The sequence below is a fragment of the Mesorhizobium sp. M0496 genome (assembly GCF_040321205.1).
In the GTDB taxonomy this organism is placed as follows: Bacteria; Pseudomonadota; Alphaproteobacteria; order Rhizobiales; family Rhizobiaceae; genus Mesorhizobium.
On record NZ_JAMYRC010000025.1, the window covers coordinates 1 to 56,805 of the forward strand.

Sequence of the window (56,805 nt, forward strand, 5' to 3'; positions counted from 1 at the left end):
GAAAACTCGCCAATCTCAACGCCGATTATCTCGAAAATCTCATCCGTCAAAAATCAACGTTAACCTGAAGCGATTCCCCTGGCCTCGTGGCCTTGCCTGTGCACACCATTACGGCGGTGGCGCCTTAAAAACCGGGGCGCCGCCGGCCTGCCGAAACGCTGTATGGCCGGCAAAGCGAATAGACTGCCGTTATGGCTTGGCATTCGCCGCCGGATCGACTAGATGAGCCCCGCGCCTGTTGCTTCGACGGCTCAGGTGTGGGGAAAGGCGTCTGCTGGTTGGCGACGCCGATGGCGGAAGTTCCGCCTTGCCCCAAGGGAGGTGCATCTCCCCAACCCGCGTGGCGAAACCGGCCGGCGCGACATGCATGGACGGAGAGGTGGCCGAGTGGTTGAAGGCGCACGCCTGGAAAGTGTGTTTACGGGAGACCGTAACGCGGGTTCGAATCCCGCTCTCTCCGCCAGACCACAAAAATGGTAAAAGCGTCTGATATCGTTGCGTTTCGTAAGGGCGCCAGAAGGATCAATCCCCTATTCTGGTGTCCAAATTCGCGGTGATCTTGACGGCTAGCAAGGGTGCATGTGTGAACGCCCACAAGCCGGTTTTGGAATTGTTGCGTGGCGTCGGGCCTCACTTGCGCACCCAGTCCACGATGATGCTCATCAAGCGCTTCATTGCAGTGTCCGCTGAGTTAGTGTAGTGGCCTCGATGGCATTCAATCAGAGGTTATACCAGCGCTCAATGCAACACGCGATAAATCACCAATGCTGAACGAACGATCTATCTTTTATGCCGTGCTTTTCTTCTTGGCGGCAACAATCCAGTGCGTATTTTTGGTGTACTTTTTGCCGCCATTCCAAGGTGCTGACGAGCCGAACCATGCATACCGTGCCGCCGCTATGGCGTCCGGTCATCTGTTGAGCGAAATGACACCAGCCAAGCAACCTGGTGGGCTATCCGATCCGGCGATAGGTGAGGCGGCAAAGCCATTGACTTATCTATTCTTTGCGCCGGACAAAAAGGTAACACCGGATGCACTACAGGCCGCAAATTCAGTCCAGTGGTCAGATAAAAACTCGCTCGTTGCATATCCGAACACGGCAATAAATTCGCCTGTTCTATATATCCCAAGCGCTGTTGGCATATCAGTGGGACGCGCGCTCCATTGGAACGTTATAGATTCCCTTGAGCTTGGCCGCCTGATCAACGCCATGGCTTTTATAATCCTCGGAGTTGTGGCGATATCCCTCTCCGGACGCGCAGCACCGGCTTTTGTCGTACTGTTGACGCTTCCAATGTCCGCTTCGCTCGGATCTTATATAACCCAGGACGGATTGATAATGGCGACGGTTGCGCTTGCCGGCGCTTGCCTCATTCGCCACAGCCAGCGGTCATTATCAGATCGGCACTTCATTGCGGCGGTACTCCTGCTGTTTATCGCAGGCTTGTCAAAACTGCCCTATCTGACGCTAATCCTCCCGTTGTTGGCATACCCCGCTATTCCCCGCCCTCGTCGTGTAGCAATGATCACGGTTACTGCCATCGTAGGGTTGGCGTGGCATATCTACGTGGCGGTAGAACTACCAGTGATCTGGCCCTATAATCCGGCCTTGCAGATATCCATGTTAATCAAGAACCCATTGCGGGTCGTTCCCATCGCGATCGACACCCTTTCATCTTTCGGAAATATGTACATCCATCAGGCAATTGGTGTACTCGGGTGGCTCGACACGCCCGTTCCGAAATGGTTTGTTGCGTGCGCCTGCGCCGTTCTCATCCTCGCGCTTTGCAGTGCTGGCGTGACAAATATCAAGAATGCGCCATCATTCTCGCTGTTTGTTCTCGCGCTTTGCTTTGCCGCGATAGCATCGGCGGCACTTATCTTCGGAGCCATGTATGTTGTCTGGACAAAGCCGAGTGCTATGGTTGTCGATGGAGTGCAGGGCAGATATTTCCTGCCAATTCTCGCCGTCTTGCCTGTGGCCGTCACGCTTTCTTCCATCCGGTGGGATGCATGGTTCCTTTCGATCGAGGAAAGATCGATGAAAGTTGTGCTTTTGGCTTACGTGTTTTTCTCTGTATATGTGACCATCAGCACCACAATGGGACGATACTATACTTGACCATAAATCAGGAACAAAGAGCCTTCACGCCCAACTTAATGGGGTCGCGATTGCCGTCGTTGTCCCTTGTCACAATGAAGAGCTTACGATTGCAAAGGTCTAAACGCCTTGAATACGGCGGCCTGACAGAAGCAAGGGCCTTGCATTCGAGCCAAGATATCGCAGGCCCATCGCGTAGTGCGACGGCGTGAGTGCCAATCCGACATAGACAGCAACTGCAAGAAGCGAAATCAGGAGTACCCGTGCGGTTTACGCTTCAGTCCAAATAAAGCCCTAGCAAGCTCCGTTTCTGTAATTCCACTGTGGTCCCAGTCATCAAATCTCTTCTCGCCGGAATGCGTTTCATGACGCCGCAAGGATCTTGAGCTATCGTACGATAACGGCACAATTGGAGCTAAAAGGACCAAGGGCGATACCGGTATTAATTATTGCAGCCGGACTTTTCCCAGCTTTTGGCCAGTCTTTCATGATGGATCGACCATCTAAAAAGTCCATATTCTCTGGGTGCGTCCAGTACGAATATCTGGTTCCGTTGAGCAGGATCCGAAAGAGTCGGGGGGTGTAGTGCAAAAACGGAAGACCTGTGTGATGCTCAACAGGAAACCAACGATTAGGAAAGGCAATAAAAACCTTTTTTGCCACCCTTAGATGTTCGGAGATGAACTCGGTCCGCTGTGCAGGCCCTCCAACGTGCTCTATTACCGCGTTGGAACATGCGATGTCAAAGCTTTGATCCTCGAAGGGCAACCGTTCTCCAGCGCGTATTTGTTTGAAGTGGACTTTCGGGTAATTGGAAACGACCTGCTTTCCGTCACCTAGGCCGACACAAGTGATATTGTGCTGCCACGGGTAGTGTTTCTCAAGAAAATTTGCCCCGTCATTCTCGTCGTCGGAGACGCCAATATCCAAGATGCTGGAAGCATCACCTGGAGATAACTCTTGCATGAACAAATTCATCATCGACATGCGCGCGCGTTTTAGAAGTTGCATGGAAAATGAATTAGTAACGCCGTCTCGATAGTAAATCGAGTCAATGTTTCCTCTACTATCGTCAGTCTTATCCACAGCATCCTCTCCATTATTTACCGCATTCATCGTTATTCTTTCCTGTTGCCGGGAAAGACAAACATGTTGTAGAGAAGAAAATTGACCACCAAGCCAACGGCTGCGCCCGCACAATAGGCAGGAACGTGCTGTAGATTCGCGTCGTAGGGGGCAATTGCGGACATCACGGCAAGGTTGGCTCCTGCTCCGACAGAACTGGCCCCCAGGTAGCGCAAAAACTCAGCAAACGCGGTATAGACGCGCCATGCCGAAAAAGTGGCAACTCGATTGACCGCCCATGTTGCGGCGATTGCGACTGCGGAGGCAATGATCCGCGCGCGCCAGTATTGAGTGGAAAAAAACAGTGTCAACCCGAAGAATACAATAGCGTCGACTACGAACCCAAGAGCCCCCACCCCGAGGAAATCGGGGAGCTTTCTAATGCGCTGCCTCACGTGATTCGCCTGGACACGCCTACTGTAGATCATGGCGCCGGATACCGGAGGTAGGCCAAGCGCTTCGCCTCGCGCCGGCCGCGCGTAACGGTATCAAGAATGAAGCCGCTGGAAAGCGAGAGCAACGCGGAAACCATGATGCCCGTCGCGAGAACCGCTCTTGGCAAGCGCAGTACGAGGCCGGTTTCCATGAACTCTATGATGACAGACCCGCCAATGAGCAGGGAGAGCATCGCCAAAATACCCGCGACAATAGAGAAGAAGGCAAGCGGCCGCTCCTCCTTCACGAGGAAGCCGATCAAGCGCAGTATTCGCAAGCCATCACTGTAGGTCCGCAACTTGCTCGCAGAACCAGATGGTCGTTCGCGGTATGGAGCTGTGATCTCTGATTGGGGTAAGCGCAGATCGAGCGCATGAACTACAAGTTCGGTTTCAATCTCGAATCCGGTCGATAGGGCGGGAAACGATTTAGCATAGCGCCGCGAAAACGCCTTGTATCCGGATAGCATGTCAGTAGTTGCCTCGCCGAAAATTCGTCGAACGAGGCCGGTTAGGAGCTTGTTCCCCCATTCATGGCCGCTTCTATATGCGCCGGAATTCTCAGGTGCGCGCGCGACATTTACCATGTCATAAGGGCCGGAACAGAGCTCATCAATTAGGCGTTGGGCTACAGATGCGTCATAGGTGCCGTCACCATCAACCAAAATATAAATATCCGCCTCGACATCGCTGAACATTCGCCTAACGACGTTGCCCTTTCCCTGGCTTTTCTCCTTGCGCGCTATCGCGCCAGAGCGAACGGATGCATTATAAGTTTCATCACTTGAATTATTGTCGTAAACGTACACGTCGGCTTCTGGCAGGTGTGATTTGAAGCTATGAACTACGTCAGAAATAGTTAACTCCTCGTTGTAGCAAGGAACAAGTACTGCTATTTTGTGTTCACGGTTATTTCTGATCATAGCGCTTATCATTTTTTCCCAACAATAAAACCGATCATGCTGATATAGCCCGCTATTGTACTTTGCACGACTTCTCCACTCCTGCACTGCATCGGGCGAGTGCGCGCCATCGAATCTCCCGCGCTACGCTCGTGGTGCTGAAACAAATATCTCGCGAAGGCAAGCGGTTTCGTCGCGATAATTTCGGGTCGCGTCCCCACAGGTGGTGTAGCTCGGCGGTAGCGAAGCCGCTCGCGAGCGCACTCTCGATAGCGCTGTAGCGAGCGAGCGGCTTCGCGGTGGTCATCGACGGTTCGCCGGTAAGGTCGGGTTGCTGACACCAACCGGATTCGAAGGAACCATCGATGACCGACGACATGATGAACCTGCGCGCGCTCGTGGAGAAGACTCCGGATTCCGATCTCTTGCGCGAGATGATCGGCCTTGCCGCCGAGCGGCTGATGGAGTTGGAGGTTGGGGCCGCCACCGGCGCCGCCTATGGCGAGAAGAACCCGTTGCGCACGGCCCAGCGCAACCGCCTTCGCACTCGCCTTATTTACACTTTGCCTTTTTGCTGTCACTGCCGGACTTATACGGCATGTGTTCGGTATCAGCGAACTGGGCGTGGAAACGGCACTCGCCGTCTTGCCTCTCTGTTTTCTTTCGGCCTTGGCTGCCAAGTTTAGCCGATAAGAAGCGCGGGTTGACCGTTTAAAGCGCAATCGTCTGGTCGCTTTCCGCCCAAATCGGCCATTGGGGCCTGCCGCTCGATGTTTGAAGGAAAGGCCCGGGCAGGGTCGGAGCTTGGGGCTTAGAGGTGCCCTGCCCGGGAAGTCTGGTTTAATACAAGTCGGCGTTGCTGTCGCCGTGCTGGGCTAAAACGCCCACAAGCCGGTTTTGGAATTCTTGCGCGATCTGGTAGTGGTGATCCAAATCACAGGAGGCGGCATGCCAAACGATCTAATCGTGCGCGACAGCAATGGCGCTCAATTGAATGATGGCGATTCCGTCACGCTGATCAAGGACCTCAAAGTCAAAGGCACTTCGGAGACGATCAAGCGGGGCACGTCGGTGAAGAACATTCGCCTCAACGGCAATCCCGGCGAGATCGAATGCAACACCAAGCAAGTGAAGGGTCTGGTGCTCAAGACCGGGTTCGTGAAGAAGGCGTGACCCTCAAGGCGGCAAGCAAGATGTGGCTTCGATAAATATCAATTCCACCGCCACGTCCTTGCCAAAGACCGCACAAGGCCGGGTGCTTGTTGACAATCGCCTCTGTCTGCCGCCTTCCCGTCCAGCCCACAGGCAAGGCACCCCTCAGCAGCAGATCGTCTGGTACCATCCTGTCTGGGTCAGGTTCTTTCGGGTCGAGCGCGCTGGCGTACACTTCTCGGCCCGCTTGCACGACCAAGCTTGAGAAAGCTTTATCCGCATTTTAACTAATGAAGCTCATCCTACCAAATGGTGAGGTATCGACTCGCGAGGGCGGGGTGGCATGACTGACCTGGATGACGAGGCTGACGTCGCAAAACCCAGCCCATCCAAACGCTGGCGAGCAATAGGCCTCAAAACAGTGCAGTTTGTCTCGCCTGCCATTTCGATAGGGTGCGCCGTCACGGTTGGTTATTTCGCCTATATGGCCGCCAACCAAAAACCGCCGTCCGATATGGCAGCGCTGGCAGTGTCGATCCTCAAGTCCAGCGATGCTTCCCCGGAAATGCGGGAATGGGCCGCGGATGCGGTAGGAATCCAGAACGATATTGGAATGCCGGCCAAATCCGTTCAGCAATGACGGCGCCTGCCCATCGTCGTGGGTAAAAGCCACATCCCGACCACAGAAAGCCCGGCTCGGCTTGCCTCCGGGCCTTTTCGGCGCTTCGGACCGGCTGCACGATGATGCCCGCATGGCCGGCGTGACGGCTAGCCGGTAGAACGGGCACGACGCTCCGACAGCGGCGCCTTGGATGGTCGCCAGGCCAAAACCTTTATGAAATTCCTATTTCTTTCCGCCCCGCCCCGTCTCGAACGTTTATGGCGATCGGGTCCATATTCCCCTTGAGAAAACACAACCGGTTTCGCCAGTAAAAAAATGCGCGGCGGGGCGTTTTCACGATTTTGCGGACCTTTTCGTCAAGGGCGCAAAGTACAGATATGCGCAAGGAACAAACACAATGGACGTCATTGTTCTCGGGATCGGGGTTTTGTTTTTCGCCCTGTTCTTCGCCTATGTCAAAGCCTGCGACAGAATTTGAGCTTAAGGATCGAACCATGCTTTTCGATTACATCCTCGGTGGTGGCGTGACCTTGTTCTTGCTCGCCTACCTGACCTACGCGCTCGTTCGTCCAGAACGCTTCTGAAGGCACGGAAAGCCACAGCCATGACACTGAACGGTTGGATACAGATCCTGGTCTTTTGCGGGATCATCATTTTGCTGGTGAAGCCGCTCGGCGGCTACATGCACCGCGTCTTCAACGGCGACCGCACGCTGCTTTCGCCAGTCTTTGGCCCGCTCGAGCGCGGGCTCTACCGCGTTTGCGGAACCAACGAACGCGAGGAACAGCACTGGACCACCTATGCGGTGGCTTTGCTGCTCTTCAATCTTGCCGGCTTCCTGGTGCTCTATGTCCTGCAGCGCCTACAGGGTAGCCTGCCCTACAATCCGGCCGGCATGACCGCGGTTGAACCAGGTCTGGCCTTCAACACCGCCGCCAGCTTCATGACCAATACCAACTGGCAGAACTACGGCGGCGAGAGCACGATGTCCTACCTCGTGCAGATGGCCGGCCTGACGGTGCAGAATTTCGTTTCGGCCGCCACCGGCATTGCCATCGCCATTGCGTTGATCCGCGGCTTTGCCCGCGCTTCCGGCAAGTCGATCGGCAATTTCTGGGTCGATATGACCCGTTCCACGCTTTATGTGCTGCTGCCGTTCTGCATCGTGCTGACACTGGTCTATGTCTGGCTTGGCATGCCGCAGACGCTTGGCGCCTATGTCAATGCCACCACGCTCGAAGGTGCGCAGCAGACCATCGCCGTCGGCCCGGTCGCCTCGCAGGTGGCCATCAAGATGCTCGGCACCAATGGCGGCGGCTTCTTCAACGCCAATGCCGCGCATCCGTTCGAGAACCCCGATGCGATCTCCAACCTGATCCAGATGGTCTCGATCTTCGCCATCGGCGCTGCCTTGACCAACGTCTTCGGCCGCATGATCGGCAACCAGCGCCAGGGCTGGGCGATCCTGTCGGCCATGGGCGTCATGTTCATCGCCGGCGTCATCGTCTGCTATTGGGCGGAAGCCGCCGGCAACCCGCTGGTGCACGCGCTGGGCATCGACGGCGGCAACATGGAAGGCAAGGAGACGCGCTTCGGCATCGCCCTGTCGGCGCTGTTTGCCGTCATCACCACGGCCGCTTCGTGCGGCGCGGTCAACGCCATGCATGGTTCTTTCACCGCGCTCGGCGGCATGATCCCGATCATCAACATGCAGCTTGGCGAAGTCATTGTCGGCGGTGTCGGCGCCGGTCTCTACGGCATCCTGATGTACATCGTCGTCGCCGTCTTCGTCGCCGGCCTTATGGTTGGTCGCACGCCCGAATATCTCGGCAAGAAGATCGAGGCCAAGGAGGTCAAGATGGCGATGCTGGCCATCCTGTGCCTGCCGCTGGCGATGCTGATCTTCACCGCCATCGCGGTCGTGCTGCCGACCGGTATGGCTTCGATGGGCAATGCCGGCCCGCACGGCTTCTCCGAGGTTCTCTATGCCTATACGTCGGGTGCTGCGAACAATGGCTCGGCCTTTGGCGGCCTCAGCGGCAACACGCCCTGGTACAACATCACCATCGGCATCGGCATGCTGATGGGCCGCTTCCTGGTCATCATCCCGGCGCTGGCTATTGCCGGCTCGCTGGTGGCGAAGAAGACAGTCCCAGCCTCCGCCGGCACCTTCCCAACCGACGGCCCGCTGTTCGTCGGCTTGCTGGTCGGCGTCATCATCATCGTCGGTGGCCTGACCTTCTTCCCGGCGCTCGCCGTCGGGCCGATCATCGAGCACCTGGCTGGCATCCACGGGCAGACCTTCTGAGACCGCCCGAATCTGGGTCAATGATATGTCCTGGTTCAGCTCCATGCGTCGCAAGATCAGCCACAGGGACGATCACGGGAAGGAGGAGAGACCTCCTCCTTTCCCGACCCTGTCGACGTTTCTCGGTCTTGCGGCAGTCATGCTCGTCCTCTGGTTGCTGGCCTACGGGCCGCCGCACTTCTTTTCGGCATCCGATCATCGGGTGCCGTCCAACAACACCGAAGCCGGAGCTTCAAAATGAGCCACTCGAAATCAGCAAGCATCATGGATGCCCGCATCTTGCTTCCCGCCATCGGCGGCGCCTTCCGTAAGCTCGACCCGCGCACGCTGGCCAGAAACCCGGTGATGTTCGTCGTCGCCGTCGTCTCGGCGCTCACCACGGTGCTGTTCGTCAAGGACCTGGTCACCGGCGGCGGCAATCTCGGCTTCACGCTGCAGATCATCATCTGGCTGTGGTTCACCGTGCTGTTCGCCAATTTCGCCGAAGCCGTCGCCGAAGGCCGGGGCAAGGCGCAGGCGGATTCACTGCGCAAGGCGCGCACCGAAACCCAGGCCAAGCTTCTGACCGGCGAAGACCGCACGAAATACAAACTCGTGCCCGGCACCAGCCTCAAGGTCGGCGATGCGGTGCTGGTCGAAGCCGGCGATATCATCCCGTCCGACGGCGAGGTGATCGAAGGCGTCGCTTCGGTCAACGAGGCGGCGATCACGGGCGAGTCCGCGCCGGTCATCCGCGAATCCGGTGGCGACCGTTCGGCGGTCACCGGCGGCACGCAGGTGCTGTCCGACTGGATCCGCGTGCGCATCACGGCGGCGTCCGGCCACACCTTCCTCGACCGGATGATTTCGCTGGTCGAAGGTGCGGAGCGCCAGAAGACGCCGAACGAGATCGCACTCAACATCCTGCTCGTCGGCATGACGCTGATCTTCGTGCTTGCCACCGCAACGATCCCGAGTTTTGCGACTTATTCGGGCGGCTATATCTCGGTCACGGTGCTCGTCGCCCTGTTCGTCACCTTGATCCCGACCACCATCGGGGCGCTGCTGTCGGCCATCGGTATTGCAGGCATGGACCGCCTGGTGCGCTTCAACGTGCTGGCCATGTCGGGCCGCGCCGTCGAGGCGGCCGGTGACGTCGACACGCTGCTGCTCGACAAGACCGGTACGATCACGCTCGGCAATCGCCAGGCGACCGAGTTCCGTCCGGTCAAGGGGGTCACCGAGCAGGAGTTGGCCGACGCGGCGCAGCTTGCTTCGCTTGCCGACGAAACGCCGGAAGGCCGCTCGATCGTCGTGCTGGCCAAGGAGAAATACGCCATCCGCGCCCGCGACATGGCGACGTTGCACGCCACCTTCGTGCCCTTCACCGCGCAGACCCGCATGAGCGGCGTCGACATCGACGGCTCCTCGGTGCGCAAGGGCGCGGTCGATTCCGTGCTCGCCCATGTCAGCCAGTCGACGGTCGCAGCCCACGCCACGCGGCCCGGCAGCGATACCATCAGGGATCTCCAGGCGATTGCCGATGAGATCGCCAAATCGGGCGGCACGCCGCTGGCGGTCGAGCGCGACGGGCGCCTGCTCGGCGTCGTCCACCTCAAGGATATCGTCAAGGGCGGCATCAGGGAGCGCTTCGCCGAATTGCGCAAGATGGGCATCCGCACGGTGATGATCACCGGCGACAATCCGATGACGGCGGCAGCCATTGCCGCGGAAGCCGGCGTCGACGACTTCCTCGCCCAGGCAACGCCCGAGGACAAGCTGAAGCTGATCCGCGACGAGCAGGCCAAGGGCAAGCTGGTCGCCATGTGCGGCGACGGCACCAATGATGCACCGGCCCTTGCCCAGGCCGATGTCGGCGTCGCCATGAACACCGGCACGGTCGCCGCGCGCGAGGCCGGCAACATGGTCGACCTCGACAGCGATCCGACCAAGCTCATCGAGATCGTCGAAATTGGCAAGGCGCTGCTGATGACGCGAGGCTCGCTGACGACCTTCTCCATCGCCAACGACGTGGCCAAGTACTTCGCCATCATCCCGGCGATGTTCGCTGCCTTCTACATCGCGCCGGGGCAAACCACCGGTCCGTTGCAGGCGCTCAACGTCATGCATCTGGCGACACCGCAGAGCGCCATCCTGTCGGCCATCATCTTCAACGCGCTGATCATCATCGCACTGATCCCGCTGTCGCTGAAAGGCGTCAAATACCGTGCCATCGGCGCCGGCGCGCTGCTCAGCCGCAACCTGCTCGTCTACGGCCTTGGTGGCATCATCGTCCCGTTCGTCGGCATCAAGGCGATCGACATGATCGTCACCTCACTCGGCCTCGCTTAAGGAAACATGTCCATGCTTACCCAGATAAGACCCGCGATCGTCATGATCGTCTTCTTCACGGTGCTGACCGGCCTGGTCTATCCCTTGGGCATGACCGGCATCGCACAAGTGCTGTTCCCGCGCCAGGCCAATGGCAGCCTGATCGAAAAGGACGGCAAGGTAATCGGCTCCGAACTGATCGGCCAGGGCTTTGCCAGCGACCGTTATTTCCACGGCCGCCCCTCGGCCGCCGGCAACGGCTACAACGCTGCCGCCTCGAGCGGCAGCAATTTCGGCCCGACCAATTCCAAGCTGATCGACCGTATCAAAGGCGATGCGGAAAAGCTGAAGGCGGAGAATCCGAACCAGCCCGTGCCGATCGACCTGGTGACGACGTCCGGCAGTGGCCTCGATCCTGATATCAGCCCCGAAGCCGCCTACTTCCAGGTCGCAAGGGTGGCCAAGGCCAGGGGGATCGACGAAGTCAGGGTCAAGGCGCTTGTCGACGCCCGTGTCGAGGGCAGGGAGCTCGGCTTCATGGGCGAACCGGTGGTCAATGTGCTGGGTCTCAATCTTGCGCTGGACGCCGCGAAATAGTGAATGGCGGCGGCCGGGGATCGACAGTATCCCCGGCTCCATCCATGATCGATAATGATGCCGGACGACAGAAGCAACGACACCAGACCTTCTCCCGACGCACTGCTCGATCATGCCGAGCGGGAAGGGCGCGGCCGTCTGCGGATATTCCTCGGCGCGGCACCGGGCGTCGGCAAGACCTACGAAATGCTGATGTCTGGCCGCGCCAGGCTGGCCGACGGCGTGGACGTGATCATCGGCATCGTCGAGACGCATGGCCGCAAGGAAACGCTGGCCCTGGTCGAGGGTTACGAGGTCATTGCGCGCCGCAAGGTCGACTACAAGGGGCGCATCCTCGACGAGATGGATATCGATGCCATCATAGCTCGGCGCCCGGCGCTGGTTCTCGTCGACGAACTCGCCCACACCAACGCACCCGGCAGCCGTCATCCCAAGCGCTATCTCGACGTCCAGGAAATCCTGACGCAAGGCATCGACGTCTACACGACGCTCAACATCCAGCATGTCGAAAGCCTGAACGACGTCGTCGCCCAGATCACCAAGGTCAGGGTCCGCGAGACGGTTCCCGATTCCATCATCGACCAGGCCGACGATGTCGAGATCATCGATCTCACTCCCGACGACCTGATCAAGCGGCTCGAGGAAGGCAAGGTCTATTTCCCCAACACCGCCCAGCGCGCCATCGAAAACTATTTCTCATCAGGCAATCTGACGGCGCTCAGGGAACTGGCGCTGCGCCGCACCGCGCAGCGCGTCGACGACCAGTTGCTGATCCACATGCAGGCCCATGCTATTCCCGGACCATGGGCTGCCGGGGAAAGGGTCCTCGTCTGCCTCGACACGCGCCCGGGAGGCGCGGCCCGCGTGCGCTATGCACGCAGGCTGGCCGACCGGCTCCGCGCCCCGTGGACGGCGCTGCATGTCGATAGCCCGCGCTTGGCCAGTATGCCCGAGGAGGACAAGGACCGGCTCGCAAACAACCTGCGCCTCGCCCAGCAGCTTGGCGCCGAGGTGACGACCATACCGGGCCAGAATGTGGCGCAGGACATCGTGCGTTATGCGACGGCAAACAACTTCACCCATATCGTGGTCGGCAGGCCGACCCGGTCGCGCTGGCGGGAATTGATCGAAGGTTCGCTCACCTATGATCTCATCCGCAATGCCGGTGACATCAGCGTCCATGTCATTTCGGGAAACGAACGCAGCAGCGAGGCGGCGTCGAGGAGCGTCAAGGCGGCGGACGAACAGTGGCAGTTCGAGATCTGGCCCTATCTCAAGGCCACGGCCTATCTCATGGGCTCGCTCGCCTTCGCCGTCCTTCTCGACCAGTTTCTCGACGTTCGCAATCTGGCGATCATCTTTCTCATCGCGGTGCTGGCATCGGCGGTGACCGGTGGCCTGTGGCCGGCTCTGTATGCCTGTTTCGTCAGCGCCCTTGCCTTCAACTATTTCTTCCTGGAACCGCGCTACACGCTCACCATCCGGGATCCGGAAAGCATTGTTGCGCTTGGCGTGTTCCTGGTTGTCGCCGTCATTGCCAGCAATCTGACGGCTCGCGTGCAGCGCCAGGCGGTCGCCGCCCGCTCACGGGCGCGGGCCACCGAGGACATCTACCTCTTTTCGAAGAAGCTTGCCGGTGCCGGCACGCTCGACGACGTTCTCTGGGCAACCGCTTTCCAGATCGCCTCGATGCTGAAGCTGCGGGTGGTGCTGCTTTTGCCCGAGGACGGAACGATCACCGTCAAGGCCGGCTATCCGCCAGACGACACATTGGCCGAAGCCGACATCGCCGCCGCCCGCTGGGCCTGGGAGCACAACCGTGCCGCGGGTCGCGGCGCCGACACGCTTCCCGGCGCCAAGCGCCTCTATCTTCCCTTGCGAACCGGGCGCACGGCAATTGGCGTCGTTGGCCTCGACAATGACAAGCAAGGACCGCTGCTGACGCCTGAGCAGCAGCGCCTGCTCGATGCGCTGGCCGACCAGGCCGCAGTCGCCATCGAGCGTATTCAACTGGTCGCCGATGTCGACCGCGCCAAGCTCGCGGCCGAGGCGGACAGGCTGCGTTCGGCGCTGCTCACCTCCATCTCGCATGATTTGAAGACGCCGCTCGCCGCCATCATGGGTGCGGCCGGCACGCTGCGGGAATTCGCACCAGCACTTCCCGAACAGGACCGGGCGGAGCTTTTGTCGACCGTGCTCGACGAATCCGAGCGGCTGAACCGCTTCATCGCCAATCTGCTCGACATGACCAAGATCGAGTCCGGCGCGATGGAGCCGAACTTTGCCTTCCACTATGTCGGCGACATCGTCGGCTCCGCCTTGCAGCGGGCCAGGAAAATCATCGGCGAGCACAAGATCGAGACGGACATCCCTAGGGATTTGCCGATGTTGAAGGTCGACCCGGTGCTGTTCGAGCAGGCACTGTTCAATCTCCTCGACAATGCGGCGAAATACGCGCCGGCCGGCTCGACGATCCGCGTGCAAGGCTGGACCGACAATGGCTCGGTCATCCTGCAGATCATGGATGAGGGGCCGGGCATTCCCCCCGGCGATCTGGAACGGATTTTCGACACCTTCTACCGGGTGCGCAAGCGCGATCAGGTCCGTGCCGGCACCGGGCTCGGGCTCTCGATCTGCCGCGGTTTCATCGAGGCGATGGGTGGCATGATCGCGGCTGCAAACCGGACAGATCGTTCGGGCGCGGTCTTCACCATCAAGATGCCGAAGCCGGCAAACCCGCCCAATTTCGACGCCTCGAATACGGACGATGTGGGTGACTTGGCATGACAAACTCGAACGTCAGGATACTGGTCGTCGATGACGAGCCGCCGATCCGCAAGCTGCTTCGCGTCGGGCTCGGCAGCCAGGGCTACGCGATCAGCGAAGCGCCGAACGCCAAAGCGGCGATCGAGCTGATGGAGGCGGACAAGCCAGACCTCGTCCTGCTCGACCTTGGGCTTCCCGGCATGAGCGGCCATGAGCTGTTGCGCAAATGGCGCGACGACGGCCTCGACATTCCGGTGGTCATCCTGTCCAGCCGCACCGACGAGGCCGGCATCGTCCAGGCTCTGGAACTCGGCGCCGACGACTATGTCACCAAGCCGTTCGGCATGAACGAACTGATTGCACGCATCCGTGTGGCGCTGCGGCACAAATTCCAGCAACAGGGCGAGAAACCTGTTTTCCAGACCGGCGACCTGTCCGTCGATCTGGTCAAACGCATTGTCAAGGTCGAGGGTCAGGACGTAAAGCTCTCGCCAAAGGAATACGACATCCTGCGCATCCTCGTGCAGTACGCCGGCAAGGTGCTGACCCACCATTTCCTGTTGAAGCAGGTCTGGGGCGATTCGACCGACGTGCAGTATCTCAGGGTCTATGTCCGGCAGCTCAGGCAGAAGATCGAGAAGACCCCCGACCAGCCGCGCTACATCACCACCGAGACCGGTGTGGGCTATCGTCTGCGCGAGGTCGAGTAAGCGGCCAAGATATGTGCAGGAGGAATTCCGTAATTCCCACTATCTAACTGTTGCAAAAGCGCATTTCTCTTGGCGGGTTGCAATCATACCGCCGAGATAAACGCATATCCATGCCCCTCCTTGACTATTCTGCCGATGCCTGGTCGTCCTAGGTGAGCGCCGGCCAGCCAAGTATGTGTACCAGCTGCGTCCTGGAGCAGCTTGATCCGGCTAGCCCTCGCTATGGACTGGTCAGCGTCGTAGGCCCAAGTAAGCTCGGGACGGGCAAACTGTGCAGCAGGAACGTGGATCAGGTCGCCGCAGAATAAGATATCGTCCTCGCCTGTGCTGAGGAGATAACCCATATGGCCCGGAGCATGCCCGGGTATCGCCACCGCCAGCAAATGATCGTCCAGCCGGCCTCCTGCGCTGATTGGGGCCAGGAGTGGCCGAAAATCCGCCAGTCGTGGCTCTGCGAGGAAATCCTCAACCGCGTCCTCCCCAATCACGATCTTGCTCAAGTTTCTAAATGCCCGCCGCCCGTCAGGGGTAACAAGACCGTTGATGTGGTCGCCATGAGCATGGGTGAGCGCGACCACAGTAATGGATGATGTGTCGACGCCTGCCTCGCACATGGCCTCCTCGAGGTGGCCCATGGTCGGATCCCAGCTTCCCCCCGCTCCACAATCTATCAAGACGCGGTCGCTGCCAACGCGATCGAGTAGGAAGCAGTTGACCGACAGGCGAACGAGCGTGTCTTCCCGCTGAGGCGATACTACCTGCGTACATACTTTGTCTTTCGGATAGATGAGCAATTGGGCCGGCAGGTCGACATATCCGTCGGAGAGCGACCAAACCTTCGATGAACCCGAAGCGCAGGCCATGGTGTTGGCGCTTTGAGACAGAAATTTCACGGGTAACCTGCCAAGCGGAGCGATTCAATTTTCTACTACAGCACTGAAGCCGTTACGTTTTCGAAGTCATCACCTTCTGAACGATCTTCCAGGTCCCGTTGACCTTTAAGCATGACAGGAGGTCCGTGAAGCGACGTGGCGGTACCTGCAATTTCACCTTCAGAAGCGCGAGGTCTCTTTCGACGTCTATTGATAGGATCTCGTCGTCACGCTCCGCGCCCTGTTGTTTTGGCGCTTTCGTGTTGCGCACCACTGCTAACCACGTTGCAATCGGCGTCACGCCGACATCACCGTCGTCGGCGACCTTCGTCACGGAGCTCGAGGGATGAAATATGGATGCAAATTTCTCGGCATCCATTTCATAGGCGGCGTCAAAATAGGTCTGCGCCAGGGTGCGCAAAGCACGAACATCGGTATCCACGGGCCACCTCGTTGTTACGTCCAACTATTCCACCCGTGCCGCAATCCCGCATCGAGCGCCAGGCAAGCCGGCTACGAGCCGACTTTCTGTCGGTCAAACCTAGGACGAAAGCGCTTATGAGACTAGTTATGTTGCACAGCATGCAGTCATGAACGGAATTCATAAATCATGGGAAATGAACTGAATGAACTCGCTACGTTCGCAATCGTCGCTAGTGAGCGAAGTTTTACACGTGCCGCAGCGAAGCTGGGCGTCTCCCAATCCGCCCTGAGCCACACGATCCGCAGACTTGAGCAGCGACTCGAGCTCCAGCTTCTTGCTCGGACTACCAAGAGTGTAGCGCCAACCGCTGCGGGCGCCGCTCTTTTGAAGGACCTGGCTCCGGCGCTTGAGCAAATTACTCGTGCGCTAGACAAGGCCCGAAGCGTTCGCCACCGACCTGTGGGACGCCTTAAAATTGTAATGTCACGGTCGGCTGCGGAGATGGTGTTGTTGCCGAGGCTCGCAGCATTCGCCGAGGCTTACCCTGACGTCGTCCTTGACGTCGTCACTGTCACTGGTCCCGTAGACATCGTCGCGGGCGAGTTCGATGCTGGCATTCAACTCGGCGAGTATATTCAAAAAGATATGATCGCGATGCGCGTCACGCAGGAGTTGCGTTTGGCGGTAGTGGGATCGCCTGGCTATTTTGCGTCACGAAGCATTCCTCGGCAGCCCAAGGATCTAAATGATCATCGATGTCTAAACCTGCGTCTTCCGAGCGGTCCGTATCGGTGGGAGTTCGAGCACGGACGCAAGGCGATCACAATCGGTGTGAATGGCCCGCTGATAATCGACGATACCAACCTAGTGATTCAGGCGGCGCTCACCGGAGCCGGCCTTGGGCTCGCATATGAAGAGCAGGTTGCGGAACATGTTGCTGAGCACCGCCTCATTCGAGTGCTGGAGAACTGGACGCCCTCTATTCCCGGCTTCTTCATGTATTACCCCAGTCGCAAGCATCAGCCTGCTGCACTAACTGCGCTAGTAAACGCCCTGCGATGTTCTTAAGAAGGCGGTACGCGCGGCGCCTCCAATCCAGCCAGCATCTTGAATCGCTGATTTGGGGGTCCCACGGTTCTCTCAAAGCATGAAAACGCTCTAGCCGATCGCTTCCCGCGGCTGACCGAAGGGCGTGGATGCCCGGAAGGCCGCAAGGCAGCCAACAATGCCGATCGGCACGAAGGCAAGAAACAGCCAGGACGCGACATTCGCCGCCGCGTCGTGGTTCAAACCTTGCGAAAAGCCGCTGGCGTTGGCGACGATGCCGGCAAGTGCGGCACCCACGGCATAGCCGATACGCTGCATGGTCGGCACCGCCGCCGAGGCGATGGTCTGCTCGCCCTCCGGCGCGGAGGCGACGATGACGCGCGTCAGGAAGGGCCAGGCCACGCCGAAGCCGCCGCCTTGCAGCAGGGCGCAGATCAGGATCAGCGGAATGGAGCCCAGCGGTATCGTGTAGGCGAAGCCGGCTATGCCGGCCGCGATCATCACCGCACCACCAACGATGATCAGCCGCTCGCGCCGCGGCGGCGCATTGGCGACGAGGATCGACAGGATCGACCAGGCGATCGATTCGGCGGCGATGATGTAGCCGGTGGTCAGCAGCGGAATGTCGTGCAGGCTGGTCAGCAGCAGCGGCCCGTAGACGCCGAAGGAACAGGTCGCGACCGAAAAGGCGGCGACCATGGTCATGCCGGCGCCGACCGGCGTGCGCCACGAGAACAGCCGTGCCGGGAACAGCCGCGAGCGCGGCTTCAGCGCGTCGATGGTGAAAAACAGCACCAGGCCGACCAGCCCGAGGGCCATCAGCAGCGAGGAACGCAGCAAGGCGATATCGACGCCGGCCGAGGCGATCAGCACCACGGCGACGGCAAGGCAGGCAAGGGCCGCGAACGGGAAGGGCGGCGCCCTGCCTGTGCTTGCCTTGGGCTTCGTCGCTTCCGGCGTGTTCAGCACGATGAAGCTTGCCAGCGCCATGGCGGTACCGCCGAGGGTGAAGATGCCGAAGGCCCAGCGCCATGACAGAAGCTCGGTCATGATCGCGCCGAGCAACGGTCCGCTGAAGGCGGCTACGCCCCAGATCGCCGACATGATGCCGAAAAGCTGCGGCCAGATGGCGCGCGAGAACAGCCGCTCGACCGACACGAAGGCCAGCGACACCAGCGCCCCGCCACCAAGCCCCTCAATCAGCCGGCCAGCAAGGAAGAGTTGCATGGAAGGCGAGGTGGCGCAGATCAGCGCTCCGGCTGCATAAAGCAGCGCTGCGACAACCATGTTGGTGCGCAACGGAACATAGCTCACCAGCCGACCGGCGGCCGCGCCGGCGACGATGGCGCCGAGTTCGTAGATCGCCAGCGACCAGCCGACGAGCTGCACGCCGGCCAGTTCGCCGACCATGGCCGGCATCACCGTTGCCACCATCGTTTCGTTGGTGGCGTGCAGCAGGATGCCGAGGCTGATGAAGCAGAAGCGCGCCAGGTCGCCGCTCGCCCACAATATGCGCCAGTCGACCTTGTTTGTGCTGATTTCGGTCATTTCCACCCCTGCCTTCCATATCTTGAGGCCAGCGCAGGACGCCAGAAGCCAGTCCGGGTTTCCGGCAGGACCATGCGCAGGCAGGAGCGTGTATCGCGCGCCGCATCGAGCGCGCTGCTCCGGTCGGGGCAGGCTTGTAAAACCTCAACCAGGGTTGAGCTCAAGCGAATTTTTTCGGGATGCGGTCCGGTGGCGCGATCAATTCTCGGTGCTGCGCAACTGAAACTGGCTGACGCCGATCGCAAGGTTCATGCCGGTCTGCGTCTGCAGGCTGAGTGGCTGCAAGGTGAAGGCCTGCGAAGAGCCGCCGACCAGCAGATTGGCGCCGGCGCCGACGGCCGCCGTCACCTCGGCGCTGGCGCCGATATAGTCACCGGCCAACGCGCCCGGCGCATAAATGTTCTTCAGCGGCGTCAGCACGATCCACTGCATGACCGTCTGCTTCGTCGTGCCGATATCGAGGCCGTATTTGTTGACCGCGCCGAAATAGGCTTCCGGCGCGAAGCTCTTGTCGGCGGGGTTGAAGGTGCAGCTCAGATCCTTGCTCGAGTCGAAGATGAAGCCGGTGCCGCCGCCGATGGCGCAATCAAGCGTACCGAGTTCTATGCCCTGGTCCTGGGCTCGCGCCGCGCCGGCAAGCACAGTGGCGATCACGGCAGCGGCGATGGCTGTCTTCGGCATGGCGGTCCCCTCAAAAACCAAACGGCGCGGAACCATCCTATCTGGTTCCGCGCCGCGGGGTGAGGGGGGCATGGAGCGCATGGCTCCATGCGTTTACTTGAACGAGTGGATGAGCTGGAGCGAGGTCACGGCCACGGCAAGGTTGACGCCGGTCTGCGCCTGGACGCTGAGCGGCTCCAGCATGAAGGCGCTGTCCAGTCCGCCGACCAGCAGATTGGCGCCGCCGCCGGTCACCACGCTCGCCTCGGCGTTGACGCCGTAATAGCTGCCGGCGAGGTCGCCCGCGTCACGATCACGCGTTGCCGCCAGCACGGCCCAGACGAGCTGGCCCTGATGCGTCTTGCCGACATCGAGGCCGATCTTGGAGATCACGCCGGTGTAAACCTCGGACGGTCCCTGATGATGGGGGCGGAAGACGCAGGACACGCCCTTGTTGGAGGCGACGATGTAGGCGGTGCCGCCGTCGATGGTGCAGTCTAGCGTGCCGAGTTGCAGCTTGCCGGCGCTGGCCGGGGCGACGGCAAACGCCGTCATGGCGAGGACTGCGGCGCAGGCGAGTTTCTTGATCATGGGAGGTCCTTTCGCAAATAACTTTTTGATAACGGATTGGGTGGGCAGACCGTTCCGCTGAAAACTTGGCGCGAACAAGGCACGGGTCAATCCCTGGCTGCCGGGGTTAACGCACGGTTGCCGGAGTGCGTCTTTTCGGACACGCAAAGGGACGCCGCAGCACCTGGATGCCACGCAGATTGTGTGGGAATGCTTGCCGAAATCGATTAGCTGACGCGGGCGAGGCCATCCTTGGCCGGCTGGTAGGTCGGGTCGAGGCGAACGGCTTCCTTATAGGATTTCGCGGCCTTCGCCTTGTCGCCGCGCCGCTCATAGATCAGCGCCTGGTTGGACCAGGCCTCGGCATTCTTGCCGTCGAGCTTGATCGCCATGTTGAAGTCGGAGAAGGCGTTGTCTTCGTCGTTGGTCGCCAGATAGGAGAGACCACGGCCATTGTAGGGCTCGGCGGCGTCCGGCGCCAGCGAGATGGCGGTCGAGAAGTCTTCGATGGCGAACTTGTGCTGGCCCTGGCTCTGATAGATCAGGCCACGATTGTGGTAGGCACGCGCGTCGGTCGTGTCGAGCTGGATCGCCTTCTGGAAGTCGTTGAAAGCGTCCTGGGTGCGACCTGCCTTGCGGTAGAGATTGCCACGGCCGATATAGGCGGCGTCATAATTTGAATTGATCTGGATCGAGCGGTTGTAGTCCGCGAGCGCGGCTTCCTGGTTGCCGAGGAAGCGCTGGATGAGCGCGCGGTTCGAATAGGCCTGGTAGAAATTCGGATTGAGCTGGATGGCCTGGTTGAAATCCTTGAGCGCCGCCTGGTACTGGCCGCCGCGGCCATAGGCCGAGCCACGCACGTTGTAGGCTTCAGGATCCTGGGGATTTCGCTGGATAACTGCCGACAGCGACGAGATGTTCTCGCTCGACCCCTGCGCCTTGTCGATGTTGTTGAATTCGCCGGTCGGGCCTGACGTCTGGCAGCCGGCAAGCGCCAGTCCGGAGAGTAGGGCCACTGTCAGGGCGAAACCACGCAATGCGGTCCCGCGCTCCACGCTTGTTGCGTTCATGTCTGCCCTGTCCTCACTTCAAGCCGCGTCGCTCTGGTCCGGTTCCCCCCCTCCGGGCCGGGTCACAACCAAAACAAAAAGGTGGCGGCGATTCCGCATCGCGCCACCTCTGATATCCTTCGAAAAGGACGAAAAATTGGCGTTAGAACCGCGGCGGACGCGGAGCGCCACCTGCACCACCGGCGGCGCCAGCAGCAACCGGGCGCGGCGTCATCGGCAGCAGGCCTTCGCGCTGGGCGCGCTTGCGGGCCAGCTTGCGGGCGCGGCGGACGGCTTCAGCCTTTTCACGGGCGCGCTTCTCGGACGGCTTCTCGTAGTGACCGCGCATCTTCATTTCGCGGAAAATGCCTTCGCGCTGCATCTTCTTCTTGAGAGCGCGAAGCGCCTGATCAACGTTATTGTCGCGGACGAGTACCTGCACGGGCAATCCTGTCTTTCGGGTTTGATATCAACAGGCAAGTGGCCATAGCCACTAGCCTCCGCGGCGGTTTACACCACGAATTCGGGCGGCTGATAGCAGAATCATGCCGCGCTGTCCACAGTCGAAATGAACTTCGAGCGCTAAACCGCAGCCGGTTTGCCAGAGATCAAGATAAGGGGTCGACTACGCCGTCGCCAGGTGAAGCCGCTCGAAATCCTCGAAGAATTCACCGTAGTCGCAGGTGATCTCCTCGCCCTCGGCGATGTCGCGGGTCGCAGTGGCCCCGCCATACTGCGAAAAGTCCGTGTTCGGGTTGCCGGAATGGTTCATGAAGCGCCCATTGTCGACTTCATAGACCATGAAACCCGGCCGGTCTGGGCTCGGATAGGCATAGCGGTCCAGCAATTCCCTGAGATGCGAGGGTGCCGCCTCGTATTTATCCATCGGGATCAGCCGGTCGAAATCGGGATCGAGCCGCCAGATCGACGCGCCTCTCCTGATCGGCTCGGCGGCGAACACGCCGACACCTTCGATTGCGCTCGCAGCCACATAGGTTCTGATCAGCATCATGGTTGCAGGACCGGTTTTGACAAGAAGACCGTTTCGACAGGAAACGGCATCGCCAAATCGCGCAGAAAAAGCAAGACCGGCCGCCCGCGTTGCGGCTATGAACATGCGTCTTGGCCGCGAAAACCCTTCACGTCCGGTTGATCGACACGCCGCCGTCGGCCAGCAGTGCCGTTCCGGTGGTGAAGCTCGAGGCGTCGGAGGCGAGGTAGAGCGCCGAACGGGCGATCTCCTCGGGCACCGCGACACGCTTCAGCGCATGCAGCCCCTCCACGAATGCCCGCGATTCCGGAGTCTTGAAGGTCGCTGCCGGCGTGTCGGTACCGCCGGGCAGCAGCGCGTTGACCCGCACGCCTTTTGGGCCGTATTCGGCGGCCAGCACCTGCGTCAGCCCGATGAGCCCGGCCTTGCTCGCGGCATAGCTGGTCATGCCAGGCATGCCCACGGTGTGGCCGACGAAGGTGGAGGTGAAGATCAGTGAACCGCCGCCGCGATCGATCATCGCCGGCACCTGGTATTTCGCACCGAGAAAGGCGCTCGTGAGGTTGGTGTCGAGCGTCTCGCGCCAGCCCTCCAGCGGCAGGTCCGAAATCGGTCCCATCTGGCCAACAGCACCGGCATTGTTGAAGGCGATGTCGAGCCCACCGAACTTTTCGACCGCCAGGTCGACAAGGGCCTTTGCATAGGCTTCGTCGCGGACATCGCCGGCAAGGGCGATTGCCGCGCCATCGGCGTCCGCGATCTCGGCGACAAGTGCATCAAGCTCGGCCTGCCGGCGGGCGGCGACGATGACCTTGGCGCCTTCCTCGGCGAAGAGTTTTGCCGTGGCGCGGCCGATGCCGGAACTGGCGCCGGTGACGATGGCGATCTTGTTGGTGAGTGCGAACATTTTCTGCATCCTTTGCTTCGCGCCAGCTCTGCCGGCAATTGGATGCTTGGTCGCAAATGGGGCGGGTCGGAGCCACCCGATACCTGCGAAGGCCGCGTCGTTCGAACTATTGCCTCAGCAGCCAACCGAGCCGATCGAGCGAAAATGCGTAGCTGATGGCGATGAGCAGGGCGACGATGGTGCCCGTTGTCGTGTAGCCGGCGACATAGAATCCCGCAGCACCGCCGAACAGGATGACCAGTTCGAGCACCAGCCGCACCGCGCCGGGCACAGGCACCGGTGCGCGGCCCGACAGGCTTGGGTCGTTGAGCACCGCGAAGGTCCCCCACAGCACAGCCGCGATGAACGGCAAGGCCAGTGCAGGGACCCAGCGCCACCATCCGTCGGACAAGCTCCAACCTGCAATGCCGACGCCAAGCAAGGCGGCAAGCTCCAGCAGGAAGCGCAACGTCAAGTTCCACCAGGCATTGCCCATGATCGTCCTCTGGATTTCCGTCACAGACAATCTGACTGAAGGCTCTCATAGGAGCCAGAGTGCATGCGTCTTTTTCACTACGGCGCAAAACGGCAAGCGCCGTCGCAAACAGCGCAAGGGTGGAAGCGCTGTTTCGCTAGTGATACACCTCGCGCGCCGGGATCGAATGAACGCCCGGCCGCTATTCGCGAGACCTTTTGGCGAGAGGCTGGGACGTTGAAGAAATATTCGGTATTCGCCATCGCCCGCGAGGCCATGCGCGGCCACAAGGGCTGGGAGGAGCAGTGGTCCTCGCCTGAGCCCAAGAAGGAATACGACGTCATCATCGTCGGGGCCGGCGGCCATGGCCTGGCCACAGCCTACTATCTCGCCACGGTGCACGGCATCACCAATGTCGCGGTGCTGGAAAAGGGCTGGCTCGGTGGCGGCAACACCGGCCGCAACACCACCATCATCCGCTCCAACTATCTCTATGACGAGAGCGCCGGCATCTACGACCACGCGCTGAAGCTGTGGGATGGGCTGAGCCAGGAGCTCAACTACAACGTCATGTATTCGGCGCGCGGCGTCATGATGCTCGCGCACAATGTTCACGATATCCAGGTGCTGAAGCGCCACGTGCACGCCAACCGGCTGAACGGCATCGACAATGAATGGCTGACGCCGGAGCAGGCGAAGGAATTCTGCCCGCCGCTCAACACCTCCAAGGACGCGCGCTATCCGGTCGTCGGCGCTGCCTTGCAGCGGCGCGGCGGTACGGCGCGCCACGATGCGGTCGCCTGGGGCTATGCGCGCGGCGCTTCGGCGCGCGGCGTCCACATCATCCAGAACTGCGAAGTCACCGGCGTCAAGCGGGCCGCCAATGGCGCGGTCATGGGCGTCGACACGACGCGCGGCTTCATCGGCGCCAAGAAGGTCGGCGTCGTTGCCGCCGGCCATTCCTCGGTCATCATGAACATGGCCGGCGTGCGCATGCCGCTGGAGAGCTATCCGTTGCAGGCGCTGGTGTCGGAGCCGGTCAAGCCGGTGGTGCCTTGCGTGGTGATGTCGAACACGGTGCACGCCTATATCTCGCAATCCGACAAGGGCGAACTGGTGATCGGCGCCGGCACCGACCAGTATGTTTCCTATTCGCAGACCGGCGGCCTGCACATATTGCAGCATACGCTGGACGCCATCTGCGAGATGTTCCCGATCTTCACGCGCATGAAGATGCTGCGCTCGTGGGGCGGCATCGTCGATGTGACGCCGGACCGCTCGCCGATCCTGGCCAAGACGCCGGTGCCCGGCCTCTACGTCAATTGCGGCTGGGGCACGGGTGGCTTCAAGGCAACGCCGGGCTCGGGCCATGTCTTTGCCCACACCATCGCCAGGGACGATCCGCACCCGATCAACGCGCCCTTCACCATCGAGCGCTTCCGCACCGGCCGCCTCATCGACGAGGCGGCAGCGGCGGCGGTGGCGCACTGATGATGGCGCAGATGGCTGTCGCGATGCCGCTGATGCTGGCGGGGGAACAAGTGCTGGCGGGAGAACGGGGCATGTTCCATTTTCCGTCGGCGGACGAAGTGCGCACGCAGCCGATCAGCCGTGCCGGGAACGAGGCCAACTGGCCGTTTTCCGTCGACGAGGGCATGCTGGCCTGCGTCTGGAGCGGCGGCCAGAAGGTGGTGATGTTCTTCGAGGGACGACCCGAAGGGCTCGACGAGGACGAGACGTTCACGCCACGCCAGGTGATCGTCACCACCGATCCGATGCAACTGACCCTCGGCAACATGGCGTCTCGCGATCTGTTTCGTCCCGCCGCAAGCGTGGAGGAGCGCATCCGGCTCGTCGCGCCGTTCGCGACGTTGGGACAGAAGCTTTGCGATCAACCGGCGGGCGCCCGCGTCGGCCACGGCGAATTGTAGGAACCACGACAATGCTTCTCATCCGCTGCCCCTATTGCGAGGAAGAGCGCCCGGAACTCGAGTTCCGCAATGCCGGCGAGGCGCATATCGCGCGCTCGGCCAACATGGCCGGCGAGAGCGATGACGATTTCGAAAAGTTCTTCTTCATTCGCTCGAACCCCAAGGGCATCATCTATGAGCGCTGGCGGCACATGCATGGCTGCGCGCGCTTCTTCAACGCCGTACGCGACACCGTCACCGACAAGTTCGTCATGACCTACAAGGCCGGCGAGCCGAAACCGTCCAAGCTGCCCAAAAACTCCAACGAAGTGGTTGCCAAATGAGCGGCGCGTACCGCATTCCCGGAGCCGGCCGCTTCAAGCAGGCCAAGACCGCGCGCTTCAGCTTCGACGGTCAGTCCTATGCCGGCATCGAGGGCGACACGCTGGCCTCGGCGCTGCTCGCCAATGGCGTCCATCTTGTCGGCCGCTCGTTCAAGTACCATCGTCCGCGCGGCATCCTGTCGGCGGGCGCCGAGGAACCGAACGCGCTGGTCGAGATCAGGCGCGACGCGGCACGCAGGACGCCGAACGTGCGGGCCACGGTGCAGGAGCTGTATGACGGGCTTGACGCACAGTCGCAGAACCGCTGGCCGTCGCTGTCCTTCGACGTCGGCGCGGTCAACGACATTGCTTCGCCGCTGTTTTCGGCCGGCTTTTACTACAAGACGTTCATGTGGCCGAAGGCTGCATGGAAGAGCCTGTACGAGCCCAAGATCCGCGCCGCGGCTGGCCTTGGCGTTTCCCCGGACCAGCCGGATCCCGACCATTATTCGTCGCGCTATGCGCATTGCGACGTGCTGGTGCTGGGCGGCGGTGCTGCCGGCATCGCGGCGGCGCTTGCCGCAGCCGAGACCGGCGTGCGCGTCATCCTTGCCGACGAACAGGCCGAGTTCGGCGGCAGCCTGCGGTTCGAGAGCGGTGCGAAAATCGACGGCCAGGACGGCTTTGCCTGGGCTCAAGGTGCGGTGGCGAAGCTCGCCGCCATGGACAATCTCCGCGTGCTCTCGCGCACGACGGCGTTCGGCTATTACGCGCAGAATTTCGTCGGGCTGGTCGAACGTGTCAGCGAGCATCTGAAGGCGCCCGGCCACGATCTGGCGCGCGAGCGGCTGTGGCAAGTCAGGGCCAAGCGCGTGGTGCTGGCCTCCGGCGCCATCGAGCGCCACATGGTGTTCGCCGACAATGACCGGCCGGGCATTATGCTGGCAGGTGCGGCGCGCACCTATCTCAACCACTATGGCGTCGCGGTCGGCAAAAATGTCGGCGTCTACACCGCCAATGATTCCGCCTATGCAGCGGCAATTGACCTCAAGAAGGCCGGCGTCAACGTGGCGGCGATCGTCGATTTGCGCGACAACCCGACCGGGCCGGTGATCGACGAGGCGAGGGCACTCGGCATCGAGGTCAATTTCGGCCGTGCCGTTATCCGCGCCGGCGGCAAGCTCAGGGTGTCGTCGATGACCGTGCAGCCGAAGAATGGCGGCGGCGAACGCACCATCCCGGTCGATGCGATCCTGATGTCGGCCGGCTGGACGCCGTCGGTGCATCTGTTCTCGCAGTCGCGCGGCAAGGTTGCCTTCAACGACGAGACCAAGCGCTTCGTGCCGGGCACCTATGCACAGGACTGCGTCTCGGTCGGCGCCTGCAACGGCACCGATGGGCTGTCGGCAACAATCGACGAGGCCTATGCGGCGGGCGCTAAGGCGGCCAAGGATGCGCGTGCCAAAACCGCCAAGGGTACGAAGCCGAAGGTCGACGCCTCGGAGAGCTGGTCGCGCGGCATGCTGGGTGCGGCGCCCGGAGCCGGGCCGGACACGACGGTGAAGGCGTTCGTCGACTTCCAGAACGACGTCACCGCCAAGGACATCCGCCAGGCGGTGCACGAGGGCATGCGCTCGATCGAACACGTCAAGCGCTTCACCACCAACGGCATGGCGACCGACCAGGGCAAGACCTCCAACATGCACGGCCTGGCGATTGCCGCCGAGACACTGGGCAAGCCTATCCCGGAAGTCGGCCTGACCACGTTCCGGGCGCCCTATACGCCGGTGACCTTCGGCGCAATCGTCAGCCATGCGCGCGGTCCGCTGTTCGACCCGACGCGCAAGACCGCGATCCATCCCTGGGCCGAGGCGCAAGGTGCCGTGTTCGAGGATGTCGGTCAGTGGAAACGCGCCTGGTATTTCCCCAAGGGGGGCGAGGACATGCACGCCGCGGTCGACCGCGAATGCGTCGCGGTGCGCAAGACGGCCGGCCTGTTCGATGCCTCGACGCTGGGCAAGATCGAAGTGGTCGGTCCGGATGCGGCGAAGTTCATGGAACTGCTCTACACCAACCCGTGGGAGAAGCTGGAGCCCGGCCGCTGCCGCTATGGCATCATGCTGCGCGAAGACGGCTTCATCTATGATGACGGCGTCGTCGGCAGGCTTGCGCCGGACCGTTTCCACGTGACGACGACGACCGGCGGCGCGCCGCGCGTCATGAACCACATGGAGGACTATCTCCAGACCGAGTTCGCGCATCTCAATGTCTGGCTGACCTCGATCACCGAGCAATGGGCCGTCATCGCGGTGCAGGGACCGAAATCCCGCGACATCATCGCTCCGCTGGTCGAAGGCATTGACATGTCCGACGAAGGGCTGCCGCATATGTCGGTGCGCGAAGGCAAGATCTGCGGCGTGCCGACCAGGCTGTTCCGCATGTCGTTCACCGGCGAGCGCGGCTTCGAGGTCAACGTGCCGGCCGACTATGGCCAGGCGGTCTGGGAAGCGCTGTGGGCGGAAGGCCAGAAGCACGGCGCTGCCGCCTACGGCACCGAAGCGATGCACGTGCTGCGCGCCGAGAAGGGCTACATCATCGTCGGCCAGGACATCGACGGCACGGTGACACCGAACGACGCCGGTCTCGACTGGGCGGTCGGCAAGAAGAAGCCGGACTTCGTCGGCATCCGCGGCTTGACGCGGCCTGATCTGGTCGCCAAGGGCCGCAAGCAACTGGTCGGCCTGAAGACCAAGGACCCCAAACTGGTGCTGGAAGAGGGCGCGCAGATCGTCGAAGACCCGAAGCAGGCGATCCCGATGAAGATGATCGGCCATGTCACGTCGAGCTATTGGTCGGAAAACTGCGGCCGCTCGATCGCACTGGCGCTTGTCGCCGGTGGCCGCGATCGCATGGGCGACACGCTCTATGTGCCGATGCCGAACGGGGTGATCGAAGTGGAGGTTACCGGCATGGTGTTCTTCGACGAGACGGGAGGGCGCCTCAATGGCTAAGGCTGCTGCAAGAAAGACGGCACCGGCTGCATCGCCTTCGGTAGAACGCCGTCCGGCGCTGGCCGGACGCAGCACGGCCTCGACCGGCGTCAAGGTCGAGTTGCTGCCGCCGGCCGAGCGCATTTCATTGCGTGCACCGGAGGCCTCGCTTGCAGCGCTTTCCAAGGCGCTCGGCGTGACCCTGCCGAAAAAGCCGAAGACGTCCGCTTCGAAGGGCGGACGCACCGCCTTGTGGCTCGGCCCCGACGAATGGCTGGTTCTCGATGAGGCCGGCAAGGATCCACTGGCCGATTGTGCCGGGGTTACCGCCTTGCACTCGGCGGTCGGTATCTCGCATCGCAACATCGCCATCGCCGTGACGGGAGCCGGGGCAGCGGCGACGATCAATGCCGGCTGTCCGCAGGACCTGTCGCTCGATGGCTTCCCGGTCGGAGCGGCGTCGCGCACCATCCTGGGCAAGACCGAGATCGTGCTGTTGCGCAATGCGCCGGATGCCTTCCGGGTTGAATGCTGGCGTTCGTTCTCGGACTATGTCTTTACTTTTCTGTCCGAGGGATCGCGCGACGCAGCGGTCTGAACCCGGAACGTTTGCAGGGCAGGCTCGTTCTGCATCCTCACGCCGAGGGAGAATGCCGATGCCGTCTAATTCCGCGCCGAAGTCGCCGGTCAAAAAGACGTCGGCCGTCCGTTCGCTCGAACAGGAGCGGCACGAAGCGCCGAGCGCCGAAGAGGAACTTGAGGAAGGCCTCGAAGACACGTTCCCGGCCAGCGATCCAGTGTCGATTACCGGATCGTCCATCTCGGGCGCTCCGGCGACGCCGGGCCAGGCCAAGACCGTGCCCGGGCGCAAGAAGCGCAAGGCGTAGTTTTCCATCGGGCCAGGCGGCATCGGACCTTCTCAATCCCATTGGACATGCTATTTAAAGCGCTTTGGGAGATGAAAATGCCGACAAAAGCGATCGTTTGGGGCGAGAATGTCCACGAACAGACCAATGCCGCCGTGCGCGACCTCTATCCCCTGGGCATGCATGGCACCATTGCCGCGGCGCTTAACCAGGACAAGGGCATCGAGGCGACCACCGCCACCTTGCAGGAACCCGAGCACGGCTTGAGCGAAAAGCGCCTGGCCGTCACCGATGTGCTTTTGTGGTGGGGCCACGCGGCGCATGGCGAGGTCAAGGACGAGATCGTCGAGCGCGTGCAGAAAAGGGTATGGGAGGGCATGGGACTGATCGTGCTCCATTCCGGCCATTACTCGAAGATCTTCAAGCGGCTGATGGGCACGCCCTGCTCGCTGAAATGGCGCGAGGCGGGCGAGCGCGAGCGCGTCTGGGCGATCAACCGCGGCCACCCGATCGCGCAAGGCATAGGCGAGTGCCTGGAGATCGGCGAGACCGAAATGTATGGCGAGCCCTTCGCCGTGCCGGAGCCGCTCGAGACGGTGTTCGTCTCCTGGTACGAGGGCGGCGAGGTGTTCCGGTCCGGGCTGACTTATCAGCGCGGCGCCGGCAGGATCTTCTACTTCTCGCCCGGTCACGAGACCTATCCGATCTATCACAATGAGGGCGTGCAGCAGGTGCTGCGCAACGCCGTGCGCTGGGCGCACAACCCGGCGCCGGCCTGGTCCGGCATCACCAATGCACCAAACGTGCCGACGGATGCGGCGAAGGAGAAGATCGTCCAGAAAGGCTTGCGCCTGCATGCCGACGGCGACAAGGGCCTGAGTTAAGAGGCCTGGGTTGATTGCGGCGTGAGGTGATTGGGGGCCTGAACCGATGCATCGAATTCTCCTGCTCGGCACCGGCGGCATCGCCGGGCATCATGTCGAGGAGTTTGCCGGGATTGCCGGCTGCAGCATCGTCGCCTGCGTTGATCAGGTGCCCGGCCGCGCGGCCGCGTTCGCCGCCGCCAGCAAGATCGGCGATTTCTTCGAGAGCCTGGAAGCGGCGATCGCCTGGGGCCAGTTCGATGCCGCCATCAACGCGACGCCGGATGGTGCGCATATGGCGACGACGCTTGCGCTGCTTGCCGAGGGAAAGCATGTGTTTTGCGAAAAGCCGCTGGCACCGAACCACGCCGATGCGCTGGCAATGACCGAAGCGGCCGAGGCAGCCGGGGTGGTCAACATGGTCAACCTGACCTATCGCAACTCACCGGCGATCCAGGAAGCACGGCGCATGGTGCAGGCCGGCGAGATCGGCGAGTTGCGCCATGTCGAGGCGAACTACCGGCAAAGCTGGCTGGTCAGCAAATCATGGGGCGACTGGCGGGTCGAGGACAAGTGGCTGTGGCGCCTGTCGAGCCGGCATGGCTCGACCGGCGTGCTCGGCGATGTCGGCATTCATATCCTGGATTTCGCCACCTATGGCGCCGACCAGGATATCGTCAGCCTGCATGCCGATCTGGTGACGTTTCCGAAGGCCGAGGGTGAGCGTATCGGCGACTATGTGCTGGATGCCAATGACAGCGTCGCAATGACGGCGCGGCTCAGCTCCGGTGCGCTCGCCACGATCGTGGCGAGCCGCTACATGACCGGCCACACCAACGATTTGTCGCTGGCCCTGCACGGCACCAAGGGCGCCATCAAGGTCGAGACAGACGGCAAGCTATCGAACCTGTCCGCCTGCCTGGGCGGGGATGTCGATCTTCAACGCTGGCAAAAGCTGGCACTGCCCGAAGTCAAACGCAACGCCCGGCGCTTTGCCGACGCGCTGGATGCTGGCCGGAACGGTGACCCGTCCTTCCGGCGCGCCGCCGACATGCAGAAGCTGATCGACGCGGCCTTCGAGAGTTCAGCAGCCAAACGGCCGACCTCGGTCGGCTGAAGCTGGCCGGCTTGTGCCGGCCAGGCGTGATTTCTGCGGAAATCAGAATGCGCTCGGCACGATCCAGGGATTGATGCTGATGCCGAGGCGCGGGCCCTTGCCTTCAGCGGTGTTTTCCGTGGAGCCCTTCTTCTCGACCGACCCGGTCGAAGCGCAATCGAGCTTCACGTTGCTCTTCGTGTCGATGCAGGTCGCAGCGGACGCATGCTTAACCAGGTGGGTGGTGTTGGCGGCGAAGGCCGAGCCCGAAAGTGCCAGCGCGGCGGCGAGGGTGAGGAGCGTCTTTTTCATAGTCAGTCTCCGTTTTCGACGGGTGAATTTTTCTCGTACACGTACGATACGTTGTACAGATACGTCCATCGATCGCGAAGTTCAAGTGGAAACCGTACGTGTACGTAAATTTTTTGTTAACCAAGAAATTCAGCCAGTTTGGCTGGGCGGAGAGAAATATGGAAACGAAAGGAACTGGCTTTAGCAGTTGACCGGTGTCTCGGTCAGCGGCGGCACATTTTGCGTGCTGAGCGTGGCAAGCGTGAAATCGCACATCCGCTTTACGAAGGCCTGCGGATCGCCGAAGGGGTAGAACGGAAAGGTGATGAGCAGCGAGATCGTGCCGTGGCCGACCGCCCACAGCATTGTGGCAATAGCGCGCGGATCGCCCTGCAATTTGCCGGCGGCGACGCAGGCCTCGACCCTGCTGATCAGCGCCTTCATGGCCGGGTTGCCCTCTTCCATGTCCTCGTAGCTCCTGCCTTCCGGCAGCTTGGTCTTCTCGGTCATGAACACGGTGCGGTATTCGTTCGGATTGCCGAGCCCGAAGGCCGCATATTCGGTCATGACCGCCTGCAACGCCTCGATAGGATCGTCGGACGAATGCTCCTCGATGCGGCGGGCAAGCGTCTCGAACGCATCCTCGGCGAGTGCGAACAGGATGTCCTGCTTGTCGGCGAAGTAGGAGTAGACCGACATCGGAGCATAGCCGACCCGCTTGGCCAGCTTGCGAATGGTCAGGCCTTCATAGCCTTCCTCCTGGACGAGTTTGTGCGCGGCCTCGACCAGTTCGGAGCGCAGTTCGGCCTTTTGTTTCTCGCGGCGTGTCTGGACGCTCGGCGGCAAGATCTGGTGCCTTTGGTTGGGTTGGTGCCTGGCTAAATTATATACGCTGTACGGAAAGGGACAAGAGCGCGACAGGTTCCCAAGCGGCAAGCATCAGATTGCGCTGACGCCCGTCATCACGCCTCCTTGTCGACCAGTTTCGTGGCGAGATGCGAAAGCAGTTTCACTGCCTCGCCGTAGGTTTTCGCTTTTTCCGGATTGGAGGCGTTGCCGTCCAGCGCCCGCTTGAAGACTCCCTGGCAAATTGCAGCCAGCCGGAAGAAGGAGAAGGCGAGGAAGAACGTCCAGTTGCCGATGCTGCTGAGTCCGCGCCGCCGGCAGTAGCTGGCGACATAGTCTTCTTCGGAAGGCAGGCCGATCGCGGACCGGTCGACACCGCCCAAGCCGCGAAAACCCGATGCGTGCGGCAGCCGCCATTGCATGCACTGATAGGCGATATCGGCGAAGGGGTGGCCTGATGTCGACAGTTCCCAGTCGAGCACCGCCAGAATCTTTGGCCGGTCCGGCGCGAAAATCAGATTGTCCAGCCGGTAGTCGCCATGCACCAGCGAGACGCGGCCGTCATCTTCCGGCATGTGTGTCTCCAGCCAGGCAATCAGCCGGTCCATATCGGCCACCGTGCCGGTCTCCGAGGCGCGGTACTGGTTGGTCCAGCGCGCCAGCTGGCGCTCGAAATAATTGCCCGGCCGGCCGAAATCGCTCAGGCCCACGGCCCCGACGTCGACATCGTGCAGCGTAGCGAGGGTGTCGTTCATGGCATCGTAGATGGCGGCGCGTTCATCGTTGTCGCCTGCCTCCGGCAACGCCGGATCCCAGAAGATGCGGCCGTCGAGGAAATCCATCACATAGAACATGCGGCCGATCGGCGAGTCCTCCGCCGACAGATGCAGCATGTCAGGCACTGGCACGGCAGTGCCGGCAAGCGCGCTCATCACCGTGAATTCGCGGTCGACCTGATGCGCCGATTTCAGCAATTGGCCCGGCGGCTTGGCGCGCAGCACGTAACGGCCGCTTGCCGCCGTCAGCAGATAGGTCGGGTTCGATTGGCCGGATTTGAACTTTTCGATTGCAGCAAGCCCGGAAAAGCCCGGTATGTTCGCCTCGAGGTAAGGCGCAAGCGCGGCCTGGTCGAGGACGTTCGGATCTTTCATACCGTCTCGGGCTGGCGTTCGATCAGGGTCAGCGTCAGCCAGCGGGCGGTCAGCGCCGGTTTCTTCGAGCCTTCGATCTCGATCGTCACGTCATGCGCCGTCTGCACCCAGCCCGACGGCCTGACCTTGACGTCGGCCAGCACGAAACGGGTGCGGATGCGCGCGCCGGTCTTCACCGGCGCCAGGAAGCGCAGCGAATCGAAGCCGTGGTTGACGCCCATCTTGCTGTTTTCCAGCGGCGGCATGGTCTCAAAGGTCATCGCCGACAACAGCGACAGCGACAGGAAGCCGTGTGCGATAGTGCCGCCAAACGGCGTTTCGCGCGTGGCCCGCTCCGGGTCGCAGTGGATGAACTGATGATCGTCGGTGGCGTCGGCGAACTGGTCGATCATACGCTGTGTCACCACTCGCCACGGCGACACGCCAACCTCCTTGCCGATATTGGCCAGAAGCACATCGAGACTGATCGGTTCCACGCTCATGTCCTCCAGTTCACCTCCGGCTTCTATGGCCGGAAAATGTCATTCCTTGAACAGCGTCAGCCCATGCTGCACCGACTGCCCGCCGTCGATCGGCAGGATGGCGCCGGTGACATAGCTGCCTGCACGGCTGCACAAATAGAGCGTTGCGCCGGCAATGTCATCCGGTGCGCCGATACGGCCGATCGGAACATGGTTGCCGACATGTCTGGCCTGTTCATCCGTGCCGGTGGCAAACGCCGTCATCCGGCTCTGGAAGGGGCCGGGGGCGAAAGCGTTGACGGTGATGCGGCGGGCGGCGAACTCGAGCGCCAGTGTGCGCGTCAGATGATGAACCGCGGCCTTGGAGGCAGTGTAGGAATAGGCGTCGTCGGCCAGCGGCTGCGTGCCCATCACCGAACCGAGGTTGATCACCCTGGCCGGATCGGCGTCGCTGGCGGCGGCATCGAGCAGCGGCAGCAATTCGCGGGTCAGATGGAAGACCGCGGTGACGTTGACGCCGAGCACTTTCGCCCAGGCCGAATAGGGGAAGCTTTCCAGCGGTGCGCCCCAGGAGACGCCGGCGTTGTTGACCAGGATGTTCAGCCTGTCTGTCCGCGCCTTGACCTCGGCGACGAGTGCGGCAATGCCGGCTTCGCTGGAGACATCGCCGGCAAAGCCTTCCGCCCGGCCCGGTGCACCAAGCTCGTTCAACTCAGCAGCGACCTTGACGCAATCCTCGCCCTTGCGCGATGCGATCATCACGCTGGCGCCGGCCCTGACCAGCGCGGTCGCCGCCATGCGGCCGATGCCGGTCGCGGCACCCGTCACCAGCGCGGTCTTGCCGGCCACCGAAAACAGCTCGTCCAGATAGCTCATCACAATCCTCCGCGCTCGGCATGCGGGCAAACAGTTCGCGTTGACAAGGCTATCCGAAGTACGGTCATCCTTGCCACTGACAAAATGCCTGGCATGCATGAAGGGTTAGCGACCGATGACGGACATGAATCTCGGCATGACCGAGCGGCTGAAGCCGATCCACGCGCGCGTCGCGGCCATGGTGCGCGACGAGATCATGCCGCTCGACAGGGAATTCCTCGGCGAGGTGGGCAAGGAAGGCGACCGCTGGGTCTATACGGCGCGCCAGAGCGAGATCCTCGAAGGGCTGAAGAAGACCGCAAGAGAGCGCGGCCTGTGGAACTTCTGGCTGACCGGCTCGGAACGCGGCTACTGCCTTTCCACCGTCGAATACGCCTATCTGGCCGAGGAGATGGGCAAGGCGCATCTCGGCGCGGAAACCTTCAACTGCTCGGCGCCGGACACCGGCAATATGGAGGTGCTGGAACGCTACGGCTCGGCCGATCACAAGAAGGCGTGGCTGGAGCCGCTGCTCGAGGGCAAGATCCGCTCGGCTTATCTCATGACCGAGCCGGATGTCGCCTCGTCCGACGCCACCAACATCGCCATGCGCTGCGATCGGCAAGGCGACGACTATGTGCTCAACGGCGAGAAATGGTGGGCCTCGGGCGCCGGCGATCCGCGCTGCGCCATCTACATCGTCATGGTCCGGACCGGTGGCGATGACGAGCCGCAGCACCGCCGCCATTCGATGATCCTGGTACCATCGGGCACAAAAGGCGTGACCAAGGTCCGCGCCATGCAGGTCTATGGCGACGACGACGCGCCGCATGGCCATATGCACCTTCGCTTCGACAATGTGCGGATACCGGCATCGAACCTGATCCTCGGCGAGGGCAGGGGTTTCGAGATCGCGCAGGGGCGGCTCGGTCCCGGCCGCATCCACCACTGCATGCGCGCCATCGGCCAGGCCGAGATGGCGCTGGAAATGCTGTGCCAGCGTTCCGTGCGCCGCGAGGCCTTCGGCCAGCCCTTGGCAAAGCTAGGTGCCAATTTCGACATCATCGCGGAATGCCGCATGGAGATCGAGATGGCCCGCCTGCTCTGCCTCAAGGCGGCATGGATGATCGACCAGGGCGATGCGCGGGCCGCGGCCCCCTGGATCAGCCAGATCAAGGTGGTAGCGCCGCGCGTCGCGCTTAAGGTCACCGACGAAGCGGTGCAGATGTTCGGCGCGCAAGGCATCAGCCAGGACACGCCGCTGGCGCGGTCGTGGACCCATCTGCGGACATTGCGCCTTGCCGACGGGCCTGACGCCGTGCATCGCAGGCAGGTGGCGCGGACGGAGCTGAAGAAATACACGCAGGAAAAGGTCTGAGCGCCGGCATCGCCATCCGGCGACTCCGGCAGGTCCAGGCAAGGAGTGTAGCGATGACCGTCCCCTCGGAAATGAAGGCACTGTTGCTGGTCGGCGACGGTTACACCAGGACCCCGAGCGGCAGCGTGCTGGAGGCGATGGAGCCCTATCTCGAACCGGGCAGCATCGCGGTGCCGAGACCCGGGCCGACGCAGGTGCTGATCAAGGTCAGCCTCGCCTCGATCAATCCGTCCGATATCGCCTTCATCAAGGGCCAGTACGGCCAGCCGCGCGCCAAGGGACAGCCGGCCGGCTTCGAGGGTGTCGGCACCATCGTCGCCAGCGGTGACGAGCCCTATCCCAAAAGCCTGATCGGCAAGCGCGTGGCGTTTGCCACCGGCGTCACCAACTGGGGCTCATGGGCCGAATATGCCGTCGCCGAGGCGGCGGTCTGCATCCCGTTGCTCGACATCATCCGCGACGAGGATGGCGCGGCGATGATCGTCAACCCGCTCACCGCGCTCGCCATGTTCGATATCGTCAAACAGGAAGGCGAAAAGGCCTTCGTCATGACCGCCGGCGCCAGCCAGCTCTGCAAGCTGATCATCGGGCTGGCCGGGGAAGAGGGTTTCCGGCCGATCGTCACCGTGCGCCGCGACGACCAGATCGTGGCTTTGAAAGAGCTTGGCGCGGCGCACGTGCTCAACGAAAAGGCGCCGGATTTCAGGGCGACGCTGCGCCAGGTGGTTAAGGCCGAACAGCCGCGCATTTTCCTCGACGCGGTAACCGGGCCGCTGGGCTCCGCCATCTTCGACGCCATGCCGAAGCGTTCGCGCTGGATCATGTACGGGCGGCTCGATCCCGAAGCCACTGTTATCCGCGAACCCGGCCAACTGATCTTCCAGCACAAGCGTATCGAAGGTTTTTGGCTGAGCGAGTGGATGCGCCAGTTCCGCGATCGTCGCGGCCCGGCGATCCTGGAGGCGCAGAAGCGGTTTTCCGACGGGCGCTGGTCGACCGACGTGACAGCAGTGGTGCCCCTAGCCGAGGCCATGGCGCGGCTGCCGGCCGAACTGGCCAGACCCAATAGCAAGGTGTTCATTCGGCCTTAGCTCCATTCGAAAGACGCGAGAAGCTTGGACATGAATCCTTCAGAGGGCTTTCGAGGGGGCGCAAGGATGGCGGTATCTGGCCGCTGTCTGGATCGTCAGGCGACTATCCGCGTCTTTCAGCCCCCCTATGCCACGCCGCTTTGTCCGTGATATGCCGCCGCCATCGAATGCCGTGACAGTGCTGGACTGAGCCAGTTCCGGGGTGGTGTGGGATGCCTTGATGATGATTTCCAAGCCGGTTTTCGACCGTTTGGGGTTTGGCCTGTGGATCGGAGCGTTCCTGGTCGTTCTTGCCATGGTCCTGTGGTCGCCCAACACGCGTACGGTGTTGCAGGCCTACAGAGACGGCAGCGAGGCGTTTCTGGCCGGCCAGCCACTCTACCACGTCGACCTTGAGGCGGGGTATCTCTACGCGCCAGCCTTTGCCGCGCTCTACATCCCGCTGATGAAGCTCGGACCCCATCTGGGCGGGCTGGTGTGGCATGTGTTCGGCTTTGCGGTGCTGACCTACGCCGCGATGCGACAGGTGCGCAAGCTCGGCGGCGGCGAATTGACGTGGCTGCTTTCTTTCGGTCTTTTCCTGGCTTTGCCGATAGCCGCGGGCGCGATCCGCAACGGCCAGGCGACGATCCTTTTGACCGGCGCCTGCTGGCTTCTCACCCTGTCGGCCCTGGAAGGGCGGCGGGCAGAGACGTTCTTCTGGGCTTCGCTTGCCATCATCGCCAAGCCGACCGCGATCATCATGCTGCTCCTGACGGGAGCGCTGCGCCCTCGTTTGATACCGGTGCTTGTGCTGGCAGTTCTGTTCGTGATCGCCATACCTTACGCTTTCGCGCCCGCCGGTTATCTCAACAACCAGTATGGTGATTTCGCCCATATGCTGACTTCGATGGCGGTCGACAAGATCAGTCGCTTCGTTGCCTCCGATTTCACCGCACCTTTTGCGACGATCGGACTGCCCATCGCGGAATCCGCTGCCACGATCGTGCGCATCGTCACGGCCCTGTTCACGCTCTCGGCGGTCATCTGGTTCGACCGCAAGCTTGAACGCGGACCGGCGGGGCTGGCCATCTTCCTGACGGCCACTTTCTACATGTGCGTCTTCAACCCGCGCGTCGAGCCCAACACCTATGCGATGATCGCGGTGCCCGCCGGTCTCGCCATCGCGCTGTTGTGGCGCGAAGAACGCGGTGGCATTCTGGCCTCGGTGTTGTCGACGGTGCTGTTTGCGGCCGGACTGACCGGCGTCGATCGCCATGTGCACGATTTGCTCTACCCCTGGTTCCGGCCGATCGCGGTTACGTTCATCGCGGGTTCGCTGATCTGGTGGTTCTGGGCCAGGGCGCGGGTAAAGGTGGTGAATGCAGGGGTCGCAAATGGCTGAATTGCGGCCAACACTCGATATCGTGGCGCCGTTCTTCAACGAAGCGCCATCAGCATCGGCGTTCGCACGCCTGCTCGGCGAACTCGAAGCAGCCGTGGCACAACGGTTCGGCATGACCGTGCACAAGATCCTGATCGATGACGGCAGCCGTGACGATGGCGCCGAACGGTTTTCGCAGGTGCTGACCGGGTCGTGGGAGATCGTTCGCCTCAGCCGCAATTTCGGCAAGGAAGTCGCCGTACTCGCCGGCCTCGACCAGTCGCGCGGCGGCATGGTGCTGATCATGGACGCCGACCTCCAGCATTCCTTGGACATCAGCCTGAAGCTCATCGCCGAACTGGTGGACCATCCTGATGTCGATGTCGTCTATGCGCAGAACGACCGCCGCGAGGCGAGCTGGCGGCGCAGCCAGCTGGCCCGGCTTTTTTACAGCCTGATCAACAGCAGCCAGCGTTTCGACATTCCCGAAAATGCCGGCGACTTTCGCGTCATGCGCGGCGCCGTGGCGCGCGCGTTGACCAGCCTGCGCGACAAGCGACGCTTCAACAAGGGCCTGTTTGCCTGGGCGGGCTTCCGCCAGAAGGCGTTGCCCTATTCGCCGGAGGGCCGCGCCAGCGGCACGTCGAAATGGAGCCGGCTCAACCTGATCGCCTTCTCGCTCGAAGGTTTCACCTCGTTCTCCGTCATTCCGCTGCGCCTCATCAGCCTCAGCGGGCTGCTCGCGGCGTTGGCCGGCGCGATCTATGGCGCCAAGGTGTTCTTCGAGGTGATCTTCTACGGCATTGCCGTTCCGGGCTACCCCAGCCTTCTGGTCGCCGTCGTCCTGCTCGGCGGCCTCAATCTGACCCTGCTTGGCCTGATCGGCGAATATGTCTGGGTCACTCTCAGCGAAAGCAAGGATCGGCCGGTCTATCTCGTGCGCGATGTCGTGCGCAGCGATATCTCCGCCGACAGGCCGGAACCGGGCGCTCGCGACAGATGACGCGGCGCATCCGCCTGATCGCCGACGATTACGGCCTGGCGCCCGGCGTTTCCGCTGGGATTCTCGACCTGCTCGATCGCGGGCGGCTGACCGGCACCAGCTGCATGACCGGCTTTCCGGAATGGTCTGAGGAGGCGGAGCGCATAAAACCGCTGTGCGACCGTTATGCGGTTGGGCTGCATCTCACCTTGACCGACCAGCCGGCCGTCGCCGGCCGTTCGAGCCTGGCGCCGGAAGGCCGGCTGCCGCCGCTCCGCGCGCTGGCTTTGCCTGTTCTGCGCGGCCACATTGCCGAGCGCGATGTCCATGCCGAGCTCGACGCCCAGTATAGCCGCTTCGTCGAAGCACTCGGGCGCCGCCCAGATTTCGTCGATGGGCACCAGCATGTGCATTTCCTTCCCGTCGTGCGCACATGGCTGCGCGTGCGTCTTGGCGAAGGAAGCCACAGGCCGGCGCTGCGCGGCGCTCCGGCACTGGCGGGCCAATTCGCCTCGGCGCCGAAAGTCGCGGCGATCGCCGCGCTCGCTTATGGCTTCAACCGGTCGATGCAGAGCGCCGGCTTCACCCTTTTCGAACCGCTCACCGGCATCTATGACTGGCGGCAACCTGAAAAGTTCGCTTCCGTGCTGCAGGCCGCCGTCGAGGCGTTGCCGGAACATGGGCTGTTCATGTGTCACCCCGGCCATGTCGACGAGACGCTGCGCGCGCGCGACCAGATGCAAGGCGTTCGCGAGGTCGAATTTGCGGCCCTGGCATCGGATGCATTCGGCGCCAGCCTGGCCCGCGCCGGTGTCGCGATCATGGATGGCAAGGGATGAGCGACGCCGAGCGGCCCCCGCGTTCGACCGGCAACAAGATCGTCCGCTTTGCCATTGTCGGACTTGCCAACACAGCCATCGACCTTGCCAGCTTCTTCCTGCTGCTCAAGCTCGGGGTTTCGCCGTTGCCGGCCAACATCGCTGCCTGGTTCATCGCCGTCACCTTCTCTTTCGCGGCGAACGGCTTCTGGTCGTTCGAGCGCAATCGAGCCATCCGGCTGCATGACGCGTTCCTTCGCTTCGCCTCGCTTGGGGGGCTGATTTCGCTCGGCGTCTCCAGCATTTCGATCGCGCTGTTCGCAACGACCGTCGGAGTTTGGCCGGCAAAGATTTGCGGTGTCGTGATCGCAGCGGTGCTGAATTTCCTCGCCGCGCGCTGGTCGATCGAAGGCCGATTGCTGAAATAGCGGTGGAAACCGCCCCTCACTTTTCCTGGAATGTCTCTACTCGGCCGGTTTCACATTGGTGTAGGCGGCTTCCTCGAGTTCGCGCTTCAGCCGGGCCTCCTCATGGGTTTTCGGCGTGACGAAGCGGCCAAGCAGGAGATAGGCGACCGGCGTCAGGAACAGTGTCGAGACGGTGGCCAGCCCCAGTCCGCCGACGATGACCCAGCCGAGCGCCACGCGCGCCTCGGCACCCGCGCCGCTCGCCAGCACCAGCGGCAAGCCGCCGAGCACGGTGCAGATCATCGTCATCATCACCGGCCGCACGCGGATGATCGAGGCCTGCTCGATCGCCTCGCGCACGCCAAGCCCGCGGTCGCGCAGCTGGTTGGCGAATTCGACGATCAGAATGCCGTTCTTGGCCATGACGCCGACCAGCAGCACGAGGCCGATCTGGCTGTAGGCGTTGAGGCTGGTGCCCGAGAGCAGCAAGGCGAAGATCGCGCAGGCCAGCCCAAGCGGCACCGTCGCCATGATGATGACGGCGCTGACGAAGCTTTCGAACTGGGCGGCCAGCACCAAAAGGATGATGACCAGAGCGAAGCCGAAGATGGTGACCATGGCGCTGTTGGTCTCGCCCAGCGTCGCAGCCTCGGCCAATGGCAGGATGCGGCTGCCCGCAGGCAGCAGCGGCGTGGCGATTTCCTCGGCGCGGGTGAGCGCATCGCCGAGCGCGAAATCGCCATTGAGGTTGGAGGTGATGGCCACCGACGGCTGCTGCTGCTCGCGCGACAGCGATGGCGGCACGGCACGTTCGGTCAGCGTGGCGATGGTCGACATCGGCACGAAGCGTCCGTCGGCTGTCTTCAGGAAGATGTTTTCCAGGTCGGTCGGGTCGTTGATCGGATTGGTGGTCGAGACCAGCTTCACGCCATAGCTGCGGTCGGCGATATACACGTCGACGACGTCGTTACCGTCGAGCATGGCCTGCAAGGTGTTGGCCAGCCCGGTGATGTCGATGCCCAGGTCGGAGGCGCGTTCGCGATCGATGGCGACGGCGAGCTGCGGCTGCGTCGGGTCGATGGACAGGCGTGGCGTCTGGAAGCGCGGGTCCTTCTGCATCTCGGCGATGATCTTCACCGCCGCGTCACTGAGCGCCTTGCGGTCGTTGCCGATCAGCGCGAACTGCAGGCCGTTGCCGGCGCCGCGGATACCGAGACTGTTTGGCTGTACCGGGAAGATGCGCACGCTTGGCACCTGTTTGGTCAGGTGGCTGATCTCAGCCATGATCTCTTGCTGGCTGCGGCTGCGCTCGTTCCACGGCGCCAGCGTCATCACCATGAAGCCCGAGTTGTATGAGCCGTTCTGGCCGGCATTCTCGAAGGTGCTGCGGATTTCGCCGGAATCGCGCATCGGCTGGATCAGTTTCTCGATCTTCTGCATCTGCTGGGTGGTGTAGTCGAGGCTGACGCCTTGCGGGGCGCTGATGCGCAGCAGCACGGCGGCGCGGTCCTCGGTCGGCGTCAGTTCCTGGCGAATGGTGCCGAACAGCGTGAAGGCGATGCCGGCAAACAGCACCGCGACCAGAAGCACGATCCATGGCGCATCGAGGCAAGCGTGCAGGCCGCGCTTGTAGGCTGTATTCAGCGCGCCGCCGATGCGGGCGCCGATGCCGTGGCTGCCTTCGTGGTGGAGCGATGCGCTCGACAGCATGCGCGAGGCGAGCATCGGGCACAGCGTCAGCGCCACCACGCAGGACAAAAGGACCGACATGGCAAGCACGAAGCCAAACTCGCGGAACAGGCCGCCGGTCTGGCCGGGCAGGAACGAGATCGGCACGAAGACGGCGACCAGCGTCAAAGTGGTGGCAATGACGGCGAAAAACACCTCCTGCGCGCCGAGCACGGCGGCTGCGCGCGGCCCCATGCCTTCGTTGCGTCGTCGCACGATGTTTTCGAGCACGACGATGGCGTCGTCGACGACCAGTCCCGTCGCCAGCACCAGAGCGAGCAGCGTAAGGATGTTGACCGAGAAGCCGGCCAGATAGATGGCGGCGATGGTGCCGATCATGGCGACCGGCATCGACAGGCCGGGAATCAGCGTCGCGCGCCAGTCGAACAGAAAGACATAGATGACGATCAGCACCATCGTCACGGACAGGCCAAGCGCGATCTCGACCTCGTGCACCGCGCCCTTGACGAAGACCGCGTCGTCGCTGGTGATCTTGATCGACATGCCCTTGGGCAGGTTTTCCTGCAACTTGGCGACGGCGGCCTGGACGCCGGTCGAGATGTCCAGCGTGTTCGATTCCGCCTGGCGGATGATGCCGACGCCAATGCCGGTCTTGCCGTCCGAACGCAGCGTGGTTTGGCCGACATCGGGGCCGAGCGTGACGGTGGCGACGTCGCGGATGCGTGTCGTGCCGCCGACGATGATGTTTTCGAACTCTTCCGGTGTGGTCACGTCGGCCGTCGTGCGGACGATCAGGTCCTGGTTGGTCGTGGTGATCGAACCGGCCGGTGAATCGAAGGCGACAGAGGCAAGCGCCGTCCTGAGGTCGGCAACCGTGAAGCCGAGGCTGGCGAGCTTGTTCTGGTCGACGTCGATGCGGAAGATCTTGTCGCGGTCGCCATAGACCTGGACGTCGGCAACGCCGGGCACGGCGGCCAGTTCGTCCTCGATCTGGTCCTGGACCACCACGGTCATGTCCTGGATCGACATGTTGTCCGAAGTCACCGCCAGTCGCATCACCGGGTCGGAATTGGCGTCGGCCTTGACGATGCGCGGCGGATCGGCCGTTTCCGGCATCTGGTTGGCGACACGGCCGACGGCGTCGCGTACGTCGGAGGCGGCGACATCGAGATCGACGCCGTCGTTGAACTCGATGGTGACGCGGCTCGAGCCGAATGAGGAAGAAGACGAGATCGATTTGACGCCGGAGACGCGGGCGACGGCGCCCTCGATCGTGTCGGTCAGTTCGCGGTCGACGGTTTCGGCCGCCGCCCCTTCGAAGGCGGTGGAAACAGTGACGACCGCGCGATCGACGTCAGGCAGTTCGCGGATCTCGACACCGTAGAAGGCAGCGAGGCCGGCAACGGCAATGAGGGTGTTCAGCACGAAGGCCATGACCGGCCTGCGAATGAACAGCGCGGTGAAGCCGGTATCGCTGGCGGCGTTGCCGGTTCCGGTCATGAGCCTTCGGCCGCGTCCGCGGCGCGCTGCTCTTCGCCGGCAAGGCGGACCACGCCGCCCTCGCTGACGCTCTGGGTGCCTTCGGTGACCACCATGTCGCCGCTGTCGATCTCCGCGTCGATCAGCACGGTCTCGGTGTTGCGTTGGATGATGCGCACCGGGACACGCTTGGCCTTGCCGTCCTCGATCTGCCAGACATAGGCGCCGTCCGAACCCCACAGGATCGCCAGCGGGCTGACGGCCGGATAGGTCTGTCCCGGGAATTTCATGGTGATGCCGAACGACATGCCGGCGCGCAGGGAATCGGCCGGATTGGCGATCTTGGCCTTGACCAGAAGGGTGCGGCTCTTCTCATCGATGTGATTGTCTATGGCCGAAACCGTTCCGGTATAGGCATTGCTGGGATTGGCGATCGGCGTCGCCGTCAACTGCGCGCCGACCTTGACGGCGGCGGCGAAACGCTCCGGCACCAGGAAATCGACCAGGATCGAGGACCGGTCATCGAGTGTGGCGATTGCCGACTGGTTGGTCACATAATTGCCGGCGGAGATCGGCAGGATACCGACAGTGCCGGCGATCGGCGCCAGAATCGACCGGCGCTGCAGCGCAAGTTCCGCGTCCTGGAGCGCCAGCTTGGCGCCTGCCAGCACGACCTCTGCGTCGGCCACGGCGACCGGTGTCGCGGCGTTGGAGGCACGAAGCGACTTGACGCGGTCGAGCTTGGCCTGCGCGTCCTGCAAGGCGAGCTTGGCCCGGTCCTGAGAGATCACCTCGGTCTCGGAATCGAGGGTCGCGATGATCTGTCCCTTGTCTACATGGCTGCCGGATTCGACCAGCAGTTCGGCGAGGCGGCCGGAACTGTAGGGATTGACGGTCACCGAGGCATTGGCACGACCGGTGCCGATCGCCTGCAGGCGGTCATTGATGACAGCCGAAGTGGCCGCCAGGGCAACCACATTCACCTGCTGGTTGCCACCACCGCGGCCGATTGCCTGCTTCGCGTTGGCGGCGCCGCTTTCAGCCGGGGACGTTGCCGCATAAGCCCAGTCAATGCCCCAGCTTGCCAGCACGTCGTGAGCGCCCGGATTAAAGCGCAGCCAGGAGGCTGCTGCCACCACCAGCACCACAAGTGCAAAAACTATCTGTTTCCAGGCGGCCATCGGCACTCCGGTTGGCAAGACAATCCTTCCGTCTACCGGTTTCCCGAAATGAAGCAGACGCAGCGAGGCTATTGTAAGGCAAGAAGCCACCCCGATATCGCGTCTTTATGACAACTCTCCGCTGTCTGCGCACATTAAATATACGTAACGTTGACGCCTAACGCAGACCTTCCATCTCGCGAATGCGTTTGGCGCCTTCTGCTTCCAGTTGACGGGTTACGGCGCCGATCAGCGTTTCCGCAACGACGAAAAGGGCAGCCGAGGAATCCCACGCCGACGGCACGGCGGTGCGTCCGGCGATGACATGGCGGGCGAAGCGGGCGATCGGCGACAGCCACTGGTCGGTGAACAGAACGATCTGCACGCCACGCTGATGCGCCTTGTCGGCGAAGCGGGCGAGACTATCCTGGTAGCGTCTGATATCGAAGATCACCAGCACGTCGCGTTTGCCCATGTCGATCAGCCTGTCGCGCCACATGCTTTCCTGGCCGGCAAGGTGAAAGACATCAGGCTGGATGACGGCGAGGTGGGCGGCCATGTAACGCGCCAGCGGATCGGTGAAGCGGCCGCCGATCAGGAATGTCTTGCCTCGCCGGTCGACGAGCCGGGTGGCGATGTCGGCAAGCTGCTTGTCGGACAGGTGCCTGAACGTCTCGCGCATATTGTCGAGCGTCGCTTCCAGCATTGGTGACACCGTGCCGCCGCCGGGCGAGGGCGGGTTGAGCGTCCTTGTCGCCGGCGATTGCAATTGCGCCGCCAGTTCGTCCTGCAGGCTCGATTGGAATTCCGGATAGTTCTGGAAGCCCAGCCGGGCGACGAAGCGCAGGATCGTCGGCGAGGAGACGCCGGCCGCGGCCGAGAATTCGGCAACCGTCTTCAGGCCGATCATCGGGTAACTGGCGATCAGCGTCTGGGCCGCGCGCCGTTCTCCGGCCGGCATCGTGCCGATGCGGTCGGCAATCAGTTCGGCAATACTGGAAATCATCTTTTCCCCACCCTTGGAGCGGGATGGTAAACCATTCCGCTCCGTCTGTTTGTCTTGGCCCCATTTCTGCGACGCCAAGTGATTCTATCTGGCTGCAAAACGCTTCGGCCCGGTCGAAGGTCTTTTCCGAAATCGCATTTGACAAAGTCGCCCAAACTGTATGAAATCATCCATAGGGACGCAATGACACAAAATACGTAACATACGATACAGCGCCCCCGGGGACAGTAGACTATGGAGAAAGCACGGCCCGCCAGCCTTGCAGCGTCTGATACCGTGAGGGTAACGAACCCCGGCGGATCGAGCCCTTTTGTGCTGACCTGCGATCACGCCTCGAACTTCCTTCCCGCTGAATTCGGCACGCTCGGCCTTGCCGCAGAGGACCTGTCGCGCCACATCGCCTGGGATCCCGGCGCGCTGCCGGTTGCGCGCCGCATGGCGCAGGCGCTCGATGCCACGCTGGTCGAAACCCGTATCTCGCGTCTCGTTATCGACTGCAACCGGCCGCTCGACGCGCCCGATTTGATACCGCCAGTCAGTGAGACAACAGCCATACCGGGCAATACCGGACTGTCGGAAGATGGGCGCGCGGCGCGCATCGCCTTGTCATGGCAGCCGTTTCACGCCGCCATCGATCAGATTGTCTGTGACAGGCTGGCGCGCGGGCAGGCGACCCGCCTGGTTTCGGTCCACTCCTTCACGCCAGTCTACAAATCCAAAAACCGGCCCTGGCACATCGGCATCATCCATGACGAGGACCGCCGGCTGGCATCGCCGTTGATATCAGCGCTGAAACGGCTTGCCGGCGTCACCGTCGGCGTCAACGAGCCCTATTCGCCGGCCGACCGCGTCTATTTCACGCTGGAACGCCATGCGCGCTCGCGCGGCTTGCCTTGCGCGATGATCGAAATCCGCAATGATGAAATTTCCGGCGAGACCGGGCAGCGGAAATGGGCGGATCTGCTCACGGGCATTTTTTCGGATCTGGAGCCGGAGGAGGCAGGACAGACCAGATCGCATTCAGTCGGCCAGATCGCATTCAGTCGGAAAGTCAGTTCAATCGGCTAGCCAGAACAAGATGAGACTGACTCATCTCGTTCTGAAACAACAGGGGACTTCCAATGATAGCACCGGGTTACACAGACATTGACAAGAAGGAGGACCTCAAGGTTCTCCACGGTATGGGCTATGCCCAGGAATTGTCGCGAAGCATGAGCCGCTTCTCGAATTTCGCGATCTCGTTCTCGATCATCTGCATCCTTTCGGGTGGCATCAATTCCTTTGCACAAGCCACCGGGTCGATCGGCGGCGCCGCGGCGGGCATCGGCTGGATCGTCGGCTGTTGTCTTTCGGCCTGCTTTGCCCTTGCGATGGCGCAGATTGCCTCGGCATTTCCGACCGCTGGCGGCCTCTATCACTGGTCTTCGATCCTCGGAAACCGCTTCACCGGCTGGCTGACCGCCTGGCTCAATTTGCTCGGCCTGATTACCGTGCTGGGCGCGATCAATATCGGCACCGCATTCTTCTTTGTCGGAACGTTTGGAAGCTGGTTTGGCATCACCGGAACGCCTGGGGAGATCGTCGGGTTCGTTACCTTCATCACGGTGCTGCAGGCGCTGTTCAACCATTTTGGCATCAAGCTCACGGCCATGCTGACGGATGCTTCGGGCTTCCTCATCCTGGGCGCGACGGCAGTACTGATCGTGGCTTGCCTGGTGTTTGCGCCCGCGATCGATATCACCCGGTTGTGGACATTCACCAACTATTCGGGCGACGCCGGTGGCGGTGTCTTCCCGCAGTCCGACTCCATGAGCTACCTGTTCCTGCTCTGCCTGCTTCTGCCGGTCTACACCATTACCGGCTACGACGCGTCGGCGCATACCTCCGAAGAAACAGAGAAAGCAGCACACTCGGTGCCGCAGGCGATCGTTTCGTCCGTGCTCTGGTCTTCGCTAATCGGTTGGGTGATGCTGTGCGCAATCGTTCTGGCAATCCCCGACCTGGCCGCCGGCGCCAAGCAGGGCTGGAACGTGTTCTTCGCCACCATGGACGCGATCATGCCAGTCTGGCTGAAGACGTTGCTGTATCTCGCAATCCTGATCTCGCAGTTCCTGTGCGGTCTCGCCACGGTGACCTCGGCCTCGCGCATGTTGTTTGCCTTCTCGCGTGACGGTGGCATGCCGTTCGGTTCCGCATCGCTCGCCAAAGTCAACCCGACCTGGCGCACGCCGGTCAACGCGATCTGGACCGCTGCGGTGCTCGAGATCATCTATGTCTTTCTTGCGCAGTTCATTTCGATCGGCGGCACCAACATCTACACCATCGTCGTCAATTCGACGCTGGTGTTCCTGTTCCTGTCGTTCATCATTCCGATCGTGCTCGGCATGATGACTTTCGGAACGGCGAAATGGCCGAATCCAGGCCCGTGGAACCTCGGCGCCGGGCTGTTCAAGCTGTTTTGCGCCCTGTCGGTCGTCGGCATGGCGATCATCTTCTACATCGCCATCCAGCCGCCGAACGACAAGGTGCTTTACATCACCATTGGCTTCATTGTGCTGACCGCCGTGCTTTGGTTCGGTTTCGAGAACCGCCGCTTCCAGGGTCCACCGATCGGCGACCAGATTGCCAAGCGCAAGGCTGCCATCGCGGCCGCCGAACTGGCCGTCGGCGAAACCGGCTACTGACATCAACCATCATGGCCATGGCCGGCGTTTTTGCCGGCCATGGTTTCGTTTGCCCCCCTCAATCCGTCAAGCGCTGGAGTGCCAAAGGAATGGCCGGAAATTTCTCGTTCGATCAATTGAAGAAAGCGGTCTCCAGCGGCGAGATCGACACGGTGCTGGCCTGCATCGTCGACATGCAGGGCCGGCTGGCGGGAAAACGGTTCCTGGCGCAATACTTCGTCGATTCCGCGCATGACGAAACGCATGGCTGCAACTATCTCCTGGCCGCCGACATCGATATGGAGCCGGTGCCCGGTTACAAGGCGGCGAGCTGGTCGAAGGGCTATGGCGACTTCGTCATGAAGCCGGATCTAGCCACGCTGCGGCGCATTCCGTGGCTGGAAAAGACCGCACTCGTGATCTGCGACGTGCTCGACCACCACACGCATGACGACCTGCCGCACTCGCCGCGCGCCATCCTCAAGAAGCAGGTCAAGCGGCTGACGGAGCGCGGCTATATCGGCTATTTCGCTTCAGAGCTGGAATTCTACCTGTTCAACGAGACCTACGATTCCGCCCGCAAGAAGCATTGGCAGGGCCTCGACACGGCATCGCCCTATATCGGCGATTACCAGATCGGCATCACCACCAAGGAAGAAGGCGTCATGCGCCGGCTTCGCAACGAGATGGAAGCCGCCGGCATCCCGATCGAGAATTCCAAGGGTGAATGGGGTCCCGGCCAGGAAGAGATCAATGTGCGCTACGCCGAGGCGCTCGACATGGCCGACGGCCACGTCATCCTGAAGAACGGCGCCAAGGAAATCGCCGAGTCCGAGGGCAAGGCGATTTCGTTCATGTCCAAATACAATTACGGGCTCGCCGGCAATTCCAGCCACATCCACAATTCGCTGTGGAGCGCCGACGGCAAGACGCCGTTGTTCTTCGACAAAAATGCGGAGTGGACGCTATCGACGCTCGGCCAGCAATGGGCGGCGGGCCAACTCAAATACGCCAACGAATTCACCTGGTTCCTGGCGCCTTACGTCAATTCCTACAAGCGCTTCCAGGCCGGCACCTTCGCGCCGACCAAGATCATGTGGAGCGAGGACAACCGCACCGCCGGTTTCCGGCTGTGCGGCGAGGGCACCAAGGGCATCCGCATGGAATGCCGCATCGGCGGCGCAGACCTCAACCCGTATCTCGCCTTCGCAGCGCTGATCGCGGCCGGTCTTGCCGGCATCGACGAGAAGCTGGAACTGCAAAAGCCGTTTGTCGGCGATGCCTATCAGGCATCTCGCCTGCCGGAGATCCCGAAGACGCTGCGCGATGCCACCGAGACGCTGACGAACTCGATGATGCTGAAGGAGGCGCTCGGCGAGGACGTGCTTGAACACTATGTCCATACCGCCAAGTGGGAGCAGTTCGAATACGACCGCCGGATTACGGATTGGGAACTGCACAGAGGATTCGAGCGATATTGACAGTGTTGTGTTTTTCGCACTATGTTGCGATTATGGCATCGCAACATACGGGAGGCAGGATTGCCCCAAGGCAAAGCCAATGTCGACAAGGTGTGGTTTGACAGTCAGATGAAGGAGCGCAACCTGACGGTGCGCCGCATGGCCACCCAAATGAACATGCACTACAGCGCCCTGTCGCGGACGCTGAACGGCGAGCGGCGTATGCAAGTTGATGAAATACGCAAGATCGCTGAAATTTTCGACCAGCCGGAAAGCGAGGTGTTGGTCCACCTGGGCTCTTCGGATGCGAAGGCGGCGGAGCGTCGTCCCGGCTTCATGGAGGGGCAGGTGGATTTCGAGAATGCGTTAGACGTAAACGACACCGCTGGAGAATACATCGTGCCGCCTCGAGGCGGCGATCCGTTGTTTGGATGCATGGCTGGGACGCTCACGCTTCTCCCGGACGTCGATTACACCGCACCCGCGGATCCGGACTGGGGCAAGGTGTATGACGACTGATGGGGTGCTCCTGGACACATGCTTCATACTGTGGCTGTCGACGGAACAACCGGTCGCGAGAGCGGCGGTTGAGAGGGTGACCAGCGCGCGGAAAAATGGCGACGTGATCGCCGTTTCCGTCATGTCCGCTTGGGAAATCGGAATGCTGGTTTCTAAAGGCCGGCTTCCGTTCATCAAGTCACCGCTCGCATGGTTTGAACGGTTCGTGCAGGCTGGTGCAACGAGTGTTGAAGGGATCGACTGTGAGCTCTTGGTCGAGTCTTCGTTCCTGCCCGGCGTCGTTCACAACGATCCAACAGATAGGATCATCATAGCTACGGCGCGTTCGAAGAATTTGGAAATTATCACCCGCGATCGCGCGATCCTTGCCTATGGCTCGGCTGGCTTCGTCAAAACAGTTCCTTGTTGATTTGGAGACGTTTAATTGGAAACCGTGAAACTCATATCCCCCGTCGATGGCTCGATCTATGCCGAGAGGCCCGTGGCAACGGACCAGGCGATCAACGCCGCGGTCGAGCGCGCCAAAGCGGCGCAGGAGAAGTGGGCTGAGACGCCGATCGTCGAGCGCGGCAAGTACATGCTGGCGATGCTGGAAGCGCTGGTCGCGATGACCGACGAGATCGTGCCGGAGATTGCCTGGCAGATGGGGCGGCCTGTTCGCTATGGCGGCGAGTTCGGCGGCGTCAAGGAACGCACCAACTACATGGTCGAGATCGCCGAGGCGGCGCTCAAGTCGGTGCCGGCCTCCAACCCGAAGGATGGCTTCCGCCGCTATGTGAAGAAGGATCCGCTCGGCGTGGTCATGGTGATCGCGCCGTGGAATTATCCTTACCTCACCGCCGTCAACACCATCGTGCCGGCGCTGATGGCCGGCAACACCGTCATCCTCAAGCATGCGGCGCAGACGCTGCTGGTTGGCGAGCGCTTTCAGCAGGCCTTCGACAGGGCCGGTCTGCCGAAGGGTGTGTTCCAGAATATCGTGCTCAACCACGCCCAGACCGAGAAGCTGCTCGGCTCGGGCAAGATCGACCATGTCAATTTCACCGGTTCGGTCGCCGGCGGCCGCGCCATCGAAAGAGCGGCGGCGGGCACCTTCATGACGCTCGGCCTGGAGCTTGGCGGCAAGGATCCGGCCTATGTGCTGCCCGACGCCAAGATGGACCATGCGGTCGCCAATCTGGTCGACGGCGCCTTCTACAATTCCGGACAGTGCTGCTGCGGCATCGAACGCGTCTATGTGCACGAAAAGGTCTATGACGAATTCGTCGAAGGCTTCATCGCCGAGACGAAGAACTATGTCGTCGGCAATCCGCTCGACCAGGCGACGACGATGGGGCCGATGGCGCAGGCGCGCTTCGCCGACCTGATCCGCGAACAGAAGGCCGAGGCATTGCGCAAAGGCGCGGCGGCGCACATCAACATGAAGGTGACGAACGACAAGGCCGGTTCGCCCTATCTGGCGCCGGAAGTGCTGACCAATGTCGATCATCAGATGAGCGTCATGCGCGAGGAGAGTTTTGGGCCGATCGTCGGCATCATGAAGGTGCGCAATGACGAAGAGGCGATCGCGTTGATGAACGACAGCCCCTACGGACTGACCGCTTCGATCTGGACACGTGATACCGAGCATGCGGTGGCGATCGGCGACCGCGTCGAGACCGGCACGGTGTTCATGAACCGCTGCGACTACCTCGATCCGGCACTGGTCTGGACCGGCGTCAAGGACACCGGCAAGGGTGCTGGGCTGTCGGCCATCGGCTACGACAATCTGACCAGGCCGAAATCTTTCCATCTGCGCGAAGCCATCTGAGCTGCCTGAGTACCGAGTATTGGACCACTCAAGGAGGAGAAATGTCTGAGATACAGCCGTCCGCACCATTGGCCCGTCAGGGGCCAGAGGGTATTGGCGGCTACCTCGTCATGCCGATGCTTGGCCTCATTTTCATGCCTCTGGCTGGTCTGGTTGTTTTCGAGCACCATATCGGCCTGTCCGAGTATTTTAGCCTACTAACCGGTGCGCAGCAGGTCTTCGTCGTAACGGAGATTTTCGGATATCTGGCGATCGCGGTCGCCTGCCCGCTGGGCTTGCTCGTTTTGCTGATTGGCAAGAGGCGGGCCTTTCCACACCTTTACATCGTCTGGGCCGCCGTCAGTCCCGTCTCTATCCTGACCGATCTTGCCGCCGGGAGCATCCTTCTTGGCGATATCTTTGAGGCGCAAGGCGTGGCTTTGTTCGATGGAGAGGCGGCAAAGAATATTCAACACTCGATCGTCTATTCCGTAATCTGGATTCTATACATGCAGAAGTCCCGGCGGGTTCAGAACACTTTCACCCAATAGCCACCACCCACAATGTCCTGAAATCGAGAAAAAATGTCCAGGCTGATCTCCAAATGGAACTACCCCACCACCGTCCGCTTCGGCGCGGGGCGCATCAAGGAATTGCCTGAGGTGCTGGCGGCCACCGGCATCAAGCGGCCGCTGTTCGTCACCGATCCAGGCCTGGCGAAACTGCCGGTCGTCGCCTCGACGCTGAAGATCCTTGACGACGCCAAGGTTCCCTATGGCGTCTTCTCGGAGGTCAGGCCGAACCCGGTCGAATCCAATCTGACCGCCGGCATCGCCGTGTTCAAGAAGGGCAAGCATGACGGCGTCATCGCCTTCGGCGGCGGCTCGGCGCTCGATCTCGGCAAGCTGATTGCCTTCCAGGCCGGGCAGACTAGGCCGGTGTGGGACTTCGAGGATGTCGACGACTGGTGGACGCGCGCCAATTCGGATGCCATCGCGCCGATCATCGCCGTGCCGACCACCGCCGGCACCGGATCGGAGGTCGGCCGCGCCGGCGTCATCACCAATGAAGCGACGCACACCAAGAAGGTCATCTTCCATCCGAAACTTTTGCCGGCAATCGTCATCGCCGATCCGGAACTGTCGGTCGGCATGCCCGGCTTCATCACCGCCGGCACTGGGATGGACGCGCTTGCCCACTGCCTCGAAGCTTATTGCGCGCCGGGCTATCATCCGATGGCCGACGGCATCGCCGTCGAAGGCGTCAGGCTGGTTTTCGAAAACCTGCCGAAGGCTTTTGCCAACGGCAAGGATCTCGTCGCGCGCGCCCATATGATGAGCGCCGCCGCGATGGGCGCCACCGCCTTCCAGAAGGGGCTCGGCGCCATCCATTCGCTGTCGCATCCGATCGGCGCGCTCTACGATACCCATCACGGGATGACCAATGCGGTGTTCATGCCCTATGTGCTGGCCTTCAATCGTGACTCCATCGAGGAGCGTATTGGCCGGCTCGCCGCTTATTGTGGCATCAAGGGCGGCTTCGACGGCTTCGCCAAGGCGATCATCAAGCTGCGCAAGGAATTGAAGGTGCCGCACGCGCTGCCGGGCCTGATCAAGGGGCTCGACATGGACAAGAAGCGCAAGGGGCTGATCGCCGACATGGCGGTGGTCGATCCGACCGCCGGCGGCAACCCGGTCAAGCTGACCAAGAAGGCGGCGCTGACCTTGCTCGAAAACGCCATCGCCGGCACGGTCTGAGGCGTTTTCCGCATCGCAAATTGATTTGAAAAGGGGCTACAAAAACAAGGGGGAGGATGACGGGCAAGGCAGAAATTAGTTAGCCGGAAAAAGAATCGCGAAGCGATTGCTACAGCCGGTTAAAAAGAGTTTACTTTTTCGCACTGCGAGCAGCCGGTTTCATAAAGCTTTCATCTGGCTGTCACATGAAAACGATACCGCATCGCAGGCGTCCAACGGCGTCAGTTCAACGGAGAGAACACATGTTCAAATTCACGGGGAAAGTGCTTTCCCTTTCGGCCGCGGCGCTTTTCGCGTCGACGGTGATTTCGTCCGCGGATTCGATGGACGATCTCGTCAAGGCCGCCAAGGCCGAAGGCCAGCTTACCACCATCGCGCTGCCGCATGACTGGTGCGGTTACGGCGACGTCATCGCCGGTTTCAAGGCGAAGTATCCGGAAATCACCGTCAACGAACTCAACCCCGATGCCGGTTCCGGTGACGAGGTCGAGGCGATCAAGGCCAACAAGGACAACAAGGGCCCGCAGGCGCCCGACGTCATCGACGTCGGCTTGTCGTTCGGCCCGTCGGCCAAGAAGGATGGCCTGATCCAGGCTTACAAGGTGTCGACTTGGGACTCGATCCCAGAGAGCGCCAAGGACGCCGAAGGGTTCTGGACCGGCGACTATTACGGCGTGCTGTCCTTCCAGGTGAACAAGGATCTGGTCAAGGAATCGCCGAAGGACTGGGCCGACCTGCTGAAGCCGGAATTCGCCAACTCGGTCGCTTTGGCCGGTGATCCGCGCGCGTCGAATCAGGCCATCCAGGCGGTTTATGCCGCTGGCCTGTCGTCGGGTGCCGCCGCTGGTGAAGCTGCTGGCACCGCCGGCCTCGATTTCTTCAAGAAGCTCAATGCCGCCGGTAATTTCGTGCCGGTCATCGGCAAGGCCGCCACGCTCGCGCAGGGTCAGACTCCGATCCTCGTCACCTGGGACTACAACGCGCTCGCCGGCCGCGACACGCTGAAGGGCAACCCGCCCGTCGACGTCGTCGTGCCGAAGACCGGTGTCGTCGCTGGCGTCTACGTGCAGGCGATCAGCGCCTACGCGCCGCACCCGAACGCAGCCAAGCTCTGGCTGGAATACCTCTATTCCGACGAAGGCCAGATCGCTTGGCTGAAGGGCTATTGCCACCCGATCCGCTTCAACGATCTTGCCAAGAACAACAAGATCCCGGCGGACGTGCTGGCCAAGCTGCCGCCGGCTGAGTCCTATGCGGCCGCGGCGTTCCCGACGCTCGACGAGCAGGGCAAGGCGAAGGAAGCCATCACCAAGAACTGGGATGCCGTTGTCGGCGCCAACGTCAAGTAAGTTACGCCATGCCGGGCGGCCTCTGGGTCGCCCGGTCTTTCTCTCGAAGACGGTAGCCGGCGCATGACCGATATCTCAATGTCCGACCACGCTGTTACCGGCAAGACTGCGCCTCCCGCCGAAGCACGCAGCATGCGGCTGCCCACGCAATGGCTTGGCGTCGCGCCGTTCTTCATCTTTGCCATCATGTTCCTGATCCTGCCCACGCTCTATCTGATGCTGGGCGCATTCCAGAACGATGCCGGCGAATTCACCCTCGAAAACATCGCGGCGCTGGCGCAACCGTCGATCGTTGCCGCTTACTGGATTTCGATCAAGGTCAGTCTTGCTTCATCGCTGATTGGCGCCTTCGCAGGTCTCGCCATCGCCATCGCCATTGTGCGCGGCGGCCTGCCGGACTGGATACGCTCGGCGACACTGACGTTTTCCGGCGTGGCCTCCAATTTTGCCGGCGTGCCGCTGGCCTTCGCCTTCCTCGCCACGCTCGGCCGGCTCGGCCTTGCGACGGTGATCCTGAACACCCTGTTCGGCCTCAACATCTACGCGCATGGCTTCAACATCCTGTCATTCTGGGGCCTGACGCTGACCTATGTCTATTTCCAGATACCGCTGATGGTGGTCATCATCGTGCCAGCCATCGACGGGCTGAAAAAGGAATGGGGCGAGGCCGCCGCGACGCTGGGCGCGACCATG

Annotated in this window: 56 protein-coding genes, 1 tRNA gene and 1 pseudogene (1 of these 58 only partly in view); 37 read left to right on the forward strand and 21 right to left on the reverse strand. The window is 61.8% G+C overall.

Going from position 1 to position 56,805, the window contains the following annotated elements:
- Positions 1-373: 373 nt before the first annotated feature.
- Together NKI73_RS20320 and NKI73_RS20325 are read left to right on the forward strand one after the other, a co-directional pair.
- Positions 374-463, forward strand: a tRNA-Ser gene (locus NKI73_RS20320).
- Between the two features lie 301 nt (positions 464-764).
- On the forward strand, positions 765-2,123 hold the full coding sequence (locus tag NKI73_RS20325) for a DUF2142 domain-containing protein (protein WP_352632694.1): 1,359 nt from the start codon (positions 765-767) through the stop codon (positions 2,121-2,123).
- A gap of 366 nt (positions 2,124-2,489) precedes the next feature.
- On the opposite strand, the gene NKI73_RS20330 is transcribed toward NKI73_RS20325, so the two are convergent.
- From NKI73_RS20330 to NKI73_RS20340, 3 genes are read right to left on the reverse strand one after another with little or no spacing between them, the layout of a single operon-like run.
- Positions 2,490-3,218 (reverse strand): methyltransferase domain-containing protein, encoded by a 729-nt coding sequence (locus NKI73_RS20330; RefSeq protein ID WP_352632695.1) that lies wholly within the window; start codon positions 3,216-3,218, stop codon positions 2,490-2,492.
- Positions 3,219-3,220: 2 nt separating this feature from the next.
- The gene (locus NKI73_RS20335) at positions 3,221-3,622 is read right to left on the reverse strand and encodes a GtrA family protein (RefSeq protein ID WP_352632696.1); all 402 of its coding nucleotides are present in this window, start codon (positions 3,620-3,622) and stop codon (positions 3,221-3,223) included.
- A gap of 29 nt (positions 3,623-3,651) precedes the next feature.
- Positions 3,652-4,584, reverse strand: coding sequence for a glycosyltransferase (locus tag NKI73_RS20340; protein ID WP_352632697.1), 933 nt, complete (start codon positions 4,582-4,584; stop codon positions 3,652-3,654).
- A gap of 344 nt (positions 4,585-4,928) precedes the next feature.
- Here NKI73_RS20340 and NKI73_RS20345 point away from each other — a divergent pair.
- The 10 genes and pseudogenes from NKI73_RS20345 to NKI73_RS20390 all read left to right on the forward strand — a co-directional run.
- Positions 4,929-5,114 (forward strand): annotated as a pseudogene (locus tag NKI73_RS20345) (IS256 family transposase); the annotation flags it as partial.
- A 397-nt stretch (positions 5,115-5,511) separates the two neighbouring features.
- Positions 5,512-5,736, forward strand: a complete 225-nt coding sequence (locus NKI73_RS20350) for an alkylphosphonate utilization protein (protein ID WP_352632698.1) — start codon at positions 5,512-5,514, stop codon at positions 5,734-5,736.
- Positions 5,737-6,058: 322 nt separating this feature from the next.
- The gene (locus NKI73_RS20355) at positions 6,059-6,355 is read left to right on the forward strand and encodes a hypothetical protein (RefSeq protein WP_352632699.1); all 297 of its coding nucleotides are present in this window, start codon (positions 6,059-6,061) and stop codon (positions 6,353-6,355) included.
- A 476-nt stretch (positions 6,356-6,831) separates the two neighbouring features.
- On the forward strand, positions 6,832-6,921 hold the full coding sequence (kdpF, locus tag NKI73_RS20360) for a K(+)-transporting ATPase subunit F (protein ID WP_019861144.1): 90 nt from the start codon (positions 6,832-6,834) through the stop codon (positions 6,919-6,921).
- Positions 6,922-6,941: 20 nt separating this feature from the next.
- Complete coding sequence (gene kdpA / locus NKI73_RS20365) at positions 6,942-8,645, forward strand: potassium-transporting ATPase subunit KdpA (protein WP_352632700.1); 1,704 nt, start codon at positions 6,942-6,944, stop codon at positions 8,643-8,645.
- 43 nt (positions 8,646-8,688) lie between these two features.
- Positions 8,689-8,886: a hypothetical protein gene (locus NKI73_RS20370; protein ID WP_352632701.1), complete on the forward strand. Its 198-nt coding sequence runs from the start codon at positions 8,689-8,691 to the stop codon at positions 8,884-8,886.
- Positions 8,883-10,976 carry a potassium-transporting ATPase subunit KdpB gene (gene kdpB / locus NKI73_RS20375; protein ID WP_352632702.1) on the forward strand — a complete coding sequence of 698 codons (2,094 nt, stop codon included), beginning with the start codon at positions 8,883-8,885 and terminating at the stop codon, positions 10,974-10,976. The genes NKI73_RS20370 and kdpB overlap by 4 nt, the downstream gene beginning before the upstream one ends.
- A gap of 12 nt (positions 10,977-10,988) precedes the next feature.
- A complete protein-coding gene (kdpC, locus tag NKI73_RS20380; protein WP_352632703.1) occupies positions 10,989-11,552 on the forward strand; it encodes a potassium-transporting ATPase subunit KdpC in 564 nt (187 codons plus the stop codon).
- 57 nt (positions 11,553-11,609) lie between these two features.
- Complete coding sequence (locus NKI73_RS20385; RefSeq protein WP_352632704.1) at positions 11,610-14,339, forward strand: DUF4118 domain-containing protein; 2,730 nt, start codon at positions 11,610-11,612, stop codon at positions 14,337-14,339.
- Complete coding sequence (locus NKI73_RS20390; RefSeq protein WP_352632705.1) at positions 14,336-15,028, forward strand: response regulator transcription factor; 693 nt, start codon at positions 14,336-14,338, stop codon at positions 15,026-15,028. Before NKI73_RS20385 ends, NKI73_RS20390 begins: the two co-directional genes overlap by 4 nt.
- Positions 15,029-15,111: 83 nt before the next feature.
- On the opposite strand, the gene NKI73_RS20395 is transcribed toward NKI73_RS20390, so the two are convergent.
- A complete protein-coding gene (locus tag NKI73_RS20395) occupies positions 15,112-15,921 on the reverse strand; it encodes an MBL fold metallo-hydrolase (protein ID WP_352632706.1) in 810 nt (269 codons plus the stop codon).
- 52 nt (positions 15,922-15,973) lie between these two features.
- Positions 15,974-16,342 (reverse strand): nuclear transport factor 2 family protein, encoded by a 369-nt coding sequence (locus tag NKI73_RS20400; RefSeq protein ID WP_352632707.1) that lies wholly within the window; start codon positions 16,340-16,342, stop codon positions 15,974-15,976.
- Between the two features lie 168 nt (positions 16,343-16,510).
- Here NKI73_RS20400 and NKI73_RS20405 point away from each other — a divergent pair, with 168 nt between their 5' ends.
- Complete coding sequence (locus NKI73_RS20405; protein ID WP_352632708.1) at positions 16,511-17,392, forward strand: LysR substrate-binding domain-containing protein; 882 nt, start codon at positions 16,511-16,513, stop codon at positions 17,390-17,392.
- A 90-nt stretch (positions 17,393-17,482) separates the two neighbouring features.
- Here NKI73_RS20405 and NKI73_RS20410 read toward each other — a convergent pair whose 3' ends face one another.
- The 8 genes from NKI73_RS20410 to NKI73_RS20445 form a co-directional block, all read right to left on the reverse strand.
- Entirely contained in the window at positions 17,483-18,919 is a 1,437-nt protein-coding gene (locus NKI73_RS20410; protein WP_352632709.1) for an MFS transporter, read from the reverse strand.
- 198 nt (positions 18,920-19,117) lie between these two features.
- Positions 19,118-19,600: a DUF992 domain-containing protein gene (locus NKI73_RS20415; RefSeq protein WP_352632710.1), complete on the reverse strand. Its 483-nt coding sequence runs from the start codon at positions 19,598-19,600 to the stop codon at positions 19,118-19,120.
- 93 nt (positions 19,601-19,693) lie between these two features.
- Positions 19,694-20,170 (reverse strand): DUF992 domain-containing protein, encoded by a 477-nt coding sequence (locus NKI73_RS20420; RefSeq protein WP_352632711.1) that lies wholly within the window; start codon positions 20,168-20,170, stop codon positions 19,694-19,696.
- A gap of 206 nt (positions 20,171-20,376) precedes the next feature.
- On the reverse strand, positions 20,377-21,219 hold the full coding sequence (locus NKI73_RS20425) for a tetratricopeptide repeat protein (protein ID WP_352632712.1): 843 nt from the start codon (positions 21,217-21,219) through the stop codon (positions 20,377-20,379).
- A 142-nt stretch (positions 21,220-21,361) separates the two neighbouring features.
- Positions 21,362-21,640, reverse strand: a complete 279-nt coding sequence (gene rpsU, locus NKI73_RS20430) for a 30S ribosomal protein S21 (RefSeq protein WP_023810129.1) — start codon at positions 21,638-21,640, stop codon at positions 21,362-21,364.
- Between the two features lie 183 nt (positions 21,641-21,823).
- Complete coding sequence (locus NKI73_RS20435; protein WP_352632713.1) at positions 21,824-22,210, reverse strand: SET domain-containing protein; 387 nt, start codon at positions 22,208-22,210, stop codon at positions 21,824-21,826.
- Positions 22,211-22,337: 127 nt separating this feature from the next.
- A complete protein-coding gene (locus NKI73_RS20440) occupies positions 22,338-23,096 on the reverse strand; it encodes an SDR family oxidoreductase (protein WP_352632714.1) in 759 nt (252 codons plus the stop codon).
- Positions 23,097-23,202: 106 nt separating this feature from the next.
- Entirely contained in the window at positions 23,203-23,595 is a 393-nt protein-coding gene (locus NKI73_RS20445; RefSeq protein ID WP_352632773.1) for a YrdB family protein, read from the reverse strand.
- 192 nt (positions 23,596-23,787) lie between these two features.
- Between NKI73_RS20445 and NKI73_RS20450 the strand changes: the two genes are divergently transcribed.
- The 8 genes from NKI73_RS20450 (at position 23,788) to NKI73_RS20485 (ending at position 31,619) form a co-directional block, all read left to right on the forward strand.
- Complete coding sequence (locus NKI73_RS20450; protein ID WP_184876774.1) at positions 23,788-25,041, forward strand: sarcosine oxidase subunit beta; 1,254 nt, start codon at positions 23,788-23,790, stop codon at positions 25,039-25,041.
- Complete coding sequence (locus NKI73_RS20455; RefSeq protein WP_352632715.1) at positions 25,041-25,481, forward strand: hypothetical protein; 441 nt, start codon at positions 25,041-25,043, stop codon at positions 25,479-25,481. The genes NKI73_RS20450 and NKI73_RS20455 overlap by 1 nt, the downstream gene beginning before the upstream one ends.
- Positions 25,482-25,492: 11 nt before the next feature.
- Positions 25,493-25,804: a sarcosine oxidase subunit delta gene (locus NKI73_RS20460; protein ID WP_023759679.1), complete on the forward strand. Its 312-nt coding sequence runs from the start codon at positions 25,493-25,495 to the stop codon at positions 25,802-25,804.
- Positions 25,801-28,794, forward strand: coding sequence for a sarcosine oxidase subunit alpha (locus NKI73_RS20465; protein ID WP_352632716.1), 2,994 nt, complete (start codon positions 25,801-25,803; stop codon positions 28,792-28,794). The genes NKI73_RS20460 and NKI73_RS20465 overlap by 4 nt, the downstream gene beginning before the upstream one ends.
- On the forward strand, positions 28,787-29,371 hold the full coding sequence (locus NKI73_RS20470) for a sarcosine oxidase subunit gamma (RefSeq protein ID WP_352632717.1): 585 nt from the start codon (positions 28,787-28,789) through the stop codon (positions 29,369-29,371). The genes NKI73_RS20465 and NKI73_RS20470 overlap by 8 nt, the downstream gene beginning before the upstream one ends.
- 58 nt (positions 29,372-29,429) lie before the next feature.
- A complete protein-coding gene (locus tag NKI73_RS20475) occupies positions 29,430-29,660 on the forward strand; it encodes a hypothetical protein (RefSeq protein WP_352632718.1) in 231 nt (76 codons plus the stop codon).
- 77 nt (positions 29,661-29,737) lie between these two features.
- Complete coding sequence (locus NKI73_RS20480; protein WP_352632719.1) at positions 29,738-30,523, forward strand: ThuA domain-containing protein; 786 nt, start codon at positions 29,738-29,740, stop codon at positions 30,521-30,523.
- 46 nt (positions 30,524-30,569) lie between these two features.
- Positions 30,570-31,619: a Gfo/Idh/MocA family protein gene (locus NKI73_RS20485; RefSeq protein WP_352632720.1), complete on the forward strand. Its 1,050-nt coding sequence runs from the start codon at positions 30,570-30,572 to the stop codon at positions 31,617-31,619.
- A 42-nt stretch (positions 31,620-31,661) separates the two neighbouring features.
- On the opposite strand, the gene NKI73_RS20490 is transcribed toward NKI73_RS20485, so the two are convergent.
- The 5 genes from NKI73_RS20490 to NKI73_RS20510 form a co-directional block, all read right to left on the reverse strand.
- Positions 31,662-31,910 carry a DUF680 domain-containing protein gene (locus tag NKI73_RS20490; RefSeq protein ID WP_352632721.1) on the reverse strand — a complete coding sequence of 83 codons (249 nt, stop codon included), beginning with the start codon at positions 31,908-31,910 and terminating at the stop codon, positions 31,662-31,664.
- A gap of 180 nt (positions 31,911-32,090) precedes the next feature.
- Entirely contained in the window at positions 32,091-32,735 is a 645-nt protein-coding gene (locus NKI73_RS20495) for a TetR/AcrR family transcriptional regulator (RefSeq protein ID WP_352632722.1), read from the reverse strand.
- A 116-nt stretch (positions 32,736-32,851) separates the two neighbouring features.
- Complete coding sequence (locus NKI73_RS20500) at positions 32,852-33,886, reverse strand: phosphotransferase family protein (RefSeq protein WP_352632723.1); 1,035 nt, start codon at positions 33,884-33,886, stop codon at positions 32,852-32,854.
- Entirely contained in the window at positions 33,883-34,368 is a 486-nt protein-coding gene (locus tag NKI73_RS20505) for a MaoC family dehydratase (protein ID WP_352632724.1), read from the reverse strand. Before NKI73_RS20505 ends, NKI73_RS20500 begins: the two co-directional genes overlap by 4 nt.
- 39 nt (positions 34,369-34,407) lie before the next feature.
- Complete coding sequence (locus NKI73_RS20510) at positions 34,408-35,223, reverse strand: SDR family oxidoreductase (protein ID WP_352632725.1); 816 nt, start codon at positions 35,221-35,223, stop codon at positions 34,408-34,410.
- A 115-nt stretch (positions 35,224-35,338) separates the two neighbouring features.
- On the opposite strand from NKI73_RS20510, the gene NKI73_RS20515 reads away from it, so the two are divergent.
- The 6 genes from NKI73_RS20515 (at position 35,339) to NKI73_RS20540 (ending at position 41,262) form a co-directional block, all read left to right on the forward strand.
- A complete protein-coding gene (locus tag NKI73_RS20515) occupies positions 35,339-36,580 on the forward strand; it encodes an acyl-CoA dehydrogenase family protein (protein ID WP_352632726.1) in 1,242 nt (413 codons plus the stop codon).
- A gap of 53 nt (positions 36,581-36,633) precedes the next feature.
- The gene (locus NKI73_RS20520; protein ID WP_352632727.1) at positions 36,634-37,671 is read left to right on the forward strand and encodes a zinc-binding dehydrogenase; all 1,038 of its coding nucleotides are present in this window, start codon (positions 36,634-36,636) and stop codon (positions 37,669-37,671) included.
- A 220-nt stretch (positions 37,672-37,891) separates the two neighbouring features.
- Complete coding sequence (locus NKI73_RS20525) at positions 37,892-39,055, forward strand: glycosyltransferase 87 family protein (protein WP_352632728.1); 1,164 nt, start codon at positions 37,892-37,894, stop codon at positions 39,053-39,055.
- Positions 39,048-40,037, forward strand: coding sequence for a glycosyltransferase family 2 protein (locus NKI73_RS20530; protein ID WP_352632729.1), 990 nt, complete (start codon positions 39,048-39,050; stop codon positions 40,035-40,037). Before NKI73_RS20525 ends, NKI73_RS20530 begins: the two co-directional genes overlap by 8 nt.
- Positions 40,034-40,855: a ChbG/HpnK family deacetylase gene (locus NKI73_RS20535; RefSeq protein ID WP_352632730.1), complete on the forward strand. Its 822-nt coding sequence runs from the start codon at positions 40,034-40,036 to the stop codon at positions 40,853-40,855. Before NKI73_RS20530 ends, NKI73_RS20535 begins: the two co-directional genes overlap by 4 nt.
- Complete coding sequence (locus NKI73_RS20540) at positions 40,852-41,262, forward strand: GtrA family protein (protein WP_352632731.1); 411 nt, start codon at positions 40,852-40,854, stop codon at positions 41,260-41,262. Before NKI73_RS20535 ends, NKI73_RS20540 begins: the two co-directional genes overlap by 4 nt.
- 36 nt (positions 41,263-41,298) lie before the next feature.
- Here the strand turns inward: NKI73_RS20540 and NKI73_RS20545 are convergent, their stop codons facing one another.
- From NKI73_RS20545 to NKI73_RS20555, 3 genes are all read right to left on the reverse strand, one after another.
- The gene (locus NKI73_RS20545) at positions 41,299-44,430 is read right to left on the reverse strand and encodes an efflux RND transporter permease subunit (RefSeq protein WP_352632732.1); all 3,132 of its coding nucleotides are present in this window, start codon (positions 44,428-44,430) and stop codon (positions 41,299-41,301) included.
- The gene (locus tag NKI73_RS20550; RefSeq protein WP_352632733.1) at positions 44,427-45,590 is read right to left on the reverse strand and encodes an efflux RND transporter periplasmic adaptor subunit; all 1,164 of its coding nucleotides are present in this window, start codon (positions 45,588-45,590) and stop codon (positions 44,427-44,429) included. Before NKI73_RS20550 ends, NKI73_RS20545 begins: the two co-directional genes overlap by 4 nt.
- 157 nt (positions 45,591-45,747) lie before the next feature.
- Entirely contained in the window at positions 45,748-46,575 is an 828-nt protein-coding gene (locus NKI73_RS20555) for a MurR/RpiR family transcriptional regulator (protein ID WP_352632734.1), read from the reverse strand.
- Positions 46,576-46,809: 234 nt separating this feature from the next.
- Between NKI73_RS20555 and NKI73_RS20560 the strand changes: the two genes are divergently transcribed.
- The 10 genes from NKI73_RS20560 to NKI73_RS20605 all read left to right on the forward strand — a co-directional run.
- Complete coding sequence (locus tag NKI73_RS20560; RefSeq protein WP_352632735.1) at positions 46,810-47,643, forward strand: N-formylglutamate amidohydrolase; 834 nt, start codon at positions 46,810-46,812, stop codon at positions 47,641-47,643.
- 53 nt (positions 47,644-47,696) lie between these two features.
- Complete coding sequence (locus NKI73_RS20565; protein WP_352632736.1) at positions 47,697-49,259, forward strand: amino acid permease; 1,563 nt, start codon at positions 47,697-47,699, stop codon at positions 49,257-49,259.
- Between the two features lie 89 nt (positions 49,260-49,348).
- A complete protein-coding gene (locus NKI73_RS20570) occupies positions 49,349-50,719 on the forward strand; it encodes a glutamine synthetase family protein (protein ID WP_352632737.1) in 1,371 nt (456 codons plus the stop codon).
- 60 nt (positions 50,720-50,779) lie between these two features.
- The gene (locus NKI73_RS20575; protein ID WP_352632738.1) at positions 50,780-51,217 is read left to right on the forward strand and encodes a helix-turn-helix domain-containing protein; all 438 of its coding nucleotides are present in this window, start codon (positions 50,780-50,782) and stop codon (positions 51,215-51,217) included.
- On the forward strand, positions 51,207-51,626 hold the full coding sequence (locus NKI73_RS20580) for a type II toxin-antitoxin system VapC family toxin (RefSeq protein ID WP_352632739.1): 420 nt from the start codon (positions 51,207-51,209) through the stop codon (positions 51,624-51,626). The genes NKI73_RS20575 and NKI73_RS20580 overlap by 11 nt, the downstream gene beginning before the upstream one ends.
- 15 nt (positions 51,627-51,641) lie before the next feature.
- Positions 51,642-53,027 (forward strand): aldehyde dehydrogenase family protein, encoded by a 1,386-nt coding sequence (locus NKI73_RS20585; protein WP_352632740.1) that lies wholly within the window; start codon positions 51,642-51,644, stop codon positions 53,025-53,027.
- A gap of 41 nt (positions 53,028-53,068) precedes the next feature.
- Complete coding sequence (locus NKI73_RS20590) at positions 53,069-53,557, forward strand: DUF2569 domain-containing protein (protein WP_352632741.1); 489 nt, start codon at positions 53,069-53,071, stop codon at positions 53,555-53,557.
- A gap of 33 nt (positions 53,558-53,590) precedes the next feature.
- Complete coding sequence (locus NKI73_RS20595) at positions 53,591-54,763, forward strand: iron-containing alcohol dehydrogenase (protein ID WP_352632742.1); 1,173 nt, start codon at positions 53,591-53,593, stop codon at positions 54,761-54,763.
- A gap of 242 nt (positions 54,764-55,005) precedes the next feature.
- On the forward strand, positions 55,006-56,112 hold the full coding sequence (locus NKI73_RS20600; protein WP_352599577.1) for an ABC transporter substrate-binding protein: 1,107 nt from the start codon (positions 55,006-55,008) through the stop codon (positions 56,110-56,112).
- Positions 56,113-56,175: 63 nt separating this feature from the next.
- Positions 56,176-56,805: the 5' portion of an ABC transporter permease gene (locus NKI73_RS20605; RefSeq protein ID WP_502905614.1), read on the forward strand. Its footprint extends 285 nt past the window's final position; 630 of the gene's 915 nt are visible here — the first part of the coding sequence; it begins with the start codon at positions 56,176-56,178; its stop codon lies off the right edge, out of view.

Coding starts and splice junctions, on each gene's coding strand:
- NKI73_RS20570 (WP_352632737.1), top strand. CDS start 49,349: ATGGCCGGAAATTTCTCGTTCGATCAATTGAAGAAAGCGGTCTCCAGC.
- NKI73_RS20500 (WP_352632723.1), bottom strand. CDS start 33,886: ATGAAAGATCCGAACGTCCTCGACCAGGCCGCGCTTGCGCCTTACCTC.
- NKI73_RS20540 (WP_352632731.1), top strand. CDS start 40,852: ATGAGCGACGCCGAGCGGCCCCCGCGTTCGACCGGCAACAAGATCGTC.
- NKI73_RS20535 (WP_352632730.1), top strand. CDS start 40,034: ATGACGCGGCGCATCCGCCTGATCGCCGACGATTACGGCCTGGCGCCC.
- NKI73_RS20340 (WP_352632697.1), bottom strand. CDS start 4,584: ATGATCAGAAATAACCGTGAACACAAAATAGCAGTACTTGTTCCTTGC.
- NKI73_RS20330 (WP_352632695.1), bottom strand. CDS start 3,218: ATGAATGCGGTAAATAATGGAGAGGATGCTGTGGATAAGACTGACGAT.
- NKI73_RS20405 (WP_352632708.1), top strand. CDS start 16,511: ATGGGAAATGAACTGAATGAACTCGCTACGTTCGCAATCGTCGCTAGT.
- NKI73_RS20370 (WP_352632701.1), top strand. CDS start 8,689: ATGCGTCGCAAGATCAGCCACAGGGACGATCACGGGAAGGAGGAGAGA.
- NKI73_RS20470 (WP_352632717.1), top strand. CDS start 28,787: ATGGCTAAGGCTGCTGCAAGAAAGACGGCACCGGCTGCATCGCCTTCG.
- NKI73_RS20425 (WP_352632712.1), bottom strand. CDS start 21,219: ATGAACGCAACAAGCGTGGAGCGCGGGACCGCATTGCGTGGTTTCGCC.
- NKI73_RS20555 (WP_352632734.1), bottom strand. CDS start 46,575: ATGATTTCCAGTATTGCCGAACTGATTGCCGACCGCATCGGCACGATG.
- NKI73_RS20560 (WP_352632735.1), top strand. CDS start 46,810: ATGGAGAAAGCACGGCCCGCCAGCCTTGCAGCGTCTGATACCGTGAGG.
- NKI73_RS20595 (WP_352632742.1), top strand. CDS start 53,591: ATGTCCAGGCTGATCTCCAAATGGAACTACCCCACCACCGTCCGCTTC.
- NKI73_RS20580 (WP_352632739.1), top strand. CDS start 51,207: ATGACGACTGATGGGGTGCTCCTGGACACATGCTTCATACTGTGGCTG.
- NKI73_RS20390 (WP_352632705.1), top strand. CDS start 14,336: ATGACAAACTCGAACGTCAGGATACTGGTCGTCGATGACGAGCCGCCG.
- NKI73_RS20510 (WP_352632725.1), bottom strand. CDS start 35,223: ATGAGCTATCTGGACGAGCTGTTTTCGGTGGCCGGCAAGACCGCGCTG.
- NKI73_RS20520 (WP_352632727.1), top strand. CDS start 36,634: ATGACCGTCCCCTCGGAAATGAAGGCACTGTTGCTGGTCGGCGACGGT.
- kdpB (WP_352632702.1), top strand. CDS start 8,883: ATGAGCCACTCGAAATCAGCAAGCATCATGGATGCCCGCATCTTGCTT.
- NKI73_RS20420 (WP_352632711.1), bottom strand. CDS start 20,170: ATGATCAAGAAACTCGCCTGCGCCGCAGTCCTCGCCATGACGGCGTTT.
- NKI73_RS20460 (WP_023759679.1), top strand. CDS start 25,493: ATGCTTCTCATCCGCTGCCCCTATTGCGAGGAAGAGCGCCCGGAACTC.
- NKI73_RS20550 (WP_352632733.1), bottom strand. CDS start 45,590: ATGGCCGCCTGGAAACAGATAGTTTTTGCACTTGTGGTGCTGGTGGTG.
- NKI73_RS20545 (WP_352632732.1), bottom strand. CDS start 44,430: ATGACCGGAACCGGCAACGCCGCCAGCGATACCGGCTTCACCGCGCTG.
- NKI73_RS20485 (WP_352632720.1), top strand. CDS start 30,570: ATGCATCGAATTCTCCTGCTCGGCACCGGCGGCATCGCCGGGCATCAT.
- kdpA (WP_352632700.1), top strand. CDS start 6,942: ATGACACTGAACGGTTGGATACAGATCCTGGTCTTTTGCGGGATCATC.
- NKI73_RS20525 (WP_352632728.1), top strand. CDS start 37,892: ATGATGATTTCCAAGCCGGTTTTCGACCGTTTGGGGTTTGGCCTGTGG.
- NKI73_RS20440 (WP_352632714.1), bottom strand. CDS start 23,096: ATGTTCGCACTCACCAACAAGATCGCCATCGTCACCGGCGCCAGTTCC.
- kdpF (WP_019861144.1), top strand. CDS start 6,832: ATGCTTTTCGATTACATCCTCGGTGGTGGCGTGACCTTGTTCTTGCTC.
- NKI73_RS20465 (WP_352632716.1), top strand. CDS start 25,801: ATGAGCGGCGCGTACCGCATTCCCGGAGCCGGCCGCTTCAAGCAGGCC.
- NKI73_RS20410 (WP_352632709.1), bottom strand. CDS start 18,919: ATGACCGAAATCAGCACAAACAAGGTCGACTGGCGCATATTGTGGGCG.
- kdpC (WP_352632703.1), top strand. CDS start 10,989: ATGCTTACCCAGATAAGACCCGCGATCGTCATGATCGTCTTCTTCACG.
- NKI73_RS20480 (WP_352632719.1), top strand. CDS start 29,738: ATGCCGACAAAAGCGATCGTTTGGGGCGAGAATGTCCACGAACAGACC.
- NKI73_RS20475 (WP_352632718.1), top strand. CDS start 29,430: ATGCCGTCTAATTCCGCGCCGAAGTCGCCGGTCAAAAAGACGTCGGCC.
- NKI73_RS20505 (WP_352632724.1), bottom strand. CDS start 34,368: ATGAGCGTGGAACCGATCAGTCTCGATGTGCTTCTGGCCAATATCGGC.
- NKI73_RS20415 (WP_352632710.1), bottom strand. CDS start 19,600: ATGCCGAAGACAGCCATCGCCGCTGCCGTGATCGCCACTGTGCTTGCC.
- NKI73_RS20325 (WP_352632694.1), top strand. CDS start 765: ATGCTGAACGAACGATCTATCTTTTATGCCGTGCTTTTCTTCTTGGCG.
- NKI73_RS20590 (WP_352632741.1), top strand. CDS start 53,069: ATGTCTGAGATACAGCCGTCCGCACCATTGGCCCGTCAGGGGCCAGAG.
- NKI73_RS20455 (WP_352632715.1), top strand. CDS start 25,041: ATGATGGCGCAGATGGCTGTCGCGATGCCGCTGATGCTGGCGGGGGAA.
- NKI73_RS20435 (WP_352632713.1), bottom strand. CDS start 22,210: ATGATGCTGATCAGAACCTATGTGGCTGCGAGCGCAATCGAAGGTGTC.
- NKI73_RS20515 (WP_352632726.1), top strand. CDS start 35,339: ATGACGGACATGAATCTCGGCATGACCGAGCGGCTGAAGCCGATCCAC.
- NKI73_RS20350 (WP_352632698.1), top strand. CDS start 5,512: ATGCCAAACGATCTAATCGTGCGCGACAGCAATGGCGCTCAATTGAAT.
- NKI73_RS20600 (WP_352599577.1), top strand. CDS start 55,006: ATGTTCAAATTCACGGGGAAAGTGCTTTCCCTTTCGGCCGCGGCGCTT.
- NKI73_RS20530 (WP_352632729.1), top strand. CDS start 39,048: ATGGCTGAATTGCGGCCAACACTCGATATCGTGGCGCCGTTCTTCAAC.
- NKI73_RS20490 (WP_352632721.1), bottom strand. CDS start 31,910: ATGAAAAAGACGCTCCTCACCCTCGCCGCCGCGCTGGCACTTTCGGGC.
- NKI73_RS20565 (WP_352632736.1), top strand. CDS start 47,697: ATGATAGCACCGGGTTACACAGACATTGACAAGAAGGAGGACCTCAAG.
- NKI73_RS20355 (WP_352632699.1), top strand. CDS start 6,059: ATGACTGACCTGGATGACGAGGCTGACGTCGCAAAACCCAGCCCATCC.
- NKI73_RS20385 (WP_352632704.1), top strand. CDS start 11,610: ATGCCGGACGACAGAAGCAACGACACCAGACCTTCTCCCGACGCACTG.